The 48,599-nt window shown below is 72.6% G+C and carries 50 protein-coding genes and 2 pseudogenes; 25 read left to right on the top strand and 27 right to left on the bottom strand.

Annotation, left to right across the window (positions count from 1 at the left end; all coding sequences use genetic code 11):
* From ACZ7OH_RS39000 to ACZ7OH_RS38975, 6 genes are all read right to left on the bottom strand, one after another.
* Positions 1 to 1,005 (bottom strand): hypothetical protein (locus ACZ7OH_RS39000; protein WP_470285490.1); only part of this gene is annotated, 1,005 nt, incomplete at its 3' end.
* A gap of 173 nt (positions 1,006 to 1,178) precedes the next feature.
* Entirely contained in the window at positions 1,179 to 2,054 is an 876-nt protein-coding gene (locus ACZ7OH_RS38995; RefSeq protein ID WP_470285489.1) for an LLM class F420-dependent oxidoreductase, read from the bottom strand.
* A gap of 61 nt (positions 2,055 to 2,115) precedes the next feature.
* On the bottom strand, positions 2,116 to 3,240 hold the full coding sequence (locus tag ACZ7OH_RS38990; protein WP_470285488.1) for an adenosylhomocysteinase: 1,125 nt from the start codon (positions 3,238 to 3,240) through the stop codon (positions 2,116 to 2,118).
* A gap of 187 nt (positions 3,241 to 3,427) precedes the next feature.
* Positions 3,428 to 4,714, bottom strand: a complete 1,287-nt coding sequence (locus ACZ7OH_RS38985; RefSeq protein WP_470285487.1) for an alpha/beta hydrolase — start codon at positions 4,712 to 4,714, stop codon at positions 3,428 to 3,430.
* A 40-nt stretch (positions 4,715 to 4,754) separates the two neighbouring features.
* Positions 4,755 to 5,114, bottom strand: a complete 360-nt coding sequence (locus tag ACZ7OH_RS38980) for a YciI family protein (RefSeq protein ID WP_470285486.1) — start codon at positions 5,112 to 5,114, stop codon at positions 4,755 to 4,757.
* Positions 5,115 to 5,191: 77 nt separating this feature from the next.
* Complete coding sequence (locus tag ACZ7OH_RS38975; protein WP_470285485.1) at positions 5,192 to 5,971, bottom strand: hypothetical protein; 780 nt, start codon at positions 5,969 to 5,971, stop codon at positions 5,192 to 5,194.
* A gap of 179 nt (positions 5,972 to 6,150) precedes the next feature.
* On the opposite strand from ACZ7OH_RS38975, the gene ACZ7OH_RS38970 reads away from it, so the two are divergent.
* Complete coding sequence (locus ACZ7OH_RS38970) at positions 6,151 to 6,876, top strand: alpha/beta fold hydrolase (protein WP_470285484.1); 726 nt, start codon at positions 6,151 to 6,153, stop codon at positions 6,874 to 6,876.
* On the opposite strand, the gene ACZ7OH_RS38965 is transcribed toward ACZ7OH_RS38970, so the two are convergent.
* A complete protein-coding gene (locus tag ACZ7OH_RS38965; RefSeq protein WP_470285483.1) occupies positions 6,867 to 7,862 on the bottom strand; it encodes a hypothetical protein in 996 nt (331 codons plus the stop codon). The genes ACZ7OH_RS38970 and ACZ7OH_RS38965 overlap by 10 nt on opposite strands.
* A 59-nt stretch (positions 7,863 to 7,921) precedes the next feature.
* Here ACZ7OH_RS38965 and ACZ7OH_RS38960 point away from each other — a divergent pair, with 59 nt between their 5' ends.
* Positions 7,922 to 8,500 (top strand): TetR/AcrR family transcriptional regulator, encoded by a 579-nt coding sequence (locus ACZ7OH_RS38960; RefSeq protein WP_470285482.1) that lies wholly within the window; start codon positions 7,922 to 7,924, stop codon positions 8,498 to 8,500.
* Here ACZ7OH_RS38960 and ACZ7OH_RS38955 read toward each other — a convergent pair.
* A complete protein-coding gene (locus tag ACZ7OH_RS38955; protein ID WP_470285481.1) occupies positions 8,476 to 9,255 on the bottom strand; it encodes a helix-turn-helix transcriptional regulator in 780 nt (259 codons plus the stop codon). The genes ACZ7OH_RS38960 and ACZ7OH_RS38955 overlap by 25 nt on opposite strands.
* Before the next feature lie 79 nt (positions 9,256 to 9,334).
* Between ACZ7OH_RS38955 and ACZ7OH_RS38950 the strand changes: the two genes are divergently transcribed.
* Positions 9,335 to 10,408 carry an alcohol dehydrogenase catalytic domain-containing protein gene (locus ACZ7OH_RS38950; protein ID WP_470285480.1) on the top strand — a complete coding sequence of 358 codons (1,074 nt, stop codon included), beginning with the start codon at positions 9,335 to 9,337 and terminating at the stop codon, positions 10,406 to 10,408.
* A gap of 13 nt (positions 10,409 to 10,421) precedes the next feature.
* Positions 10,422 to 11,354, top strand: a complete 933-nt coding sequence (locus tag ACZ7OH_RS38945) for a protein kinase family protein (RefSeq protein WP_470285479.1) — start codon at positions 10,422 to 10,424, stop codon at positions 11,352 to 11,354.
* Here the strand turns inward: ACZ7OH_RS38945 and ACZ7OH_RS38940 are convergent.
* Positions 11,285 to 12,469, bottom strand: coding sequence for a lipase family protein (locus ACZ7OH_RS38940; RefSeq protein ID WP_470285478.1), 1,185 nt, complete (start codon positions 12,467 to 12,469; stop codon positions 11,285 to 11,287). The two genes, ACZ7OH_RS38945 and ACZ7OH_RS38940, sit on opposite strands and share 70 nt — an antisense overlap.
* A 15-nt stretch (positions 12,470 to 12,484) precedes the next feature.
* Positions 12,485 to 14,047 (bottom strand): GMC oxidoreductase, encoded by a 1,563-nt coding sequence (locus ACZ7OH_RS38935; RefSeq protein WP_470285477.1) that lies wholly within the window; start codon positions 14,045 to 14,047, stop codon positions 12,485 to 12,487.
* 103 nt (positions 14,048 to 14,150) lie between these two features.
* Here ACZ7OH_RS38935 and ACZ7OH_RS38930 point away from each other — a divergent pair, with 103 nt between their 5' ends.
* The 5 genes and pseudogenes from ACZ7OH_RS38930 (at position 14,151) to ACZ7OH_RS38910 (ending at position 19,446) form a co-directional block, all read left to right on the top strand.
* Positions 14,151 to 14,711 (top strand): TetR family transcriptional regulator, encoded by a 561-nt coding sequence (locus tag ACZ7OH_RS38930; RefSeq protein ID WP_470285476.1) that lies wholly within the window; start codon positions 14,151 to 14,153, stop codon positions 14,709 to 14,711.
* Between the two features lie 369 nt (positions 14,712 to 15,080).
* Positions 15,081 to 15,365, top strand: a pseudogene (locus tag ACZ7OH_RS38925) (hypothetical protein); the annotation flags it as partial.
* A 97-nt stretch (positions 15,366 to 15,462) separates the two neighbouring features.
* The gene (locus ACZ7OH_RS38920) at positions 15,463 to 15,762 is read left to right on the top strand and encodes an LLM class oxidoreductase (protein ID WP_470285604.1); all 300 of its coding nucleotides are present in this window, start codon (positions 15,463 to 15,465) and stop codon (positions 15,760 to 15,762) included.
* 95 nt (positions 15,763 to 15,857) lie between these two features.
* Entirely contained in the window at positions 15,858 to 18,989 is a 3,132-nt protein-coding gene (locus ACZ7OH_RS38915) for a family 43 glycosylhydrolase (protein ID WP_470285475.1), read from the top strand.
* 118 nt (positions 18,990 to 19,107) lie between these two features.
* Positions 19,108 to 19,446, top strand: coding sequence for a hypothetical protein (locus ACZ7OH_RS38910; RefSeq protein ID WP_436391234.1), 339 nt, complete (start codon positions 19,108 to 19,110; stop codon positions 19,444 to 19,446).
* Between the two features lie 109 nt (positions 19,447 to 19,555).
* On the opposite strand, the gene ACZ7OH_RS38905 is transcribed toward ACZ7OH_RS38910, so the two are convergent.
* The 5 genes from ACZ7OH_RS38905 to ACZ7OH_RS38885 all read right to left on the bottom strand — a co-directional run bounded on the left by ACZ7OH_RS38905 (position 19,556) and on the right by ACZ7OH_RS38885 (position 25,132).
* The gene (locus tag ACZ7OH_RS38905) at positions 19,556 to 20,560 is read right to left on the bottom strand and encodes a hypothetical protein (protein WP_470285474.1); all 1,005 of its coding nucleotides are present in this window, start codon (positions 20,558 to 20,560) and stop codon (positions 19,556 to 19,558) included.
* Complete coding sequence (locus tag ACZ7OH_RS38900; protein WP_470285473.1) at positions 20,547 to 22,718, bottom strand: xanthine dehydrogenase family protein molybdopterin-binding subunit; 2,172 nt, start codon at positions 22,716 to 22,718, stop codon at positions 20,547 to 20,549. Before ACZ7OH_RS38900 ends, ACZ7OH_RS38905 begins: the two co-directional genes overlap by 14 nt.
* Positions 22,715 to 23,713: an FAD binding domain-containing protein gene (locus ACZ7OH_RS38895; RefSeq protein ID WP_470285472.1), complete on the bottom strand. Its 999-nt coding sequence runs from the start codon at positions 23,711 to 23,713 to the stop codon at positions 22,715 to 22,717. The genes ACZ7OH_RS38900 and ACZ7OH_RS38895 overlap by 4 nt, the downstream gene beginning before the upstream one ends.
* The gene (locus ACZ7OH_RS38890) at positions 23,713 to 24,186 is read right to left on the bottom strand and encodes a (2Fe-2S)-binding protein (RefSeq protein ID WP_470285471.1); all 474 of its coding nucleotides are present in this window, start codon (positions 24,184 to 24,186) and stop codon (positions 23,713 to 23,715) included. The genes ACZ7OH_RS38895 and ACZ7OH_RS38890 overlap by 1 nt, the downstream gene beginning before the upstream one ends.
* Positions 24,187 to 24,250: 64 nt before the next feature.
* Complete coding sequence (locus ACZ7OH_RS38885; RefSeq protein ID WP_470285470.1) at positions 24,251 to 25,132, bottom strand: helix-turn-helix domain-containing protein; 882 nt, start codon at positions 25,130 to 25,132, stop codon at positions 24,251 to 24,253.
* A gap of 83 nt (positions 25,133 to 25,215) precedes the next feature.
* On the opposite strand from ACZ7OH_RS38885, the gene ACZ7OH_RS38880 reads away from it, so the two are divergent.
* The 3 genes from ACZ7OH_RS38880 (at position 25,216) to ACZ7OH_RS38870 (ending at position 27,444) form a co-directional block, all read left to right on the top strand.
* On the top strand, positions 25,216 to 25,692 hold the full coding sequence (locus tag ACZ7OH_RS38880; RefSeq protein WP_470285469.1) for a MarR family winged helix-turn-helix transcriptional regulator: 477 nt from the start codon (positions 25,216 to 25,218) through the stop codon (positions 25,690 to 25,692).
* Positions 25,693 to 25,780: 88 nt separating this feature from the next.
* Positions 25,781 to 26,635, top strand: coding sequence for a helix-turn-helix transcriptional regulator (locus ACZ7OH_RS38875; RefSeq protein ID WP_400892390.1), 855 nt, complete (start codon positions 25,781 to 25,783; stop codon positions 26,633 to 26,635).
* Positions 26,632 to 27,444, top strand: a complete 813-nt coding sequence (locus ACZ7OH_RS38870; protein ID WP_470285468.1) for an SDR family NAD(P)-dependent oxidoreductase — start codon at positions 26,632 to 26,634, stop codon at positions 27,442 to 27,444. The genes ACZ7OH_RS38875 and ACZ7OH_RS38870 overlap by 4 nt, the downstream gene beginning before the upstream one ends.
* A 59-nt stretch (positions 27,445 to 27,503) precedes the next feature.
* Here ACZ7OH_RS38870 and ACZ7OH_RS38865 read toward each other — a convergent pair whose 3' ends face one another.
* Complete coding sequence (locus tag ACZ7OH_RS38865; protein ID WP_470285467.1) at positions 27,504 to 27,983, bottom strand: universal stress protein; 480 nt, start codon at positions 27,981 to 27,983, stop codon at positions 27,504 to 27,506.
* 11 nt (positions 27,984 to 27,994) lie between these two features.
* Entirely contained in the window at positions 27,995 to 29,563 is a 1,569-nt protein-coding gene (locus ACZ7OH_RS38860; protein ID WP_470285466.1) for an MDR family MFS transporter, read from the bottom strand.
* Positions 29,564 to 29,650: 87 nt separating this feature from the next.
* On the opposite strand from ACZ7OH_RS38860, the gene ACZ7OH_RS38855 reads away from it, so the two are divergent.
* Positions 29,651 to 30,229, top strand: a complete 579-nt coding sequence (locus ACZ7OH_RS38855) for a TetR/AcrR family transcriptional regulator (RefSeq protein WP_470285465.1) — start codon at positions 29,651 to 29,653, stop codon at positions 30,227 to 30,229.
* On the opposite strand, the gene ACZ7OH_RS38850 is transcribed toward ACZ7OH_RS38855, so the two are convergent.
* A complete protein-coding gene (locus ACZ7OH_RS38850) occupies positions 30,226 to 30,642 on the bottom strand; it encodes a TetR/AcrR family transcriptional regulator (RefSeq protein WP_470285464.1) in 417 nt (138 codons plus the stop codon). The genes ACZ7OH_RS38855 and ACZ7OH_RS38850 overlap by 4 nt on opposite strands.
* A 56-nt stretch (positions 30,643 to 30,698) precedes the next feature.
* Here ACZ7OH_RS38850 and ACZ7OH_RS38845 point away from each other — a divergent pair.
* Positions 30,699 to 31,364: pseudogene (locus ACZ7OH_RS38845) on the top strand (SDR family NAD(P)-dependent oxidoreductase); the annotation flags it as partial.
* 14 nt (positions 31,365 to 31,378) lie between these two features.
* On the opposite strand, the gene ACZ7OH_RS38840 reads toward ACZ7OH_RS38845, so the two are convergent.
* The 4 genes from ACZ7OH_RS38840 to ACZ7OH_RS38825 all read right to left on the bottom strand — a co-directional run bounded on the left by ACZ7OH_RS38840 (position 31,379) and on the right by ACZ7OH_RS38825 (position 36,692).
* Positions 31,379 to 32,296: an ABC transporter substrate-binding protein gene (locus ACZ7OH_RS38840; protein ID WP_470285463.1), complete on the bottom strand. Its 918-nt coding sequence runs from the start codon at positions 32,294 to 32,296 to the stop codon at positions 31,379 to 31,381.
* 75 nt (positions 32,297 to 32,371) lie between these two features.
* Positions 32,372 to 33,661, bottom strand: a complete 1,290-nt coding sequence (locus tag ACZ7OH_RS38835; protein WP_470285462.1) for an LLM class flavin-dependent oxidoreductase — start codon at positions 33,659 to 33,661, stop codon at positions 32,372 to 32,374.
* Between the two features lie 120 nt (positions 33,662 to 33,781).
* On the bottom strand, positions 33,782 to 34,789 hold the full coding sequence (locus ACZ7OH_RS38830; RefSeq protein ID WP_470285461.1) for a hypothetical protein: 1,008 nt from the start codon (positions 34,787 to 34,789) through the stop codon (positions 33,782 to 33,784).
* A gap of 13 nt (positions 34,790 to 34,802) precedes the next feature.
* The gene (locus ACZ7OH_RS38825) at positions 34,803 to 36,692 is read right to left on the bottom strand and encodes a hypothetical protein (protein ID WP_470285460.1); all 1,890 of its coding nucleotides are present in this window, start codon (positions 36,690 to 36,692) and stop codon (positions 34,803 to 34,805) included.
* Positions 36,693 to 36,983: 291 nt separating this feature from the next.
* On the opposite strand from ACZ7OH_RS38825, the gene ACZ7OH_RS38820 reads away from it, so the two are divergent.
* Together ACZ7OH_RS38820 and ACZ7OH_RS38815 are read left to right on the top strand one after the other, a co-directional pair.
* Positions 36,984 to 37,253, top strand: a complete 270-nt coding sequence (locus tag ACZ7OH_RS38820; RefSeq protein WP_470285459.1) for an RNA polymerase sigma factor — start codon at positions 36,984 to 36,986, stop codon at positions 37,251 to 37,253.
* Between the two features lie 313 nt (positions 37,254 to 37,566).
* A complete protein-coding gene (locus ACZ7OH_RS38815) occupies positions 37,567 to 38,400 on the top strand; it encodes a CU044_5270 family protein (RefSeq protein ID WP_470285458.1) in 834 nt (277 codons plus the stop codon).
* A 10-nt stretch (positions 38,401 to 38,410) separates the two neighbouring features.
* Here the strand turns inward: ACZ7OH_RS38815 and ACZ7OH_RS38810 are convergent, their stop codons facing one another.
* On the bottom strand, positions 38,411 to 39,133 hold the full coding sequence (locus ACZ7OH_RS38810; protein ID WP_470285457.1) for a nitroreductase: 723 nt from the start codon (positions 39,131 to 39,133) through the stop codon (positions 38,411 to 38,413).
* Positions 39,130 to 39,639, bottom strand: coding sequence for a DUF4863 family protein (locus tag ACZ7OH_RS38805; protein ID WP_470285456.1), 510 nt, complete (start codon positions 39,637 to 39,639; stop codon positions 39,130 to 39,132). Before ACZ7OH_RS38805 ends, ACZ7OH_RS38810 begins: the two co-directional genes overlap by 4 nt.
* A gap of 106 nt (positions 39,640 to 39,745) precedes the next feature.
* On the opposite strand from ACZ7OH_RS38805, the gene ACZ7OH_RS38800 reads away from it, so the two are divergent.
* A complete protein-coding gene (locus ACZ7OH_RS38800) occupies positions 39,746 to 40,369 on the top strand; it encodes a TetR/AcrR family transcriptional regulator (protein ID WP_470285455.1) in 624 nt (207 codons plus the stop codon).
* 45 nt (positions 40,370 to 40,414) lie between these two features.
* The gene (locus ACZ7OH_RS38795) at positions 40,415 to 41,299 is read left to right on the top strand and encodes a S1 family peptidase (protein ID WP_470285454.1); all 885 of its coding nucleotides are present in this window, start codon (positions 40,415 to 40,417) and stop codon (positions 41,297 to 41,299) included.
* 226 nt (positions 41,300 to 41,525) lie between these two features.
* On the opposite strand, the gene ACZ7OH_RS38790 is transcribed toward ACZ7OH_RS38795, so the two are convergent.
* Together ACZ7OH_RS38790 and ACZ7OH_RS38785 are read right to left on the bottom strand one after the other, a co-directional pair.
* The gene (locus ACZ7OH_RS38790) at positions 41,526 to 41,783 is read right to left on the bottom strand and encodes a hypothetical protein (protein WP_470285453.1); all 258 of its coding nucleotides are present in this window, start codon (positions 41,781 to 41,783) and stop codon (positions 41,526 to 41,528) included.
* Between the two features lie 88 nt (positions 41,784 to 41,871).
* The gene (locus ACZ7OH_RS38785) at positions 41,872 to 43,074 is read right to left on the bottom strand and encodes a PP2C family protein-serine/threonine phosphatase (RefSeq protein ID WP_470285452.1); all 1,203 of its coding nucleotides are present in this window, start codon (positions 43,072 to 43,074) and stop codon (positions 41,872 to 41,874) included.
* 133 nt (positions 43,075 to 43,207) lie between these two features.
* Here ACZ7OH_RS38785 and ACZ7OH_RS38780 point away from each other — a divergent pair, with 133 nt between their 5' ends.
* The 6 genes from ACZ7OH_RS38780 (at position 43,208) to ACZ7OH_RS38755 (ending at position 47,598) form a co-directional block, all read left to right on the top strand.
* On the top strand, positions 43,208 to 43,678 hold the full coding sequence (locus ACZ7OH_RS38780; RefSeq protein WP_470285451.1) for a MarR family transcriptional regulator: 471 nt from the start codon (positions 43,208 to 43,210) through the stop codon (positions 43,676 to 43,678).
* 94 nt (positions 43,679 to 43,772) lie between these two features.
* On the top strand, positions 43,773 to 44,636 hold the full coding sequence (locus ACZ7OH_RS38775) for an STAS domain-containing protein (protein WP_470285450.1): 864 nt from the start codon (positions 43,773 to 43,775) through the stop codon (positions 44,634 to 44,636).
* Positions 44,633 to 45,016 (top strand): STAS domain-containing protein, encoded by a 384-nt coding sequence (locus ACZ7OH_RS38770; protein WP_470285449.1) that lies wholly within the window; start codon positions 44,633 to 44,635, stop codon positions 45,014 to 45,016. The genes ACZ7OH_RS38775 and ACZ7OH_RS38770 overlap by 4 nt, the downstream gene beginning before the upstream one ends.
* Positions 45,006 to 45,431 carry an ATP-binding protein gene (locus ACZ7OH_RS38765; RefSeq protein WP_470285448.1) on the top strand — a complete coding sequence of 142 codons (426 nt, stop codon included), beginning with the start codon at positions 45,006 to 45,008 and terminating at the stop codon, positions 45,429 to 45,431. Before ACZ7OH_RS38770 ends, ACZ7OH_RS38765 begins: the two co-directional genes overlap by 11 nt.
* Positions 45,428 to 46,417, top strand: a complete 990-nt coding sequence (locus ACZ7OH_RS38760) for an ATP-binding protein (protein ID WP_470285447.1) — start codon at positions 45,428 to 45,430, stop codon at positions 46,415 to 46,417. The genes ACZ7OH_RS38765 and ACZ7OH_RS38760 overlap by 4 nt, the downstream gene beginning before the upstream one ends.
* Positions 46,417 to 47,598 carry a PP2C family protein-serine/threonine phosphatase gene (locus tag ACZ7OH_RS38755; protein WP_470285446.1) on the top strand — a complete coding sequence of 394 codons (1,182 nt, stop codon included), beginning with the start codon at positions 46,417 to 46,419 and terminating at the stop codon, positions 47,596 to 47,598. Before ACZ7OH_RS38760 ends, ACZ7OH_RS38755 begins: the two co-directional genes overlap by 1 nt.
* A 6-nt stretch (positions 47,599 to 47,604) precedes the next feature.
* Here ACZ7OH_RS38755 and ACZ7OH_RS38750 read toward each other — a convergent pair whose 3' ends face one another.
* Positions 47,605 to 47,985, bottom strand: coding sequence for an ATP-binding protein (locus tag ACZ7OH_RS38750; RefSeq protein WP_470285445.1), 381 nt, complete (start codon positions 47,983 to 47,985; stop codon positions 47,605 to 47,607).
* A gap of 218 nt (positions 47,986 to 48,203) precedes the next feature.
* Between ACZ7OH_RS38750 and ACZ7OH_RS38745 the strand changes: the two genes are divergently transcribed.
* Positions 48,204 to 48,443 (top strand): hypothetical protein, encoded by a 240-nt coding sequence (locus ACZ7OH_RS38745; RefSeq protein ID WP_470285444.1) that lies wholly within the window; start codon positions 48,204 to 48,206, stop codon positions 48,441 to 48,443.
* Positions 48,444 to 48,599: the final 156 nt, after the last annotated feature.

Below are 48,599 nucleotides of genomic sequence, written 5' to 3'. Positions count from 1 at the left end.
GCCGTTCTGGTCAGCCGCGCCATTCTGGTCGGCCGTACCCTGCTGGTTGGCCATACCGTTCTGGTTCGCCATGCCCTGCTGGTTCGCCATACCGTTCTGGTCAGCCGCGCCATTCTGGTCGGCCATGCCCTGCTGGTTGGCCATACCGTTCTGGTTCGCCATACCCTGCTGGTTCGCCATACCGTTCTGGTTCGCCATGCCCTGCTGGTTCGCCATGCCCTGCTGGTTCGCCATGCCGTTGGCGTCGGCGGCTCCCGCGGCCTGGGTCACGCACTGCTCGACCACTCCGCAGGCCTGGGCGGCCGCTTGATCCTGGGCGGCGGCGTCCTGGGCGGCCTTCGCGTTCTTCCCGGCGGCCTTGTTCTTCTTGGCCTTGCCGTTGCCGGCGGCCGTCTTGCCCTGGTCGGCGGCTCCCTGCTGGGCGGCCATGCCGTTGGCGTCGGCCGTGCCGTTCTGGTCGGCCGCACCGTTCCCGGCCATGCCGTTCTGATCGGCCGCGCCGTTCCCGGCGGCCATGCCGTTCTGATCGGCCATGCCGTTCTGGGCCGCCGCGCCGTTCTTGGCCGCCATGCCGTTCTCGTTCGCCGCGCCCATGCCCTGCTGCGCGGCCTTGCCCTTCGCGGCCTTGCCCGCGCCCTTGGCGTCCGCTCCGGCCGCTTTCTCGCCTGCCTTGGCGACCGCCGCGCACTGGGCCGCGACCTCGTTCGCCGCCACCGCGCCGCCGCAGCCCGCGGCCGCGCGGCGTTGCTGGATCTGGTCCACCACCGCCTGGCGGTTGGCGATCCTCGCCGCCGACTGGGCGTCCGGGGCGGCCTGCTGGCCCGCGATGAACGTCAGGTTGTTCTGCAGCGCCGTGTCCAGGCCGCCGCAGCTTTCCGTGGCCGCGTTGCTCGCCGGGCTGCTGAGCGCGACCGCCGTCGCGGTCGCCCCCGCGACTCCCAGCAGCGCGACCAGCCCGATCGTCGCCGGTTTGCGGTGTCGTCCGGTACTGCGTGCGTGGGGCATCGAGCCCCTCCTCTCTGGTCGCCACCTCACCACGGCACACGGCGCAACACCGGGAACGGTTCACCGCAAGAGGAAAACGACCAGCAGGAGTCCACAGTGGACATAAGAAAGCGGCCGACGGTCCGCCAGCCGCTACCTGGATACCAGAGCCCGGGTTATCGGGCGGTAAAACTTCAGCCCAGTCCGGCCAGTTGCGGCACGGCCGGCGCCATGCCCTCGATCCACGCGGCGGGCGAGCCGGTCGTCGGTGTGATGATCGCCTGCCGGATCCCGAGCTTCGCGTAGTCGGCCATGGCGCGGACGAAGTCGTCGCGGGTCTCCGGCGTCGGACGCGGGTTGTTCGCCAGGACCGTCTTGCGGATCTCGTCGTAGTCGCGGCCGACGTCGTCGCAGTGGCGGCGCAGCACGTCCAGCTTGTGCTCCACGTCCGAAGGCGACGAAGCGAAGAGGTTGCACGCATCGCCGTACTGGGCGACGAGCCGCAGCGTCTTGCGCTCCCCGCCACCGCCGATGAGCACCTTCGGCCGGCTGATCGGCTGGGGCGAGCAGAGCGTCTCGGCGAGCTGGTAGTACTTGCCCTCGAACGGGCCGTTGTCGGCCGGGTCCCACATCTGCCCGCAGATCCGCAGCGTCTCCTCCAGCCGCTCGAACCGCTCGGCGACCGGCGGGAACGGCACGCCCATCCCCCGGTGCTCGCGCTCGAACCAGGCGGCGCCGATGCCCAGCGCGGCCCGGCCGCCCGAGAGGACGTCGAGGGTCGTGACGATCTTCGCGAGCAGGCCGGGGTGCCGGTAGGTCACGCCGGTGACGAGCAGGCCGAGCTCGACCCGGGACGTGTGCGCGGCGAGGAAGCCCAGGGTGGTGTACCCCTCCAGCATGTTCGACTCGGCGGGCAGGCCGGTGGGCTCGATCTGGAAGTAGTGGTCCATGAAGGACAGCCAGGTCGCCCCCGCCTCCTCCGCGGCGGCGCCCACGCGGGCGAGCTCACCGGCGATGGCGGTGGTCCCGCCCTCGATGTCGAAGATGGGGAGGTGGAATCCGAGTTCCATGGAACGTGCTCCTGACGTGTTGTCGCGTGACCTCACGCTAGAGGCTGGAGCGCGCTCCAGGTCAAGCCAGCGCGGCCACCAGGTCCGTGGCGATCCGGTGCTCGACCGGAGCCGGCACCGGCTGGACCTCGGCAGTGAGCCCGCCCGCGGCCACCGCCGCCAGGCTGCGGACCTGCAGGGTGAGCCCCAGATCCATCGCCTGGATGGAGTTCCCGTTCGCGGCCGTCAGGTTCAGCATCCGGCCGCGGTCGAGGACGACGACCTCCCGGCCGTCGGCCAGCACGTGGCCGACCCGGCGGCCCGGTGCGCCGTACTCGACCGTGCGGACCGTCGCCGCCCGCAGCGCCGCCGCGTCGATCTCCCACGCGAAGTGCCCGACCCCGGCGATCAGCGCGCCGTCGGGCAGGGCCGCCAGCTCCTCGGCCCCGACGACACCGGGAGCGCCCGTCGCCGTGAACACCGCCTGCGCGTCCGACAGCACCTCGACGGCGGAGCCGACCCGGTGACCGTCCAAAATGGCCTGCAGGGCCCGCATCGGGTCGGTGTCGCACACCGCGACCCGCGCGCCGAGCCGCGCCAGGGTGTCCGCGACGCCCTTGCCGCACGGCCCGTAGCCGAGCACCGCCGCGCGCATCCCCGGCACCATCAGGTTGGTGGCGTTCAGGAACCCCTGCACGACGCTCTGGCCGACGCCGAACTCGTTCTCCACCAGCAGCTTCAGCCGCGAGTCGTTGATCACGACCACCGGGTGGCGCACGGCCGCCTCCCGCAGCCGCAAACCGCCCGTGGTGGTCTCTTCGGTGCCGCCGAGGTAGCCCGCGGGCGTCCCGGACGCCAGCAGTGACAGCGTCAGGTCGGCGCCGTTGTCGAGCGTGAGGTCCGGCTCGCACTCGAGCACCGCGGCGACGTTGCGGGCGTGGTCGGCTTCGTCGTCGGCCCGGCGGGTGTGCACGGCCACCCCGAGGTCGCGGAGCGCGGCCGCGACGTCGTCGTGCGTCGTGCCGGGCGAGCCGGTGAGCGCGATTTCGACGCCGGCGCGGGCCAGCAGGGTGACCAGGGCCGCCGTCTTGGGTTCGACGTGCAGGCACATCGCCAGGCGCCGCCCGGCGAGCACCGGCGCGGCCTCTTCGACGGCGGCCGCGGTCAGCGGCATGTGCTTGAGCGCCCAGTGCACGGATGAAGACATGGTTTTCCTTGCGGTTGACGGAGAAAAGGACCCGGAGCGGGGAATCCGTCAACCGTAGAAGTCGCAGCGGTACGAGTGATCGCCGAAGATCGCCCGTCCGTCCACGCCTCCAAGCTACCGCACGACTTCGAGCTGGCGGCGCTCGACGACCTGCCCGCTTCGGGCGCTCGGCACGGGCCGGGCGACGTCACGGCGTCGGTGTGCCGGTCGCCGTCGCCAGGAACCGCGCCACCTCGGCCGGGTCGCCGTCGCCGGTCGTCACCGGGACGCCCGCCGCGCGCAGGTGGTCCGCGAACTCGGCCGATTTCCGGCCGCCCGCGATCAGGAACGGTGGGGCGCCCACACCCGCGTAGGTCAGCGGGCTCGCCTCGCGCAGTGTCGCCGGGGAACGGCCCAGGGCCACGAGGATCGAGGCCCGAGTGAGCGGATCCAGTCCCGCGAGGTCGAAGTCCGCCGGGGCGTCGACCGCCGCCACCGCGCGGACCTCCGGCTTTCCCGCCACGCCCAGCAGCGACGCCAGGGTGCCGCCGGCACCCGTGCCCACGACCGTGATCCGCGCCGGGTCGAGGTTCAACGCCGCCGCGTTGGCCCCCAGGAACCGGACCGCGCACCGGGCGTCCTCCAGCGGCGCCGGCCAGCGCGCGGCGGGGGCGAGGCGGTAGTCGATCGAGGCGACCGCGAACCCGCGTGCCGTCAGGGCGTCGCGCAAGGGAACCAGCCGCGAGCCGGCCAGCAGCGCGCCCGGGCCGGACGGCCGGCGGTTGCCGGAGACGAGCCCGCCGCCGTGGAGGAAGAGCGCCACCGGGGCGGCCGCGCCGGCGGCCGGGCGCGTGAGGTCCATGGCGAGCGGGATGCCGCCCGGGCGGCAGTATTCGACGGTACTGCCGTCCAGGAGGGCCGACGCGGCCGTCCCGCTGATGCGGTCGCCGGCCGCGACCGTGCCCGCGGCGCCGGCCACGAGCACGACCAGCAGCACCGGGAACAGCAGGATCCACGCCGTCACGCGCCGGGGCATCGAGGGCCGCGGGTGCGCGCGCCGCCGCGCCACGACCAGGAAGCCGAGTACGGCGACGACCTGCAGCGCGGCCGCGACGTAGTCGGTGAAGCCGACGACGGTGTCCGCGGGCTGCCAGGGGTCGAGCCGCGTCAGCAGCCCGAGCGGCCGGCTGGCCACCCACAGCGCGAGGCCGCCGGTGGCGATGAACGCGCCGGCGTGGGCGGTCTTGCGGGTCGGCCACCCGAGGACCGCGACGAAGGCGACCACCTCGATGGCCGCGACCAGGGCGAACAACATGGCGTAGAACTGCCAGATCCGCCAGAGCGCGGGCACCGAAGCGGCCGGGATCAGCGCCCCGCCGAGGGCGGCGAAAGCGGCCGTGACCAGCACCGGACCCCGTCTGAGCGGCGGCGGGGTGGCGTAGCGCGCGGTCGTCGACGGGCGGCGTGTGCCGGGGTACCCGTCGACGACCTTCATGGCGCCAGTGTCACCCCGGGCCGGGGTCCGCCGCCACGGCTCAGGCGGCGAACCCGGCGAGCGCGCGCACCTCGATCGGCGCGTGGATCGCGGCGGTGACCCGGGCGGCCCAGGTCAGCGCGGTGTCCAGACCGTCGGCTTCGATGAGGTAGAAGCCGCCGATGTGCTCCTTCGACTCGGCGAAGGGCCCGTCGGTGGTCAGCAGCCCGTCGCCGGCTTCCCGGACCACCCGCGCGGCGGCGGGGTCGTCCAGCCGGGCGCTGAACACCCAGGCCCCCGTCGTCTTGAGGTCGTTCTCGACGTCGCCGAGCCGCTGCTGCATCGCCCGCATGTCCGCCTCGGTGGGCGGCTCGCGGACTTCGCCTTCGACGCTGTGCACGGACAGCAGGTAGTGCGCCATGACGCTCCTCCTCGCGCGGGCGGGCCCGTCCCGCCGCTCACCGCTCATACGAACGGGCCCGCCCCGGGTCGACAAGGCTACTTGCGCGAGGCCGTGTAGTTCCGGAACAGCAGGTAGGTGTCCAGGATGTCGGACGAAGCGCTTTGGATCGAGCGGTAGATGCCCCACTTCGGCCGCACGTAGTCACCCTGGTCCGGGATGTTCACGTTCGACATGCTGCCCTGCGCCGCGACCGGGGCGCTCGATCCGGTCCCGTTGCGGATGACGCACGCCGCCTTGCCCTTCGGCCCCGGTGTGAACGTCCACTCGATGGTGATCCACTTGTTCCGCAGAGGCGACAGATCGGTGGCCGCGATGCTCGGCGAACCCGAGTTGGCGTACGCGCGGGCGTTCAGCATTTCCTTGCTGCCGCTGCGGGTCAGGTCCAGCGTCACCCACGGGCCGCCGTTGGTGGACGGCGTCTTGGTCTGAAAGATGTGGGTGAACTTGCTGGTGCCGTGCAGGGTGCCCGGGATGTACATCTCGTAGGACAGCGTCCAGGTCTCGCCGTTGTGCATCTTGAGCGTCGTGCCGCTCTGCACCATGCCCTTGGACTCGGTGCGCTGGCGGTCGCCGCCGCCGGTCGTGTCGCGGTCGTCCTTCCAGATGTTGAAGCGGTAGTGGTCGCCTTCGACGACGACGTACTTGCGGTCCGGGTGGAGGTTGCCGCGGTCGGCTTCGATGCCTTCGAAGGCCTTGAGCCCGTCGGTGGCCGGATCGGGGTGCCACAGCGGAGCCGCTTGCGCGACGGGGCTGAACAGGATCGGGATGGTGAGGGCGACGACGGCGAGGGCCGTCCTGCGGGGGAATGGGGGCACGTCGGTGTGTCCTTCCTGACGAAGTGGTCGGCAGGGGTGCACATCGGTCGGCGGACGGACCCGGCGAAACCGGGCTGGACATCCGATGTCTGGCGCCACGAAGTTACCGCCATCCGGCGGCATTTGGCAAGATGCTCGCCTACTTGGTCGGCGATTCATCTGATGGCTAAGCTGTTTCCATGCCGCACTTCCGGGGGTACGACGGCCTGGAGCTCAGCTACCGCGAACTCGGCGCGGGCCGGCCGCTGGTGCTGTTCCACGGCTTCACCGGCTCGGGTCGCGACTGGCTCGGCCCGGCCGAGGTGCTCGCCGGGCACGGGCACCGCGTGCTCCTCCCCGACCTGCGCGGCCACGGCGCGAGCGCCGCCCCGCACGACCCGGCCGCCTACCCGCCGGACGTCCTCGCCGACGACGGTTTCGCCCTGCTCGAGCGGCTCGGCCTGGACGACTACGACCTGGGCGGCTATTCGCTCGGCGGCCGGGTGGTGCTGCGCCTGCTGACCCGCGGCGCCCGCCCCGGCCGCGCGGTCGTCGCGGGGCAGAGCCTCGACGCCGTCCGGCGCGCGACCTCGCGGACCGGGGTCTACCACCGGGCGCTGACCGCCTTGATCGACGGCGAGCCCGTGGAGCCCGGGTCACCGGCGTACTGGATCGGGCAGGCGGGCGGCGACCCGGTCGCACTGCGGCACGTACTGGGCACGCACGTCCCGACGACCGGCCTGGACCGGATCACGACGCCGACGCTGGTCGTGGCGGGCGAGGAGGACGACAGCCACGCGTCGGCGGACGCGCTGGCCGCGGCCCTGCCGCACGGCCGGTTCGCCCGGGTGCCGGGCAACCACTACACGGCGATGTCGAGCCCGGAACTGGCCACGGCGATGGTGGAGTTCCTCGCTCAGGCGTAGCACTCGGCCAAGGCGCCGAACGCCGCCTTAGGTTCCCACGGCACGCCCTCGTACGTCTCCCCCGTTCCCGCCTCCAGCACCTTCACCACGCCCCAGCTCGCCATGTCCAGGTCCCGCCGGGGGTCGGCGCGGTGCACCAGCCCGTAACAGACGAACGTGCAGGCGAACGCCGCGTCGACGCCTTCGGTCTCGAACACCTCCAGCAGCTCGCGGAAGTACCGTGCCTGCTCCTCTTCGTCCCGGACGTAGGAACCCTTCAGCCGGACCGGTTCGCTGCCCTCGTACTCGACGATCTCGCCGCAGCGGGCGCCGAGGTCGGCCGCGCCGCGGTAGGGCGTCACGCCGAACTCCGTGATGGCCACCGGTTTGCCCGACGCGACCAGCGTGCGGACGCCCTCGCGGTACACGTGCTCGACCTCCTTCGAGCGGTGCGCGTCCACCGAGACGATGTCGAACGGCGTCCAGTCCACCCGCTCCAGCGGCACCGACGCGTACGTGATGCGGCCGCCGAACTCCGCCCGGACCGCTTCGACCGCGCGCGCCAGGAAAGCGTTGACCCGCTGGGGAAGTCCCGCGATCAGCTCCCGCGAAGCCATCAGTGCGGCGACGCGGGCGGTGATGTCCTCGCCCGGGACGAAGCCGTGGTTGAACAGGCTCAGCTCGGCGCCGGTGACGAACACGACCTCGGCGCCGGCCTCGCGCAGGCGTTCGGCCCGGGCGGCGCCGTCGGCGAGCAGCTCGAGGACCTCCTCCGGGTGCCGGTCCCAGGGGAACGGCGAGAACCACACCTCCAGCCCGAGCGCCGCCGCCTCCCGGGCGGCGTGCTCGATGCGGTCCAGATCCGTGCCGATCAGCCGCACCGCGGTGCAGTGCAGGTCGTCGCGGATGATCGTCAGCTCGCGGCGGACCAGGTCCGGGTCGAACGGGCGGTTGAACCGCCCGTCGCGCGCCAGGCCCGTGTCGTAGCCGATGCCCTTGGCTCTCAAAGCTCCTCCAGATTTAGGGTACGGTCCGTACCGTACCCTAAATCGGTACACTGCCGTCCATGGCCGAGAAGACCCGCCGCCGCGGGGCCGAACTGGAAGACGCGATCCTGCGCGCGGCCGCGGACGAGCTCGCCGAGACCGGTTACCCCGGCCTGACGATGGAACGCGTCGCGCAGCGGGCCGGCACCAACAAGAACGCGATCTACCGCCGCTGGCCGAACCGCGCCGCGCTCGGCGTCGCCGCCTACCGGCACGTCGCCGCGGACCGGCTCACCCCGCCCGACACCGGCAGCCTCCGCGAGGACGCGCTCGCCCTGCTGCGTGCGATCAACTGCGGCCAGTCCTCCCCCGCCGCCCGGATCCTGCGCGGCCTGCTGACCGGTGTCGGCGACGAGCCCGAGCTCCGGCGGCAGCTGCACGACCAGGCCGCCGAGGGCGGGCCGAAGCCGTGGCTCACGGTTCTCGACCGGGCCGTCGCCCGCGGCGAAGCACGTTCCGGAGCCCGGCACCCGCGCGTCGCCACCGTGGCACTGGTCCTGCTGCGCAACGAGCTCCTCACGCGCGGACTGACCACAGTGGACGATTCCGTGCTGGTCGAGATCGTCGACGAGGTCTACTTGCCGCTGGTGGGCGCGTAGATCGTCAAGCGCAGCGCGGGGTCCTCGGCGACCTGGAAGGTCGCGTAGTCGAAGTCCGCCGGCTCCAGGCGGTACAACGTCTTCCGGCCGGGCCCGCTGCGGCCGACGTCGTGGCGGTCCCACCACGTCGCGAACTCGCGGCAGCCCGCGCGCAGCCGCGCCGCCAGCCCGGTGAACGCCGGGTCGCCGGCCCACAGGTCGTGCGCGGAGCGGAACTGCGCGACCGCGTGCTCGGCCTGCGCGGCCCAGCCCGGGCCGAACAGCCGCCGGCCACGCTCGTCGAGCAGCAGGAAGACCAGGACGTTCCGGTCCGCGTCCGGGAGCGCGGCGAAGTCGGTGAACACCTCGGCGGCCGCGCGGTTCCAGGCCAGCACGTCCCAGCGGCGGCCCGTCACGTACGCCGGCTCGCTCAGGCCCTCGACGAGCCGGCGGGTGGCGGCCGGCACCTCTTCCCGGTCGAACGGGGACCGGGCCGGGTTCCGGGCGAGGGCACGCAGGTGGGCGCGCTCGACGTCGTCCAGCCGCAGGGCACCCGCGAGGGCCTCGACCGTCGCGGCCGACGGGCTGACCGTGCGGCCCTGCTCGAGCCGGATGTACCAGTCGACGCCGATGCCGGCCAGTTCGGCGACCTCTTCCCGACGCAGCCCCGGCGTGCGGCGCCGGCGGCGGTCCGGCAACCCGAGCGCCGCCGGGCTCAGCCGCTCGCGCCGGGACCGCAGGAACTCCCCCAGCCCGGCCCGCGCCGCGTCCGGCATGGCGACCTCCGTGACACTGGACAGTCCCAGGATAATACCAGGTCTGGCTAACGCTCCCGATCTTCCCGACGATGGCGGGGTGAAAGCTGCTGTCCTCGAAGAATTCGGAAAACCACTCTCGGTGCGCGATGTCCCCGAACCGGTCCTCGGCACGGGCGAAGTGCTGGTCGACGTCGTCGCGGCGGGCGTGCTGCCCTACGCGGCGGAGGTGTTCCGCGGCGAGCGGAACTACCCGCTGACGCTGCCGGTCGTGCCCGGCGCCGGCGCGGTCAGCCGGGTCCGCGCGACCGGCCCGGACGCGACCCGGCTGAAGCCCGGCGACTGGGTGCTGTGCGACCCCACCATCCGCTCGCGCGACGACGCGCTCACCCCGGACATCACGCTCCAGGGCCTCAGCGCCCGCGGCGAAGGCGGTCTGTTCCTGCAGCGGCACTTCGGCCACGGCGCCTACGCCGAGCAGGTGCTCGTGCCGACCGAGAACGCGATCCCGCTCGGGCCGATCGACTCCGCCGACGCCGGCCGGTGGGCCGCGCTCACCCTCTGCCTCGTGCCCTACGGCGGCCTGCTCGCGGCGGACCTGCGGCCCGGCGAGACCGTGCTGGTCAGCGGCGCCACCGGGAACTTCGGGAGCGCGGCCGTCGCCGTCGCCCTCGCGATGGGCGCCGCGTGCGTGGTCGCGCCGGGGCGGAACGAGGCGGCTCTCGAAGACCTGGACCGGCGGTTCGGCGCGCGCGTCCGCACGGTCCGGCTCACCGGCGACGACGACACCGCCCGCCTGCGCGCCGCGGCACCCGGCCCGATCGACGTCGTCCTCGACCTGCTGCCGCCGTCGGCGGGCACGGCGGCCGTGCGCGTGGCGGCGATGACCGTCCGCGAGTCCGGCCGGGTGGTCCTGATGGGCGGCGTCGGCATGCTCGGCGGCGACGACCTCGCCCTGCCCTACCCATGGCTCATGCGCAACAACATCACCCTGCGCGGCCAGTGGCTGGCCCCGCGGACGGCGAACGCGAGCCTGATCGCGCTCGCCCGGTCCGGGTTGCTCGACCTCGGCCAGTTCGCCATCACCGAGTTCGGCCTCGACGACATCACCGGCGCCCTGGACCACGCGGCGAGCGGCCGGACGCGCTTCGCCCTCACGGTGGTCCGCCCTTGAGTAGCTTCGAAGGATGACCCGACTCGCCCGCCACGACAAGATCGCCGCGGCCCTCGCCGAGGCGCCCGACGACCTGCTGGCCGCCGCCCGCCCGCTCGGCACCGGGATCGGCGGGTCGACCTGGCTGCTGGAAGTGGCGGGCGAGCCGGTGTTCGTCAAGCGGGTCGCGCTGACCGACATCGAGCTGAAGCACGAAGGCTCGACGGCCGACCTGTACGGGCTGCCGCCGTGGTCGCACTACGGGGTCGGCTCCGCGGGCGGCGGGGCCTGGCGCGAACTGCAAGCGCACTTGGCCGCGACCGGCTGGGTCCGCACCGGCGCGTGCGAGCACTTCCCGCTCCTGCACCACTGGCGGGTCCTGCCCGGTCTGCCGCGCCCCAGCACGGACATCGAGCGGGACGTCGCGTTCTGGCACGGCGACGCGGGTGTCCGGCGGCGGCTGGAAGCGCTCGCCGCGTCGACCACCGACCTCGTGCTGTTCCTCGAACACCTGCCGCAGGACCTCGCGCACTGGCTCACCGGCAACCCCGGCGGCTTGGCCCTGGCCCACCGGGACCTCCGCCGCGTCACGGAGTTCCTGGCGGCCCAGGGCGTTCAGCACTTCGACGCCCACTTCGCGAACGTCCTCACCGACGGGGACCGGCTCTACCTCACCGACTTCGGCCTCGCCGTGATGCCCGGCTTCGCGCTCTCGGAGGCCGAAGCGGAATTCCTCGCCGACCACTCCGCGCACGACCGGGCCTACGTGCTGACCCGCTTGCTGAACTGGGCCGTCCGGCACGACCTCGACGACACCGGCCTCCGCGCCTACGCCGCACTGGCCGAGGTCGTCAACGGCTTCTACTTCGCGCTCCACACCGAAAGCCGCCGGACGCCCTACCCCCGCGACGAAATCGCTCGGCAGTTGGAGCGCGCCGGTTTGCCCGCGAACCGGTCGCCGAGGTAGTTCACGACGTCACCGGCGGAGAACGCCAGCGTCGTCACGTGCTCGCCGACGTAGGTGCCCCACGTGACGGCCACCCCGGCCGCGCAGTACTCGCGCCGCAGGGTCTGCGCCTGCGACAGCGGGATGATCTCGTCGAGGCTGCCGTGGAACAGGAAGACCGGCGCGTGCGGCGGCCGGGCACCCAGCTCGTTCTCCGCCAGCCGCGCCTGCCACTTCGCCGTCGTCAGCGGGTCCGACGTCGTGTAGTCGGCGATGTGCCCGAAGGCGTAGCCGAACACCGCGTCGACGCACGCGTCCTGCTGCGTCTCGTACAGCGTGCGGCCGCGGTCGTTGAGGTAGCCCGGCAGGTCCAGCTCCGGATAGGCGGCGTCCAGGCCCAGCGCCGACAGCAGCAGGAAGCCGAACCCGACACCGCCGTCGAGGTTCTTCGCCACGACGTTCAGGTCCGCGGGTGTCCCGCCGGCCGTGATACCGGCGACGTGCAGTTCCGGCGCGTACGACGGCGCCAGCTCGCCCGCCCACGCCGCTCCCCCGCCGCCCTGGGAGTAGCCGGAGAACGCGACCGGCCCGCCCGCCGCCAGCCCCGCGGCCGGCAGCCGGGTGGCCGCGCGGACCGCGTCGATCACCGTGTGCCCCTCCGACCGGCCGACGACGTAGGTGTGCCGCCCCGGCGTGCCGAGCCCCTCGTAGTCGGTGATCGCGACGGCCCAGCCGCGGCTCAGCATCGCGTCGACGAACAGCGGTTTCTCGTAGTCCGGCTGGAACTTCGAGGGCGCGCAGCGGTCGCCGATGCCGCGGGTGCCGCTGGCCACCGAGACGATCGGGCGCGGGCCGGCCCCGGTCCACGGCGCCGTCGGCACCAGGACCCGGCCCGACACCGCGATCGGCGTGTCCGTCGCGGACCTCGACCGGTACAGCACGAGATACCCCTTGGCCGCACCGGAGTCCGGCAGCGGCCGCCACCAGACGACGTCGCCGTCGGCGCCGGGCGGTAGCGGGCTCGGTGGCGTGTAGAACGCGTCGCCGTCCGGGCCGTGCGGCGGATCCGCGGCCGCCGGTCCCGCCGTGGTGAGCACCAGGACGACGGCCAGCAGGACCGTCCACAAGCGACGCATGAGGTCTCCAGGGCTTCAGAAGACGCGATCGACGTCTTCGGCGATCAGGTGGTCCAGCGCGCGCTCGGCGAGCGCCGCGATGGTCATGGACGGGTTGCAGGCGGCGGTCGTACCGGGCATCAGCGCGCCGTCGAGGACGTAGAGGCCGCGGTGGCCGAGCACGCGGCCGTCGAGGTCGCAGACCGAGCCCATCGCGGCGCCGCCGAGCGGGTGCCACGTGCTGGGCGCGACGGCGGTCGTGTCGAGCAGCACGCCGAGCGGGCCGGCGACGCGGGAGATGCGTTCGTGGATGCGCGCGCTGAGCTTCGCGTCCGCGTCCGACGGCCAGTGCAGGACGGCGTCGTCCTTCGCGGCGTCGTAGACGAACCGGCCGCGGCCCGCGCTGATCCCGTACCCGACGAGCATCGTGGTCCGCAGGTCCGGCAGCGGTGGCAGCGACGCCTGGATGACGGTGTTGGCCGTCGCGGGATCCGCCCATTCCTTGCTGCCGTAGACGACCGGGCCGCCCTGGGGCGCGCCGAAGTCGTCGGCGAGGTCGGTCCAGGTGTAGATGCGGTCGCCGTTGGTGCCCCAGCCGGCGCCGAGCGCGTCGGGCAGGTCGGGGATGTCGCCCTTGGCGCCCGCGCGCATCAGCAGCCGGGTCGTGTTCGCCGTGCCGGCCGCCATGACGAGCGCTTTCGCGGTGAGGACCTTCTGCTCGAGCACGGTCCCGGCGGTGTCGATGCGGTCGACGCGGATCTCCCAGCGGCCGTCCGGGGCCAGGGCGACGTCGGTGACGTTGTGGAGGGTCGCCACCGTGCAGCGGCCGGTCGCTTCGGCGGCGGCGAGGTAGGTGACGTCGACGGAATGCTTGCCGCCGTTGTTGACCCCGAGCGCGCAGTCGCCGTTGGTGTAGGACGGTTTCATCTCGCCGTCGAGCTCGCGCAGGGCGTAGTCCCAGTCGATCGGCATCGGGATCTTCTCGACCGCGTAGCCGGCGTTGCGCGCGTTGCGGGCGAAGACTCGCGACGCCTTGTACGACTTGCTCTCGATGAGGGCGTCCGGCGCGGTCGCGATGCCCAGCATGCGCGCGACGCGCGGGTAGTACTCGGCGTCCAGCCGCGCGTAGTCGAGCTGCTCGGGGAAGCAGGCTTGGAACAGCTCGGCCGTCGGCTGCAGCGTCATGCCCTGGTACACCAGCGATCCGCCGCCGACGCCCGCCGCGCACATCATGCTCATCCCCTGGCCGCTGACTTGTTCGAGCAGTCCGGTGTAACGCTCGAACGGCGGCAGCGAGGGCAGCCCCGGCAGCGCCGGGGCGGAGCCGAGCCAGAAGATCCGCTTGTCGGGCGCCGACGTCGGGTGCGGGAACGTCTCGGCGTTCGGCCCGGTCGGCCAGCGGCGGCCGCGTTCGAGCACGAGCACCGGCACGCCGGCCTGCGCGAGCCGCAGGGCCGTGACCCCGCCGCCGAACCCGGACCCGATGACGACGACCCGGTGCTCTTCCCGGGTGACCGGCACCCGGGCCGCCCCGAGCGCGGCGACACCCGCGACGGCGGCCGCGCCCCGCAGGACGGTACGGCGGTTCAGGCTGCGCATGGGCGGCTCCTTCGGCGACGGTGACTTTCGGTGACCTTAGGAACCCGAAACGAGAGATGGAACGGATTGCCGGTCTCACTACTCGCGAGTAGCATCCTCGGCCATGCGCGCTGTGCGACCGTCCGCGGCCGGGCCCCGGCGCGTCGACGCCCGCCGCAACCGCGAGGCGATCCTCCGCGCCGCCGACGAGGCGTTCAGCGAAGACGCCGACGTGGCCTTGGACGAGGTCGCCCGCCGCGCCGGGCTCGGCCGCGCGACGGTCTACCGGCACTTCCCCGACCGCACGGCACTGGCGCTCGCCGTCGCGGCCCACCACCTGGCGGCACTGAAGAACCGGGCGCGCGGGCCGGAGCCGTTCCGCGAGCTGCTGCGGACGGTGCTGGCCATGCAGGCCCGGCGGCGCCCGCTCGTCCGGCTGTTCCGCGAACTCCCGGAACGCAGCCAGCGCCAGTACGCGCACGCGCTGGTTTCGTTGCTGCGCCCGGCTTTCGAGGAGGCGCAACGCGCGGGCAGCATTCGCGCGGACCTGGAACCGGCGGATCTGGCGCTGCTGTTCGAGATGCACGAGGCGGCGCTGGTGTCGGCGGAACCGGCCGAGCGGCTGGTGCGCGTATTCCTCGACGGCCTGGCCGCCGCGCGTGAGCCGGGCGCGGACCAGGCTTAGCCCGCCCGGAGCACTCCTTGCGCCGAACGTGTGAACCCCGGTCGCGCAGCGAAGATCCGCAGGTCGGACCACAAAATCGTGGTTGACCGCCGGGAAGCCTGGGTACTTCGGGGACACGGCACGGCACCTCGGATCCCAGGTCCTCCTCCGCTGCGCCGCCCCTCCGCCCGTGACCGGGTCCGCCCGCGGCACGGCACAGCCACGCACATTTTTCGCCCACCGGAGTGCACCATGACCAACGACTCAGGAGCCTGGCACGCCAAACTGCAGCGCGAACAGGAAGCCATCCAGCGGAAGCGGGCGCAGCAGGCCTCGCGAACGCCGGCCGGGACGTCCGCCACGCCCCGCTGACCCGACCGTCCACAATGGATGCCGCGGTGCCCGGTCAAGGTGCCGCGGCATCACTCATCCCGGCGGCGTCGGCGACGCTTCCGCGTTCGCCGCCACGACCCGGTTGCGCTCGCCCGCGCGCGTGGCCACCGCCCCCCTGGCCCGGCTCGACGCCCTCCACGCGACCTCGTGCAGCTGGCGGTGCTGCCGGCCGCGACCGAACGGCTGGCCTTCGGCACCGGCATCGCCGACATCTGGTCCCGCGAACCGCAGACGCTGCACGCCGCGGCGGCCTTCCTCGCCGACGCCCACCCGGACCGGCTGGTGCTCGGCGTAGGCGTCGGCTACCCGGAGCAAGCCGCGGGCACCGGCCGGGACTTCGGCCGCCTACCCGCGCATCCTCGGCGCGAACGGGCCGAAGATGCTCGCCCTCGCGGCAGAGATCGCCGACGGCGTGCTGCCCTCCAACCTGCCACCCGCGTTCACCGCCGAGGCCCGCGCGGCCGTCGGCGCGGACAAGCTCCTCGTCGTCGGGCTCGCGGTGGTTCCCGACGCGGACATCGCCCGGGCCGCAGCAGTCGAAGGCGTCGCCGACGCGGTCGTGGCCCACGGCGGTCCGGACCCCATTGCGGCCAAGGTCCGCGAACACCTGGCCGCGGGCGCCGACCACGTCCTGCTCATGCCGGCGTTGACCGGCGCCGATCCGCGAGCGGCCTCTTGACCAGCGGACACGACGGACTTTAAGGTCAGCGTGCCCCGCCTGATGTTAACGTTAACATCACCTGGTCCCGACGCGCCCCGAAGGAACCGACAACGATGAAGTTGTTCTCCCCGCGCCGTTTCGGCGTCGTGCTGGCCGTCGCGGCCGCACTCGTCCCGCTGGGCACCGCCGGTGCCGGCGCCGCGCCCCCGTCCGGCGAAGTCCGCGAAGCCGCGAGCGCCCTCACCGTGCCCGGCATCGACGACGTCCGCGGCAACCTCACCCTGCCGACGAGCGGCGCGGCCGGGACGAGCGTCGCCTGGACGTCGTCCGCGCCCGCCGTCATCACCCCGACCGGGGAGGTCACCCGGCCACCGACCGGCGCCCCGTCCGCGAACGTCGTCCTCACAGCGAAGGTGAGCCTCGGCCGCGAAAGCACGACTCGGCGGTTCACCGCCACCGTCGTCCCGAAGCCGAAGCAGGAACCCTTGGCGGGCTACAGCTTCTTCTACTTCACCGGGGAAGGCACCTCCGACGGCGAGCAGATCTACTCGGCGCTCAGCAAGGGCAACGACCCGCTGAACTGGACGGAGCTCAACCACGGCCGCCCGGTGCTCAAGTCGAGCCTCGGCGAGCTGGGCGTGCGCGACCCGTTCATCCTGCGCTCCCCCGACGGCGACAAGTTCTACCTGCTCGCCACCGACCTGCGGATCTACGCCGGCCGCGGCTGGGACGCCGCCCAGCGCACCGGCAGCCGGTCGATCATGGTCTGGGAGTCCACCGACCTGACGCACTGGTCGCGCCAGCGCAGCGTCCAGGTGTCGCCGCCGACCGCCGGCAACACCTGGGCCCCGGAAGCGTTCTGGGACGCCCAGCGCGGCACGTACGTCGTGTACTGGGCTTCCAAGCTCTACGCCGAGAACGACCCGAACCACACCGGGGACAGCTACAACCGGATGATGTACGCGACCACGCGCGACTTCGTCACCTTCAGCGCGCCGCAGGTGTGGAACGACCCGGGCTACTCGGTGATCGACTCGACGGTCATCAAGAACCAGGACACCTACTACCGCTTCACCAAGGACGAGCGCAACAACACCTCGTCGACGCCGTGCAGCAAGTTCATCACCGAAGAGAAGTCCACGGATCTGCTCGACCCGCACTACGGCTTCGTCGCCGACTGCATCGGCAAGGCGACCGCGACCAGCCCGGGCCTCTCCGCGGGCGAAGGGCCCACCGGCTTCAAGTCCAACACCGAGAACAAGTGGTACCTGTTCATCGACGAGTTCGGCGGCCGCGGCTACGTCCCGTTCGAGTCCACCGACCTGAACTCCGGCCAGTGGACCATGTCCGCAGGAGCGCACCTGCCCGCGTCGCCGCGGCACGGCACCGTCCTCCCGGTCACGCAGGCGGAGATGGACCGGCTGAGCGCTCCCCCGGCGCCCGTCCAGGCCGATGCGAACGGCCTCGTCGCGCACTGGCCGTTGGACGCGAAGTCCGGGCAGGTCGCGGCCGACACGACCGGCCACGGCTACGACGGCGCCCTCGCCGGCGACGTCTCGTGGGCCGGCGGCTCGCTGGCGTTCGGCGGCGCGAACGGGCACGTCCAGCTGCCGAACAACCTGCTGACCGGCGCGGCCGCGGCGACCGTGTCCGCCGACGTCCTGGTCGACCCGGCCCAGCAGACGCCGTACTTCCTGTGGGGCCTGGGCAACACCGCGAAGGACGGGACCGGCGACGGCTACCTGTTCACCACCGGCGGCACCGCGAGCGGCGGGCTGCGCGGCGCGATCGCGACCGGCAACTGGACGACCGAGCAGCAGGTGCCGGCGAGCGGCGGCCTTCCGCGCGGCGTCTGGAAGAACCTGACGCTGACCGTCGGCGACGGCGTAGCGGTGCTCTACCTCGACGGCGTCGAAGTGGGCCGCAACGCGAACGCCACGATCAAACCGTCGGACCTCGGCGGTGGCGTCACGGCGGCGAACTACCTCGGCCGGTCGGTGTACGCGGGCGACAAGTACTTCAAGGGCAACATGAAGGACGTCCGGCTCTACGACCGGGCGTTGTCCGGCCCTGAGGTGTCGGCCCTGCCGTCGAACAGCACGACGATCCGCTCGGTGGAGCTGGCGTCGCTGAAGACACCGGCCGTCATCGACTCCGGCGCGTCGACCGTCGTGCTGCCGGTCGAGCCCGGAACGGATCTGCGGAAGCTGTCGCCGAAGTTCGGGCTGGCCCCGGGCGCCACGATCAAGCCGGACACCCGGACCGTGGACCTGAGCCGGCCGCGGCAGTTCACGGTGACCGGCGCGGGCGGTGACCGTCGCGTGTGGACGGTCGAGGCGCACGAGACGCGCAGCCCGGTCCTGCCGGGCTACAACGCCGACCCGAACATCGTCGCGTTCGGCGACACGTACTACCTGTACCCGACGACCGACGGCTTCGACGGCTGGAGCGGCACGAAGTTCTCGGCGTGGTCCTCGAAGGACCTCATGAACTGGAAGGACGACGGGGTCATCCTCGACCTCGGACCGGACGTCACCTGGGCGGACAAGAACGCCTGGGCGCCGACGATCGCGCAGCGCAACGGCAAGTACTACTTCTACTTCTGCGCGGAAGCCAAGATCGGCGTGGCGGTGAGCGACTCGCCGACCGGCCCGTTCGTCGACTCGGGCAAGCCGCTGATCGCGACGAACCCCGACGGCGGCCAGGCGATCGACCCGGCGGTGTTCGTCGACGCCGGCGGGCAGCCGTACCTGTACTGGGGCAACGGGAACGCCTACGTGGTGCCGCTTAACGACGACATGGTGACGTTCGATCCGGCGAAGATCACCCGGCTCACCGGCCTGGACGGTTTCCGCGAAGGCCTGTTCATGGTGCAGCGGCACGGGACGTACTACCTGAGCTGGTCGATCGACGACACCCGCAGCGAGGACTACCGCGTCGGCTACGCGACGGCGTCCTCGCCGACGGGGCCGTTCACCAACCACGGGCTCATCCTGAGCAAGGACGCGCACCTGGGTGTCCTCGGCACCGGGCACAGCTCGATGCTCCAGGTCCCGGGCACCGACGACTGGTACCTCGCGTACCACCGGTTCGGCATCCCGGGCGGCGACGGCACCCACCGCGAGACGACGATCGACAAGCTGACCTTCCGGCCCGACGGGACGATCGCGCCGGTCGAGCCGACGCTGGAGAGCGTGCGGCCGGAGCGGATCCCGCAGTGCCGGGGCCGGGTCCGCGCCAGCTGAGGCCGGGCCACTCGAACCGGTGAGACGGAGATCACCAGCGGCGGCGTTTACCCCGGCTTGAGCGGGGTAAACGTCCGTCGTTCGGGTCTGTTCGCCGCTTCCGCCCAGGAGTCGTTTGATGACCAGCGTCCTGACCGACGGCCTCGAAAGCTCGCGCCCGGTCCCGGTGCCGCGCCGCCGTCCGGTCGCCTCCGACGCGCTCACCGAACTCGGCCGCCTCGCCGCGCTGGCCGAGCTCGCCCGGCGGTCTTCGCCGTCGCTCATGCACCACGCGATCCTCGCCGGCACCGCCCCCGCCACGGTGGCGGCGGCCGCGCAGATCGACGTCGCCGAAGCGCACATCCGCTGGCACGAGTGGGCGGACGCGGCGGTCGGCCGCGACGAGTACCTCCGTGTGCACACCGCGTTCGCCGAAGCCGTCATCGCCCGTCACGAAGCTTTCGAGGAAGACCTGTGAAGACCCAAGAGACGACCCTGGCCGACCTGGCCGCGCTGGACGAAGCCGCGAGCGAGCTGCTCGCCCAGATCACCGAGCAGCTGGCGACCGCCGCGTCACGGCACTGAAGTCACGGCGCTGAAACCGGCCAGCGGCGCCAGACCGCGACGTGCAGGATCACCGCCAGGCTGAGCGCGTTCAACGTCGTGTGCGTCGTCCACGCGGCGACCAGCCGGTCCGGTACCCCGGCCCCGCGGGCCACCAGCGGGACGAGCCACCCCAGGGCCGCCGTCAGCCCCGTCACCAGCAGCAGGACCGTGCCGCGGCCCGGCACCGGCGTCAGCCGGATCCCCGGCCACGCCTCGAACAGCATGGCCACGACGAGGACCGACGCGATGACCGCGCCCGCGACCGGGGCGGTCCACTCCCGGGGTAGCGCGAAGTAGCCCAGCCAGGCGCAGGCGACGACCGCGGCGTGAGCGGTCGCCAGCCGGACCGCGCGCCGCCGGATCCGGGCGAACGGCCAGCCGCGCAACGCCACGTACCAGAGCATCTGCCAGGCGCCCAGCACCGCGAACCACGCGCCGTAGTCCTCGCCCGGCACCAGGCCGGTCCCGACCAGCCCCCGGTGCAGCGCCCACCCCGCGACCCAGCACCCCGCCAGCGCCACGACACCCGCCCGGCGCCCGCCGCGGCCGCGCAGGGGCCAGCCCTCGCCGACCAGCGTGACCTGCAGCATCAGCGTGAAGATGCCCGCCGCCAGCGGCACGGACGCCGTCCCGGTGACGGCGCGGCCGAGCAGCGTCAGCGCCGCTCCCCCGGCCGCGACGAGCGCCGTGTCGGAGAGGCCGGGCCAGCCGCCGCGCAGGAGGCTGCCCGGCCAGTCTTCCCACCAGAACGCGATCATCGCGACGATCGGCAGCGCGAACGTGACCGGCGGCCCGAGCACCTCCAGGGTGCGCACCGGGCCGCCGGCACCGGCCGCGAGCAGCGCCGCCACCGGCAGGACGAACGCCAGGCCGAGCAGACCCCGCCGGGGCTGGGCCCGGCGCGCGTCGGCCAGGGCTTCCGGGCTCAGCGCGTCGGGCCGGCAGACCGCCGGGCGGTCGTCCGAAAGCTGGTCAGAGGACGGCATCGAGGCGGATCGGCAGCCGGTGGTGCCGCCGTCCGGTGGCGTGGTGCACCGCGTTGGCCACCGCGGCCGCGACCCCGACCATCGCCACCTCGCCGAGTCCCTTCACCCCGACCGGGTTGAACCGCAGGTCGGGCTCGTCGACGAACTCGACGTCGATGCGGTGGACGTCGGCGTTGACCATGACCGGGTACTCCTCGAGCGTCGAGTTGAGGAACCCGCCGAACCGGTCGTCGGCCAGGCTCTCTTCGCGCAGCGCCCCGCCGATGCCCCACACCACGCCGCCGCGGACCTGGCTCGCCGCGGTGACCGGGCTGGCCACCCGGCCGCAGTCGACGACGCTGACCACGCGCGGGACGCGGATCCGGCACGTCGTCGGCTCGACCCGGACCTCGACGAAGTGGGCGATCCAGCTGAACGTGCTGAACTCGGGGTAGACCGGGCCGGCGATGGCGAGGTGCCCGGACTTCGACCGCTCGACCATCTCCGGGCCCTGCCCCGGCCCGACCGTGGCCGCTTCGACCTCGATCGGGTGGCCCGCCCGTTCGACGGCCGCGGCGACGTCGACCTCGCCGGTGGCCGAAGCGTTCAGGTGCTTGCGCAGCTCCCGCAGTCCGGCGTGCACGGCGGGCAGCGCGGTCGCCGTCCCCCACGAACCCGCCGTGAGGTGCTGCGGCGCGAAGCGGGTGTCGCCGACCCGGACTTCGACGTCACCCACCGGGATACCGAGGTCCCCGGACACGAGCAGCGCGATCGCCGAGCGGATGCCCTGGCCCATCTCGTGGCCGTCGACGCCGACCGTCACGCCGCCGCCGGGGTGCGCGGTGAGGTGCGCGACCGCGGGCGCGACGTTGCCCGGGTAGTTGCCGGCGGCGACGCCCCAGCCGAGGAGCGAGCCGTCGCCGGTGCGCATCGAACGCGGCTCGGGGTTCCGGTCCGCCCAGCCGAACCGCTCCGCACCGCGGCGGAGGCACTCGGCGAGGTACCGGGTGGAGAACGGCCGTCCGGTCACCGGGTCGGTCATCGTGTCGTTGGCCAGCCGCAGCGCGACCGGGTCCTGGCCGGTCGCGTAGGCCAGCTCGTCGACCGCCGACTCGAACGCGAACATCGCCGAGCTTTCGAACGGCGCCCGCATGTAGCCGGGCGTCTGCACGTCGGTCCGCACGAGCCGGTGCCGGCCGCGGAAGGCCGGGAAGCCGTAGAGCCGCGAGGTGACCTCGGTGTGCATCGCCGGGAACAGGTCGTGCCGCGACGTCTGCTGGTCGACCTCGTGGACGGCGCCGAGGATCTTGCCGGCCTCGTCCGCGCCGAGACGCACGCGGTGCCGGGTCGCGGGCCGGAAGCTGCCGTTGTGGAACGTCTGGGTGCGGGCGAGCACGAGCTTGACCGGCCGCCCGAGCCGCCGCGCCACCAGGGCGAGCGGGCCGAGGTGCGGTTGCAGCGAGTTCTTCTGGCCGAAACCGCCGCCGACGTACGGCGAGCGCACTTCGATGTTCGCCGCGTCGAGGCCGAGCTGCTGGGCGAGCCCGGCCCGGACGGCGGCGGCGTTCTGGGTGCCCTCGTGCACGACGAGCGTGTCGCCCCGCCATTCGACGACGGCGCCGTTCAGCTCCATCGGCACCGCGTGCTGCGCCGCGTGCTCGTAGGTGCGCTCGACGCGGACCGGGCTCGCGTCGACCGCCGCGTCCGCGTCGCCGACCTTGATGTCGGCGAGGAACGGCAGCGGGATCGCCTCCTCCTGGACCAGCGTGGTCGCGCCCTCGGCGTCGAGGTGGACGGCGAAGGGCTCGGGCTCGTACTCGGCGGTGACGAGCTCGGCGGCCTCGGTCGCGGCGACCAGGGTCTCGGCGACGACGAGGGCGATCGGCTGGCCGCGGTAGGCGATGTGGTCGTCCAGCAGCGGTTGCAGGCTCTGGAAGGAGAACCCGCCGCCCATGATGAACCCGGGGCCGCCCAGCTCCTCGGCCTCGAATCGGGTCACGACGAGCAGGACGCCCGGCACGGCCTCCGCCGCCGTGGTGTCCACATGCGACACCCGGCCGCGGCCGATCTTCGCGAGGGCGAGCGTGGCGTGGGCGAGGCCGTCCGGGACGCGGTCGGTGCCGTAGGCGGCTTGGCCGGTGACCTTCTCGTAGGCGTCGACTCGGCGCGTGTCGGTCATCGGGTGGCCCTCTCCCCGGCCGTGCGCACGGCGTCGGCGACCGTGCGGATGCCCAGTTCGACGCGGAAACCGTTGTGGGTGCCGGGCCGCGCGCCGGCGAGCGCGAGCTCCCCGGCGTGCCGCGCGGCTTCGGCGGTCAGCGGCGCGCCGCGCAGGACGCGTTCGGCGTCTTCGGCCCGCCACGGCCGGGTGGCGACGCCGCCGAGCGCGATCCGGCAGTCCCCGATCACGCCGTCTTCGACGGTGAGCGCGACCGCGGCGGAGGCGAGCGCGAAGGCGTAGGACTCGCGGTCGCGGATCTTCAGGTAGGTGGAGCCGCGGCCGGCGGGCGTCGCCGGGACGCGGATCCGCAGGATCAGCTCGTCGGCGTCGAGGGTGTGTTCGCGCGCCGGGTCGTCGCCCGGTTCGACGTGCAGGTCTTTGAGGGCGACCGTGCGCTCGCCGCGCGGGCCGACGACGTCGACGACCGCGTCGAAGGCGAGCAGCGCGACGGCCCAGTCGCCGGGGTAGGTGGCGATGCACGTGTCGCTGGTGCCGAGCAGCGCGTGGGTGCGGTCGTGGCCGCCCCGCGCCGCGCAGCCGCTGCCGGGTTCGCGCTTGTTGCAAGGAACCTCCGGGCCGCCGCGGAAGTAGCCGCACCGGGTGCGCTGCAACAGGTTCCCGCCGACGGTCGCCATGTTGCGCAGCTGCTGGGATGCGGCCCGCCACAGCGACTCGGCCAGGGCCGGGTAGCCGTCGCGCACGACCGGGTGGTCGGCGACGTCGGCCATCCGCGCCCCGGCGCCGAAGGACAGCTCGTCACCGTCGGTCTCGATGGTGGTCAGCTCGGGCAGCCGGTGCACGTCGACGACGGCGGGCGGGGTCTCGATGCCGAGCTTCATGAGGTCGTAGAGGGTCGTGCCGCCGGCGAGGACCTTGGTGCCGGGGACGGCGTCGCGGAGGGCGTCGACGGCCTCGGCGACGCTGTCGGGCGCGACGTAGGCGAAGGGGCGCATCAGGCTTCCCCGGTGGCATCGGCGGCCTGGCGGACGGCGGCGACGATGCCGACGTAGGCACCGCAGCGGCACAGGTTGCCGCTGAGGTATTCGCGGATCTCGTCGTCGTCGGTGGTGTGGCCCTCGGCGATGCAGGCGAGCCCGGACATGATCTGGCCGGGCGTGCAGTAGCCGCACTGGAGGGCGTCGTGGTCGACGAAGGCCTGCTGCAGCGGGTGCAGCGCCCCGCCGGGGCCGGCGACGCCTTCGATGGTGGTGACGTCCTGGCCGGCCGCCTGCACCGCCGGGGTGAGGCAGGAGACCACGCGGCGGCCGCCGAGGTGCACGGTGCAGGCACCGCAGTGGCCCTGGTCGCAGCCCTTTTTGGTGCCGGTCAGGCCGAGCCGTTCGCGCAGGACGTCGAGCAGCGACTCGCGGGGATCCAGTTCGAGCCGCACGGCTTCGCCGTTGACGATGATTTCCGGAGTGGACACGCCGGCGACGCTAACCCGCGTGCGGCGCCCGGCGCTTTCCCGTGATTGCTGCCGGAGCCGCCATTTATTGCTGGTACCGCACGGCGGCCCGGTACGCGGAGGGCGACTGCCCGATTTGGGCGCGGAACGCCGAAGCGAACCGGGACGGCGTCGCGAACCCGCACGCCTGCGCGATCTCGGTGACGGAGAGCTCGCCCCGCTCGAGGTGCCGGCAGGCCCGTTCGACCCGGACGCGGGTCAGGAACCGGTACGGGGTCTGGCCGGTGGCGGTCTTGAAGACGCGCAGGAAGTGGAAGGCGCTCAGCTCCGCGGCGGCGGCCATGTCCGCCAGCGAGAGCGGCAGGTGGTGGTTGTCCCGGATGAACTGAACGGCCCGCCGGGTCCGCAGCTCGTCCCGCCCGAACTCCCGCGGCGGCGGCGCGTCGGCGTGCCGGGTGAGCAGGTGGACGGCGAGGAAGGCGGCGGCCGACTCGGCGTACAGCTCATCGGCCCCGGCGAGGGCGGCCGACCGCAGGGCCCCGATCACCGAAGCCAGCACGGGATCCTCGACGGAGAGGGCATCCGGCCGGCCCAGCCGGCCGGCGTCCCGACCCCAGAGGTCGAGGGCGGTGCGGTCGACGAGGGTCGCGGGCAGGTGCACGTGCGTGGTCTGCGTCCGCTCGGTGCCGCGCCAGCGGATCCGCGTCGGATGCCCGGGAGCGGTGAGCCCGATCGACCCGGGCCCGTAGCCGGCCCGCCGCCAACGGGCACCGTGCCGCGATTCCATGGTGGTGCTCCCCTGCCCGACGAGGACGACGATCTGGTCGTCAACGGGCGGAAGGTCGAGTTCGGCGGCTTCGGCGTTGTCCAGCAGCCGAACGAGCACACTGGACCAGCCGTTGTCCCGGCGGCTGCACAGCCGCACCCGGGCAGCGGCTCCCGGATCGAACGTCAAGGCTTCGGACACGCGGCTCCATGGGCTCTGGACTTCCGACAGTAACAGGCGTCGATCCGGTGGTTCGAATTCGAACGTTCGGTAGGCTCCGGGACATGGGTCGCGGGCTGAGCGCGGAAGAGAACCGGGCATGGACGGCCCTGCGCACGACGTACGCGTTGCTGCACCAGCGAATGGACCACCAGCTCAAGCGCGACGCGGGGGTGTCCCATTTGCAGTACGAGATCCTTTCCCGGCTGGCGGCGGCTCCAGGGCGGGAGTTGCGGATGGCTTCGCTGGCTTGCGCGGTGGGGAATTCCAAGAGCGGGCTGACGTATCAGATCGGGCAGCTGGAGCAGGCGGGGCTGGTGAGCCGCCGGACGTGCGAGAGTGACGTCCGGGCGGTGTGGGCGGTGCTGACGGACTCCGGCGTGGCCCGGGTGGAGTCGGCTGCGCGGGGGTACGTGGGGTTGGTGCGTTCGCTGCTGGTGGACGCGCTGACCGCGGAGCAGTTGACGGCGCTGGCTGACGGTTTGGGCGAGGCCAACCGTCGCATGCAGGCGGACGAGCAAGGCGGCGAGCTGGCCGGCTGAGGTGGGTTCGCTGTCGTGAGTCGGCCCCCGCGTTCCTGGGAGTGACAGGGCCAGGCGCGGACTCGCGGCTCGACCTACAGTCGAAAGCATGACCGAGCCGAACCTGCTGGGCGATCACCTCCGCGCCCGCCGCGAACTGCTCACCCCCGCCCAGGCGGGCCTTCCGGTCACCGGTGTCCGGCGGGTTCCCGGCCTGCGCCGGGAAGAGGTCGCGATGCTCGCCGGCATCAGCGCCGACTACTACCTGCGCCTGGAACAGGGACGCGACCGCAACCCGTCCCGGGCGGTCCTGGAGTCCCTGGCGCGCGTGCTGCAGCTCGACGACGACACCACGGCATACCTGATCAGCCTCACCGAAGCGAAACCCCGCCGGCCACGCCGTCGGCGCAAGGAAAGCGTGCCGCCGAGCATCGTCAAGTTCCTGGCGGCCTTGTCGCTGCCGGCGTTCGTCGAGGGCCGCTACTTCGACGTGCTGGCCGCGAACCCGCTCGCCGGAGCGATCTCGCCGCGCCTCGTCGCGGGCGCCAACCGGCTGCGCGACGTCTTCCTCGACCCCGCCGAGCAGGCGCTCTTCCCGGACTGGGAGCACGCGACGCGGGACCTGGTCGCCGGCTTCCGCCAGTCGGTCGGGACCGAGACGCAGGACCCGCGGTTCATCGAGCTCGTCGGCGAGCTTTCCCTGGCCAGCCCCCGGTTCCGGGAGCTGTGGGCCCGCCACGACGTCGCGAACCGGCGGGGGGCGACCGTGCGCTTCGACCACCCGCAGGTCGGCGAACTGGTGCTGAACCGGGAGAAGCTGCTCGTCAGCGAGGCCCCGGGGCTCGTGCTCGCCGTCTACCACCCCGACCCCGGCACGGACGCCGCGGACAAGCTGGCCCTGCTGGCCTCCGCGGCGCTTCCGCCCGCCACCCGCACCACGACAGAACAGGAACACCACGCATGAGCAAGCTCGCCCTCGTCACCGGCGCCACGTCCGGGATCGGGCAGGCGTTCGCCGACCGCCTCGCCACCGACGGCTACGACCTGGTGGTCGTCGGCCGGCGGCAGGACCGGCTGGACGAGTTCGCCGCCGCCCACACCGGCGTCAAGGTCCGCACGGTCGCCGCCGACCTGTCGACCGACGACGGCATCGACGCCGTCGCGGAGATCGCCGCCGCCGAACCCCTCGACCTGCTGGTCAACAACGCGGGCGTCGCGCACTACATGCCGCTGGCCGACCTGCCCTCCGCCCAGGCGCGCGAGCTGGTCAAGGTCAAGGTCCTCGCACCCACCTTGCTGGCCCGCGCGGCCGTGGGGGGCATGCAGGAACGCGGCCGGGGCGCGATCGTCAACGTGGCCGGCATGATCGCCTTCAGCGGCCCGGCACCGCACGCGCAGATGCCCCGGCGGGCGGTCTACGCGGGTTCGCTCGCCCACTTGGTCACGTTTTCGCAGACCCTGAGCGCCGAACTCGAAGGCACGGGCGTCCGGGTCCAGGTGGTGTGCCCGGGCGTGGTCGCGACGGAGTTCCACGAGCGCCAAGGCATGGATCTCAGCGCGATCCCCCGGATGAGCGCGGCCGACGTCGTCACGGCGTCGTTGCGCGGCCTGGAGCTGGGTGAGGTCGTGTGCGCTCCCGGGGTCGAGGACACGGGCTTGCTGGCGTCGGTGTTCGACGCCGAACTGGCCGCTTTCGGGGGCCAGAGCACGGAACTGGCCACCCGCTACCGGGAAGGCCGGCAGCGAAGCCAGCGTGAGCAGGACGACCACTAGCACTTCGTTCGAGGCGCCGCGACGCCCGTTTCCCTGTCACTCGAACGGTTCTTCATCCCTCAAGGGACGACCAGAACCGGCCAGTGGCCCGCCCGGATGAGCTTCGTCGCGACCGAGCCGGCGAAGCGGTGGCCCGCCTTCTGGGACGCGCCGACCACCACCGTGTCGGCCTGACAGCGGTCGGCCGTGTCGCGCAGCGCCGTGTACGGGTCGCCGTACGTCTTCACCAGCGTCACCGCGATCCGCAGTTCCTCGGCCGCCGAACGCATCTGGTCGCGCAGCTCCGCGAACAGGTGCGCGGCCGTGTCGTGCTCCAGGACCATCGCGACCGCCGGCCGCAGCGGGGCCAGCGGTGCCGGGCACGCCACGAAGACGACGACGAGCCTGCTCCCCTGGCGGCGGGCCAGGCCGAACGCGAAGGCCGCCGCCCGCATGGCCGTGTCCGTACCGTCGACGCCGGCCAGGATGGCCCGCGCCGGGGTGTCCCGGCGCGGGCCGAAGCGCTCCACAGTGGACTCGAACGCACCGGGGCCGCCCATCGCCGTCTCCCCTAGCCCACTACCGCGTCGGACGCCGGTTCGTCCGCCTTCTCGGCGACGTCGATGGTCGTGCGCAACGTGATCGGCTTGAGCAGCAGCGCCGCGATCACCCCGACGACGGCCACCGCCGCGGAGATCAGGAAGATGTGCGCGGTCGCGTCGCCGTACACGGTGTGCACCACCGCCTGCACCCGCGGCGGCAGCGCCTTGAGGTTCAGCGCGCTGACCCCGCCGGTCGACGCCTGGCCGGCCGGCACGTACAGCGCCGCCACCAGGTCGGCGGACACGCGGTTCGCCAGCACCGCGCCGAGCACCGAGACGCCGATGGTGCCGCCGAGCGACCGGAAGAACGTCACCGACGCGCTCGCCGCGCCGAGGTCGCGCAGCGGGACGTCGTTCTGCACGGCCAGCACGAGGTTCTGCATCGTCATGCCGACGCCGATGCCGACGACCGCCATCGCGATCCCGATGATCCACAGCGGCGTGGCGTGGTCGACCGTGCCGAGCCCGAGGAAGCCGAGCACCAGGATGATCGTGCCGGACACGATGTAGGGCTTGATCTTCCCGGTCCGGCTGATCAGCCGTCCGGACACCGTCGAGGACACGAGGACGCCGGCCATCAGCGGCATGGTCAGCAAGCCGGCCTCGGTGGGTGTGTACCCGCGCCCGATCTGGAAGTACTGGCCGAGGAACACCGCGCCGCCGAACATCGCCATGCCGACCGCGAGGCTCGCGAGGATGGCGAGGGCGGGCGTCCGCTGGACGACGATGTGCAGCGGCACCACCGGTTCGCGGACCTTCTTGTCCACCACCACGGCGGCCGCGAGCAGCACGAGCCCGGCCGCGACCATGACACCGCTCTGCCAGGAGATCCAGTCGAACGAGTTGCCGACGAACGACACCCAGATCAGCAGGACGCTCACGCCGGCGGCGATGAGGGCGGCGCCGAAGTAGTCGACCTGGACGTTCTCCCGGCGCACGGTCTCCAGCTTCAGGGTGCGCTGCAGCACGATGAACGCCAGCACCGCGATCGGCACGCCGACGAAGAAGCACCAGCGCCAGCCCAGCCACGGCACGTCCACGATCAGCCCGCCCAGCAGCGGGCCGCCGACGGTCGCGACGGCCATCACGGCGCCGAGGTAGCCGTTGTACCGGCCGCGCTCGCGCGGCGGGATGATCGCCGCGATCACGACCTGGACCAGCGCCTGCAGCCCGCCGACGCCGATGCCCTGGAACGCCCGCGCGGCGATCAGCTGCCCGGTGTCCTGGCTGAAGCCGCTGATCATCGAGCCGGCCACGAAGATCACGATCGCGACCTGCACGAGGGTCTTCTTGTTGAACAGGTCGGCGAGCTTGCCCCAGATCGGGGTGGTGGCGGTGGCGGCCAGCAGCGTGGCCGTGACGACCCAGGTGTACTGCGTCTGCGTGCCGTTCAGCGAGCCGATGATCAGCGGCAGCGACGTCGAGACGACGGTCGAGCTGATCATGGCCACGAACAGCGCGAGCAGCAGCCCGGACAGCGACTCCAGCACCTCGCGGTGCCGCATCGACCCGGACGAGTCGGTTCTATCGGACTTCATGGCATCCCTTCGCACGTTCCGGACCATCATTGCCCATTGGGCAAACTTGCACAATGGGCAACCTATTCCTGCGGTTACGCTGTGCGCATGGACACCCTCGACCTCCGCACCCGCAAGAAGGCGGCGACGCGGCAGTCGTTGCACGAGGCCGCGCTGCGCCTGGCGATGGAGCGCGGGCTGGACGGCGTGACGGTCGAGGACATCGCGGACGCGGTGGGCGTGTCCCGCCGGACGTTCTCGAACTACTTCACGAACAAGGAAGACGCGATCCTGCACGCCGACCGGGAACGGACCGGCGTGCTCGTGTCCCTGGTGGAGCAGCGGCCGGCGGGCGAACCGCCGTGGCAGGCGCTGCGGCGGGCCAGCCGCGAGCTGTACCACGGGCGCGCGGTCCCCGACCGCGAATGGGTGGCCCAGCTGCGCCTCCTGCGGCGCCACCCGTCACTGCTCGCGCAGCAGGCCGGGGACCAGATCACGCTGGAGCGCGACCTGGCCGCGGTGCTCGTCGCGCGCGGCCACGACCTCGACGAAGCCTTGGCGCGCTTGATGACGGCGACGTTCCTCGCGGCCGTGCGCACGGCGAGCGTGCTGTGGCTCGAGGGCGCGGCGGACCAGCCGCTGCCCGACCTGATCGACGAGCTGCTGGGCCGCGTCGACTTCCGTTAGGGGCGGAACGCCTTCAACGCCGTCGCGACCAGCGCGTCCGCGTGGCTTTCGGTCAGCGGGCCGGTGCGCAGCAGCCATCGCTGGTACAGCGGCGCGTAGAGCACTTCGAGCACGAGGTCGAGATCGGCGTCGGCGGCGAGCTGGCCCGCCCGCTGAGCACTGCGCAGCCGGTCCTTCTTGGCTTCGTCGACCGGGGCGGCGAGCCGCTCGCTGTAGAGCGCGGCCAGGTCCGGGTCGTTCGCGATTTCCGTGGTGAGCGCGCGGATCGGCGACGGTCGCGCGCAGACCACGCGCAGATCGGCTTCCAGGTCGCCGGTGTCGGACAGCGCGACGACCGCGCCCTTGTTCGGCCACCACCGGTAGATCGTCTGCTTGCCGACGCCGGCCCGCGCGGCGATGGCGTCGATCGACACCCTGGCGTAGCCGAGCTCGACGATCAGCTCGCGGGTGGCCGCAGGTCTGGTTCGTCACCGGGGCATCGCGCGGCCTGGGCCGGGCGATCGCCGAAGCCGCGCTCGAGGCCGGCCACCGCGTGGTCGCTGCGTCCCGTTCGAAAGGCACGCTCGGCGACCGCCATCCCGGCCGGCTCGTGCACCTCCCGCCGGACGTCACCGATCGCGCGGCCGTGTTCAGCGCGGTGGACCGCGCGGCCGGCGTCTTCGGCGGTCTGGACGTCGTCGTCGACCACGCCAGGGTGCTGCTCTACGGCATGGTCGAAGTGGCCAACGAAGAACAGGTCCGGGCGCACTTCGACGTCAACTTCTTTGGCGCCGGCAAGGCGGCGCTCGACGCCCTGACCGAGGCACTGGCCATGGAGGTCGAGCGCTTCGGCGTGCGCGTGACGAACCTGCAGATGGGCGGCTACGCGACCGGGCTCTTCACTAGCGGCACGACCACCACCCCGGACCCCCCCTACCGGGAGCTGCGCAAGGAGCTGGAGGAGATGTGGGGCGACGACGCCGGCCCGGCGCCGGAGACGGCCGCGCCGGTCGTGCTGCGCGTGGCGGTACTGGCCGACCCGCCGCGCCGGCTCGTCGTCGGCAGCGCGTCGTTCGACATCGTCCAGGAACTGGCCCGGACGCGCGCGGAGCAGTACGCGAAGTGGGAAGACCTCAGCCGGCAGGCACCCGGCTGAGGTCTTCCCCCGGCTCAGACCAGGCCCTGCTGGGACAGCCAGTCCTTCGCCACGTCCGCGGCCTTCTCGCCGTCGGAGTCGACGCGCTTGTTCAGGTCGCGCATCCCCTCCGTCGTGAGCTTCGCGCTCACCGCGTTGACCGCGGCCGCGAAGTCCGCGCCGCGCTCGTCGAGGACCTTCTTGGTGACCGCCGGGACCACGTTCTCGGTCGGGACCATGGCCAGGTCGTCCTTCAGCGCGACGTACTTCGGGTCACCGGCCAGCGGGCTCACCGAGTCGACCGGGATGACCGTGACGCCGCCGGAGTCGAGCTGCTGCACCCGCGGCCCGAGCTCCTGGACGGTCTGGAACGTCGCGTTGGTCAGCTTGTAGACGTCGGTGAAGCCCTTGAAGCACGTCAGCCGCTTCTCGCACTCCGGGCCGCCGGCCAGCACGACCTTGTCGAGCTTCTTCAGGTCGCCGATGGTCGCGAGGCCCTTCGACTTCGCGAGGTCGTCCTTGACGATGTAGGTGTTCTTGTCTTCGGCCGCCGCGTAGTTCAGCAGCGAGACGCCGCTCGGCTCGAGCAGCTTGGCCAGCTGGTCGTGCTCGCCCTTGGCGTCCTTCACCGGGTCCTTGCCGAACCCGGCGGCGATCGCCGAGCCCTGGTACTCCGGGATGAACTGCAGCTCACCGGACTTCAGCGACGGGTAGATCAGCTCCCGCGAGCCCAGGTTCAGCTTGCGCGTCACCGGATAGCCCTTGGCCTCCAGGGCCTGCGCGTAGATCTCCGCCAGGATCTGGCTGTCGGTGAAGTTGAAGGACGCGACGACGATCGGCGCCCCGCCCTTGCCCGCCGCGGCGGGCTTGTCATCCCCGCCACCGCACGCCGTCAGGCCCAGAGCGGCCACCGCCACCAGCGCGGCCACTCGGATGTTCCGGGTCCAGCCCACGTCCCACACTCCTCAGTCAAAACAAGACGGTCAGGACCCTAACCAGCCCCACCGACAGAAACCACATCCTGGGATTCACCCGGCGAGGTGATCACGCAGCGTCGAGCCGGTGTATTCGGTGCGGTACCGGCCCTTGGCCTGCAGGATCGGCACGACGTGGTCGACGAACGCGGCCAGCTCGTAGGGCAGCGTCGAGCCCATGATGGTGAACCCGTCGACCGCGCCGGCGTCCTGCCAGGTGATCACGTGGTCGGCGAGCTGCTCGGGCGTGCCCACGAAGTGGACCTGCCCCGCTCCCCCGGTCACCTGCTGCGCGATCTCGCGCAGCGAAGCCTCGGGACGCTCCCGCGCTGCCGCGGCGAGCTGCTGCAGCCGCGAAGAGCCGCCCTCGGCCCGCAGCTCGGCGGGCAGCGGCGCGTCCGGGTCGAACGCGTCCGGGTCGAGGCCCGCGGTGTACAGCGCGTTCTGCCAGCGGAACTCCGGGCTGGCCAGCTCTTCGAGCCGCTCGGCCCGGGCCTTCGCCTCGGCCTCGGTACCGCCCAGGGTCAGCATCAACGCGGGCAGGACGCGCACGCCCGAGGGATCGCGGCCGGCCGCGACGACCTGGGCGTCGAGCTCGGCGCGGAACTTCACCGCGGCCTCCAGCGACGGCGGCCCGGAGAACACCAGCTCGGCGTACCGGGCGGCCAGCCCGATCCCGGCGGCCGACTGTCCCGCCTGGACGAGCACCGGGCGCCCCTGCGGCGACCGCGGGAACGGCAGCACGCCCTCGACGTCGTAGAACTTGCCGTGGAAGCGCGGCGCGTGCAGCTTGGCGCGGTCGGCCCACACGCCGTTCTCGCGGTCGCCGACGATCGCGTCGTCGTCCCAGCTGTCCCAGGCGCGGGTGACGACGTCGACGAACTCGTGGGCGCGTTCGTACCGGTCGGCGTGGTCGGGGTGCGCCTTCTCGCCGAAGTTCGCCGCGGCCAGCGAGGTGATGGTCGTGACGATGTTCCAGCCGGCGCGGCCGCCGCTGAGGTGGTCGAGCGTGGCGAACCGGCGGGCGAGCTCCCACGGCTTGTTGTACGTCGTCGACCCCGTCCCGATCAGGCCGATCCGCTCGGTGACCGCGGCCAGCGCCGACAGCACCGAGATCGGGTCGAACTGCGTCTGCGGCAGGTGGGTGACGCGGTACTCGGCGATGGCGATGTTGTCGGCCAGGAAGATCGAGTCCATCAGGCCGCGCTCGGCGGTCCGCGCGATGTCGGCGTAGTACGGCAGCCCGAGCACGCTGCGGACGTCGTCCCCGACGACCCGCCACGCGGACTCGTGGTAGCCGTTCGGCCAGATGAAGGCGTTGAAGTGCAGGGGATCCGTGGTCACGGCGCGGCTCCTTCGAAGGTGTCCGTCCTTGGTCAACCGGACCGCCGCGAGGCTATTCCCGCGTCCCACATGCTGAACGCCTCGCCGTCCCACCCGGTGGGAGGACGGCGAGGCGGCCGCTCAGCTGCCCGGGGTCACGGGGGTCTTCGACACCCCCTTCCCGCCGGTGGCCGTGTTGGACGCGCCGATCACGTTCGGCGACTTCCGCGAGACGCAGCTGCTCTGGTTGGTCGAGTTGATCCCCCAGCCCTGCGCGTTCGTCAGCGTGAACGTGTTCTTGGTGATCGTGTTCCCGCAGCCGGCGTCCCCCCAGACGTTGTGCGTCTGGAAGCCGTCGAGGTACGGGTGGGTGACCTTGTTGCCGGTGATGGTGTACCGGTCGCCCTTGACATCGATGGTGGAGTCGCCGGAGTTCTCGTTCTTCTCCCCCGTCCCGTCGAGGGTGTTGCCGGAGACGACGCCGTCGTGGGTGCCTTCCTTGATGTCGACGCCTTCGGCCGCGACGCCGGGGCCGATCTTGTTGTCGAGCACCTGGACGTAGTTGCTCGCGTCGGGGTCCTGGCCGCCGTTCGCGCCGTAGCACCCCCAGTTGCTGTTGGCCGAACCGAGGTAGACGCCTTCGCCGTAGCCCGGCTGCTCCTTGCCGGTGTTGTAGACGACCGAATTCTTGATGACGCCATACGCGCTGCTCTTGCGGAAGTGCACGCCTTCGTAGCCGATGTCGTGCACGGTGACGCCGTCGATCGTGACGTGCGAGGCGCCGTCGAGGACGATGCCCTTCTTCGAGTCCTTCACCGTGAACCCGTGGAGGTTCCAGTAGCTCGCGCCCTGCAGCCAGAGGCCGTAGCCGGTCTGCCCGGACGGGCAGTCGGTGTCACCGGGGTTGAACAGCGGGTCGTGCAGGACGGCTTTCGCGCTGCCGGTCAGGGTGATCGGCGCCGACGCGGTGCCGGGCTTCGTCGCCACGAACTGGCCGCTGTAGTCGCCGTCGGCCAGCACGATCGTGTCGCCCGCCTTCGCCGCGGACAGGGCGGCGGAGAGCTGGGCGGCCGTGGAGACGGTGATCGTCGTGGCGGCGGGGTGGACGAGCTGCCCGATCAGGGACAGCGCCGCGAATGTCTTGAGCATCGGTGCTCTCCGTTCAGCCGGCGTTCTTCAGGAAGAGGGACTTGGCCGTGCTCGTCTTCGAGTCGTCGACGCCGTGGCCGTGGGTGTAGTCCTGCCGCTCGTTGCGGGCCCAGTCGGCGATCGGCTTGCCGCCGACGTCGAGGTGGTGGAACGCGGTGCCGTCCCAGCCGAACTGGTAGATCTTCGTGTGGTCCGGGTAGTACGGCGTGTAGGCCGCACCCGCGGTCACCTGTTTGGTCATCGTGTTGTCGAAGAAGACGTTGCGGGGCCCGGAAGAACCGGACCACTTCACCGCCTTCTGCCCGGTCGACCAGTAGATCGGGAACCACGTCGAGTCGTCCGGGGCGTCGCCGCCTTCGTCACCGCAGTGGGCCGTGCAGCTGCCCGACCGGTGGGCGAAGGAGACCCGGTTCGTGTTCAGCTCGAACAGGTTGTTGCGTTCGTAGCCGCCGTGGATGTTGAAGTCGGAGTCGATGTCGTTGCCGATCACGACGTTGCCCGAAGCCGACCACTGGAACGTGAAGTGCCGCAGGTCGCGGGTGGTGTTGCCGGCGTAGAGCGAGTCCCAGACGCGGGAGCCGCGGAAGTAGCCGTTGCCGCCCTTGCCCTTGTTCCACGAGCCGTCCAGCTCGTTGTTCACGAACTGCAGGTTCTTGGCTTCCTCGGTGACGATCGGGTGCGAGCCGGTCATGATCGCGTGCGTGTTGCGGACCCAGGAGTTGGCGGCCCACTTGAACACGATGCCCTGCATGGCGAGGCTCGGCGCGAGGTTGCCGTAGTTGTCCTTGGCCTGGGCCTCGGTGACTCCCGGCGGCGCGACCTGGCTGTAGGTGAAGTCCTCGAAGCCGACCCCGACGATCGGGTCCACGATCGGCGACGCCTTCGACGCGTACGCCGAGCCGTCGATCGGTGCGGAACCGTCCGAAGTGGAGTCGACCGGGACGTCGTACTCGAGCGGCTTGTCGACCGACACCGTGTGGTTCTTGGTGTCGACCGCGGTGATGGTGAACCACTGCTGGCGCATGTGCAGGTTCTGCAGCGGCCAGGTCGTGGGCACCGCGTTCATCGACTGGTAGAACTTCATCGTGTTGGCGGCCCGGATGTTGATGAAGCCGCCCACCTTCATGTTCGTCGTCTTCGCGCCGGTGGCCAGGTAGACGGTCTTGTCACCGGTGCGGGCGGCGAAGCCCGTGTCGCCCGGCTTCTCGCGCAGCTTCGCGCCCGCCTTCCAGTGCACGTTGATCGTGCCTTCGAAGAGGTCCTTGCGGTTGGCCGGCGCCGACGCGTACTGGCCGGCGTAGCTCGGGTCGACGCCGCGCGACTGCACGCGGAACAGGCCGCGGCCCGGCCACAGCCAGCCGCCCGAACCGTCCTCGTAGGTCATCTCGTGCTGGTCCCACTGGTCGCCGTCCGGGGTGACGACGTCGTATTCGGTGTTCTTGTCGGGCTGGTAGACGAACTTCGTCGCGTCCATGCCCGCGCCGCGCAGGATCAGGTAGTTCGCGTCGACGTGGATTTCGTGCGAGACGTTCAGCGTGCCGGCCGGGAAGGTGATCAGGCTCAGCTTCGTGTAGCTCGCCGAGGGCGAGCACGACGAGTGGATCTTGTCGATGGCCGCCTGGATGCCGGCGGTGTCGTCGACTCCGTCGTCCGGCTTGACCTGGTAGGTACCGGCGAGCTGGGCCGCGGTGATCCGGCAGCTCGCGCTCGGGTTGACGGCGTCGGCGCCGGGCAGGTCCTGGCCGCCGCGGAAGCCGGCTTTGCTCCAGTCGTAGAGACCGGGTACCGGCGCGGCGCGGTTGCCCACCGATGTGTCCAAAGTGGTCAGTGCGCCGGGGCCGGGTGCCGCGGCCGACGGGCTCAGGCCGCCGAAGCCGGCCGCGACGGTTGTCTTGCGTGACAAGGAAACCTCCGGGAATGTCGAGCCCGCGGGCTCGCATGGGGACACGCCGGAACCCGGCGTGCGTGACTCGTCCGTGGCGGGTGCGGCGAGTTGCCCGTCCGGTGGCGGTTACGGCCGAGCGGCCGGGGGAAAGACGCGCGAGGCGATGGCCCGTCTGATCACAAGCTCCTCCGTAGCTGACTGGTCTGCACCAGGACTGCCTGAAGGCGGCGGTGCGACGAACATACCAACCGGGGCGGCCGTTAGTAAAGTAACCTTCCAAATACGGACCGCAAAACCTTAAGGCGGGCGATGACCCCGGAAGACACCGAAGCCGACGACGACGCGAGCGTGATCGGGCGCTCGCGAGCGGAACCGAGCCTGTTCGCGGTGATCTTCGACCGCCACTCCCGGCACATCCACCGCTACCTCGTCCGGCGGCTCGGCCCGAGCGCGGCGGACGACGTCCTCGCCGACACTTTCCTCATCGCCTTCAGCAAGCGGGCGAAGTTCGACCTAACCCGGCCGGACGCCCGGCCGTGGCTCTACGGCATCGCCACGAACCTCGTCTCGCGGCAGTGACGGGCCGAGGTGCGCGAACTGAAGCTCCGCCAAGCCCGTCGGGTCGCCCGACGTCGACGCCGGGCACGCCGACCGGGTCGCCGAGCAGGTCAGCGCCCAGGCCCTCGGCGCCGACCTCGACCGGGCGCCGGCCAGGCTGCGGCCGCGCGAGCGGGACGTCCTGCTGCTCGTCGCCGCGGAAGGCCTGGGCTACCAGGAAGTCGCCGAGCCCTCGCCATCCCCGTCGGCACCGTCAAATCGCGGCTCAACCGGGCCCGCGGCCGCGTCCGCGCCGAGCTCGGCGCCCTCGACCTCGTGAAGGAGACCGCCAGCCATGGATGACCTCGACCTGATCCGCGAACGCGCGCAGGCGGTCGGCTTCGCGCCGGCCGAGCGGCTCGCCCCCGCGCGGGAGCGGCTGCTGGCCGCGGCGCGCGGCGAACGGCCGCGCCGGTCCCGCCGCTGGTTCTGGGCCGCCGGCGCCACGATCGGCTTGGCCGCGGCGATCACCGCGGTCGTCGCGCTCGCTCCGGCCGACCGCGTCGGCATCGGCGCCGGCGTCGCGCACGCCGACCCGGTCAAGGTGCTGACCGAGGCGGCGAGCGCGGCGCTGCGGGAACCGGCCGCGCCGCCGCGGCCGGACCAGTTCCTCTACGTGAAGACGGAGCACTTCGACCACTCCACACGCGAGGTCTGGCTGTCGGTCGACGGCACCCGGGATGGCCGGGTGGGCGAGGACACCGAGCTGCCCGGCTGCCACGACGGCAAGGCCGCGTACGCCGGCCCGTACGACCGGAAGAAGAAGGGCACCCCGGAGGACTGCCGGCCCACCCCCGCCTACCGCGCGGACCTGCCGACGACCGCCGACGCGATGCTGGCCTACCTGCGCACCATTGGCGGCAAGGACAGCGCCAACTCGATGGGCAAGAACGTGCTGTCCGTCGCCTACGAGCGAGCCCTCACCCCCGCCTCCTACGCGGCTCTCTACCAGGCGGCGGCGAAGGCGCGCCCGGGCTGCGGGCACTGGACCACGTCACCGACGCGGTGGGCCGCCCGGGGGTGGGCATCACGTGGGGGAACCCCGCCGACCCGCCCCGGTTCCAGGGGATCGTGCCGGTCTTCGACGCCACGACCTACCAGTTCCTGGGTACCCAGGACAGCGCCGTGACCGTGAAGACCTACGTCGACGAGGTGGGGCAACGCCCCTGAACCCACGCCGGGTCTTCGTGGAAGGTCGCGAACGCCGGGACCGGCTCGCGGGTCGTGCGGTGGCCGGCGAGCGGGTGGCTTTCGTCGGCGTACCCGAGCGCGATCCCGCAGACGACCACGTGGTCGGCCGGCACGTCCAGGTGCCGGCGCAGGACCGGGTGGTAGTCGATCAGCGACGCCTGCGCGCACGTGTGCAGACCGGCCCCGCGCGCGGCGAGCATGAGCCCCTGCAGGAACAGGCCGGCGTCGACGAGCGCGCCCCGCAGGGGCAGCCGGCTGACGGCGAGGACCATGCCGACCGGCGCGCCGAAGAAGTCGTAGTTGCGCCTGTGGTGCGCGAGGCGCCCGGCGGTGTCGCCGGGCTCGATGCCGAGCGCGTCCCGGTAAAGGCCCTCGCCGAAGCGGCGACGGCGGGAGCGGAACGGCTCCCGCCACTCGTCGGCGCCGGGCTGGTAGCCGAACTCGCTCGCGGCCCGGCGGCCTTCGTCGTGCGCGCGCAGCAGGTCCTCGGTCAGGGCGCGTTTGGCCGCGCCGGTCAGCACGTGCACCCGCCACGGCTGGCAGTTGGAGTTGCTGGCCGACCGGGCCGCGAGATCCAGCAGCCGCTCGATTTCCGCGCGGGGCACGGGATCCGGCCGGAACGCGCGGCAGCTGCGGCGAGTCAGCAGCGCCTCCTCGACGGTGGTGCTCACTCGGCCGGCGGGGTGATGTCGTAGGAGATCCGGCCCGCCGGCAGGTAGAAGAGGGCGATCAGCGCGCCGCCCTTGACCTCCGGGTAGTGGTGGCTGCCCGGGCCCGGCGCGGTCCAGCCGGGGCCGCTCCAGCCGCGCGGGCCCCTCAGCTTCGCGTCCGGGTCGAGCGGCACCACCAGGTTGAGCTCGCCGTAGGGGTGCTGGTGGTACTGGCCGCGGTAGGGCTCGACGCTGTCCATGTAGACGGCGGTGACGCTGAAGTAGTTCAGCACGTCCTGGGGGCCGGCGATCCGGCTGCGCCGGTACTTCGGGCCGTCGACGTCGATGTTCGCCGCCCAGCCGGCCCGGACGCCGTCGGTGATCATCCGGGCGAGGTCGTCGTACAGCGGGCTGCCGGGGCCGTGGTGGGTGTTGAGCCAGGTCTCCAGCTCCCCGCCCGCCGTCCGGTTCTTGACGGCGTCGAGGAACGGGATGCTGCGCTCGATCAGCTGCTGGGCGGTGGTCATCGGGGGCTCCTTCCGGTGGTGTCCCGAAGATAGGCCGATGTTTCGTTACAGTCAAGTATTGTAACTTAACGGCCAACGGTCGTAACGTATCCGCTAAGCTCCGCACATGGCAGCAGTGTCCGACGACACCCCGCGAGCCGGCGGGCGCCCCCGGGACGCCGCGCTCGACGAGGCGATCATCCTCGCCACCCGCGAGCGGCTCGTCCGGGACGGCTACTCGCTCATGACCATCGGCGACATCGCGTCGGACGCCAAGGTCAGCCGCCCGACGCTGTACCGGCGGTGGAGCACGAAGTTCGAGCTCGTCGTCGACGCGCTGGACTACGGCTTCCGCAAGCAGCGGGACAGCTACGCCGTGGACCTGGCCGGCCTGGCGCCGCGGGAGGCGTTCACCGAAGCCGTCCGGCGGCTGGACCCCGCGTACTTCAACCCGGACGCGATGGTCCTGATGGGCAACTTCGCCGGCGAAGCGATCCGCACGCCGGAGCTGCTCGGGATCCTCCGCGAGCACGCGGTCGAACCGCGCGTCACGCTCGTCGAGAACGTGCTGACGCAGCTGCAGGACGACGGCGCGGTGCGCGACGACATCGACAAGCACACCATCGCGACGCTGTGCTTCGGCAGCTACTTCGCCGCCTTCTACCGGGGCGAGAGCCGGGACGACATTCCCGAAACGGTCGTTTCGGTGCTGTGGCCCGCGATCGCGAAGGCCCCGCGCAAGCGCAAGTGAGCGTCGCGCACAACCATTCCGGGCTCCCATCCGTGCATTAAAGGTGTGAGGACACCTTCGGATCGACGGCGCCGCTTCCGCGCGCGGGCCGTGACCCTCGCGGTGCTGGTGGGGGCCGGTATCGCGTGCGCGGGCGCCGTCGTCGGCAAACCGGCCGCGGGACCCGCGCTGGCCTCGGCCCTCGGCGGGCACAGCCTGCCCGACACCACCGCGCTGGGCCGCAGCCCGGCCCCCGCACCACCGGCTCCGGCACCGGCACCGGCACCGGCACCGATTCTCCCGTTCAACGCGAAGCTGACGTCGGCGGACATTCCGGTCCCCGGCGGCGGCGTGCGCGACGGCGCCTGCAGCGGCTCGCTGGTGGCGCCGCAGTGGGTCGTCACGGCCGGGCACTGCTTCCACGACCTGAAGGACGCCCGGATCGACGGCCGGCCGCCGTACACGATGACGGTGACGGTCGGGCGGCTCAAGGACACCGACCCCGGCGGCCACACGGCGGTGGTCGTCGACGTCCGCCAGTCACCGGTCAACGACCTCGCGGTGGCGAAGCTCAGCGCCCCGGTGACCGGCATCGCGCCGGTGACGCTGGCCTCGACGCGCCCGAAGGTCGGCGAGGAGCTGCAGTTCGCGGGCTGGGGCTCGCACTCGGCGACCGTGCTCGGCCCGTCCGACCACCTCAAACGCGGGCGGTTCCGGGTTTCGGGCATCGCCCAGTCCACTTTGGAGGCACTGCCGATCGGGACGCGCACGGTGGACAACGGCCCCTGCCCGGAGGATTCGGGCGGCCCGTTCTTCGTTTCGGACGACGACGACCACAGTGGAACCCTGGTGGCCATCGTGAACACCGGGCCACCGTGCCCGGGACCGGGCGCGGAAACGATCGCGCGGATCGACGTCGTGGCGGACTGGATCCGCGAGCAGACCGGCTGAACGCCGTCCGTCCTCCGCGCGGGGCGCGGTGCCCCGCGCGGAGGAACTGCGTGTCGAACCGGTTGTCGTGGCTGCACTTCGACGGCACCGGGCGCGGGACGTGGCCACCGCGCAGGTGCGCCTGGAGGCGCGGGGCCGGGCTGTGCGCGCTCACCGGCCGCGATCGGGGCAGGCGGCCCACGCCGGAAGCCCCGGTACCGTCACCACATCACCCCTTTCCCGCTCGTCACCGGTCACTGACGACTGCGTCCGGCGGAGAACGCTCCCGCCGCGGGCACTGCCCGGCCGGGGCCCGGACGCGCGGGGGTCGCCGCGACCGGGTGCGGCCGACGGAAGGGTGGTACGGGCCTGAAGCGCGCGGTGGCGGGGACGGCTTCGGCGGTGGGCCGAAGTTCGCGGCCACGATGGCGTCGAACTCCGCCTCGAGCCACGCCGGGTCCGCCAGCACCAGATCGGCGAACCCGCCTGCCGAACGAACGGTCATCGTCTTTCCACTCCCCGGATCGTCTCGCGATATCACCAGGTCATGTCCTGCGCTCCACTATTTTCTATAGCAGGCAACGCAAGCGGTTTCAAGCCCCCGCTCTGACCGTCACCGCCGGGGCCACGCCCGGCAGCGGGGCCGGCCCGAACCAGTCCAGGCACACCACCATCGCGTCGTCTTCGGCCTGGCCACCGCGCCGGCGGCGGGACAGCTCGCGCAGCACCGCGCCCGGGACGTGCGCCGCCGGGAGGTCGGCCGTCACCGTCACCGCTTCCGCCAGCTCGCGGTCGCCGTAGTGCTCGCCGTGCGGGCCGATCGCGTTGTACACGCCGTCGCTGACGAACACGAAGCGGTCGCCCTCGGCCGCCTGGAAGCCCTCGGACTCGTAGATCGTGCCGTCGAACGTGCCCAGCGGGAGCTGCTCGTCGAAGAACACGCGCTCGGCCTTGCCGTCGCGCAGCCGCCACAGCCGCGGGGAACCGGCGTCGACCACCGACACCGCGCCGGTCGCGAGGTCGAACTCCAGCAGCAGCGCCGCCACGTGCTCGGCGCCGCGGTAGTGCGCGTACACCGCCTGGTCGGCCAGCTCCGCCTGCGCGTCGAGCGGGATCCCCGCCCGGCGCGCGTTGCGCAGCGCGTTGATCGCCAGGTTGGTCAGCAGCGCGGCTTCGCTGCCCTCCCCCATGCCGTTGATCAGCGTGACGGCGAGCTTGCGCGCGGACGCCGACCAGTCGAAGCAGTCGCCGTAGATCGCGTACGCCGGTTCGAGCTGGCCGCCCAGCGCGAACTCGGCGCGGGTGCACGCGCGGCCCGGCAGCAGCTGCCACTGCATCTCCGCCGCCAGCGTCAGCCGGGACGACCGGCGCGCCTGGATGTAGAGGTCGGTGTCGCGGTCGGCGACGAACAGCTCGTGGGCCACCGCCTCGGCGAACCGCTCGAGCTCGGCCCACACGGACGGTTCGGGCTCTTCCGGCAGCGTCACCGCGAGGACGCCGAGCCGGTCGCCGCGGACGCTGACCGGCAGGTACCCCGTCACGCGGCCGCCGCCGGTGTCGAACGTGGCCGCCTGGGCGACGAACGCCGCGCCCGGGGTCGTGCCCTCCACCGGGACCGGCTCGGTGGTGTAGGGCTCCCGGCCGACCCGGCACAGCTCGGTCAGCGCGTAGTCGGCCACCAGCAGTTCGACCGCCAGCGCGCCGAAGTGCTCGCCCAGCCCCGAGCGCAGCGCGGCCGGCAGGTCGTGCGGCGGGACGTCACGCAGAAGCCGTTCCACCGCCAGGGATCTGTCCAACGCCCGCCTCCTGCTCGCCGATCACCGTGCGCACGCCGGCGCCGGCCGGTCAGACGAGTCTGCGCCGTCCCGGCGAGCCGGTCCACGGCGAATCGCGTGAGCCGTGCTGCCGGTTCAGCATAGAGATGCCACAGTGGGGGCCGTGGATCGATCCCGCGAGCGGCCCGCCCCGGACGGGGCGGCTGACGAGTCGACCCTCGCCGAGTTGTTCGAGGCGGTGTTCGAGCGCGGGCGGGACGTGTCGCCGCGGCCGCTTTCGGTGTCGCAGCTGCGCGCGGTCGTCGCGCTGGACCGCCACGACGGCGTCAACCTGCGGGAACTGGCCGAACAGCTGGATTCGACGCCGCCGCTGGTGAGCCGGCTGTGCGACCGGCTCGAGGCGGTGGGCTTCCTCGAGCGGCTGCCCAGCGCGCGCAGCAGGCGGGAGCTGACGCTGCGGCTGTCCGACCGCGGCCGGGCCTACCTGCGGGACCTGCGGGAGCGGCGCCGGCAGAACGTCGAGGCGCTGCTGGCGAAGATGACGCCGGCCGGCCGGGCCGCGCTGGCCACCGGGCTGCGGGAGTACCGCGCGCTCGCCGACGGCGAGTCCGCCGGGATGCCCTGAACCCCGCGTTGTATAGTCGCCTTAATTGTTGTTGTATGACAACAGTCAGTCGGCGTACAGCAGCGCGCGCCCCGGAGCGTCGAGGAGGGGTTCGGTGCTGGGCACGGACGAAGGTCAGGTCCGGGAAGTGCTGGCGCGGATGCTGGCCGAGGACCAGGCCACCTTGGTGCGCGACTGGGCCGGGCAGCAGGCGGGCACCGGGCCGGAGAGCGGCCGCGAGCTGCAGCGCGAGGCGACCGGCTTGCTGGAGGCGCTGCGCGGCGCCGTGGGCGGCACGCTGCCGGTCGCGCGGATCGTCGAGCAGGACCCGGCGGTGCGCGACGCGCTGACGTCGTGGTCGGAACGCCGGGCACGCGTGGGCGCCGAGCCGTCGGCGACCGCGATGGCGATGCTCGCGCTGAAGCGGACGATGCTGAGCGCGATCGAGCGCCACACCCAGGACTCCGCGCTGCGCTACCGGGCGGCGCTGCTGGTCAACGAGCTGCTCGACAGCGCGGGCGTGCTGACGTTCGCCGTCTACGCGAGCGGCCGCGAACGGATCATCCGCGAGCAGCACAGCCAGGTGCTCGAGCTGTCGACGCCGGTCCTGCGGCTGTGGCGCCACGTCCTCGCGGTGCCCCTGATCGGCACGCTCGACAGCGCGCGCACGCAGGTCGTGATGAACGGCCTGCTGGAGTCGATCCAGGCCAACGAGGCGCGGGTGGCGATCATCGACATCACCGGCGTCCCGACCGTCGACACCGCGGTCGCGCAGCACCTGCTGCAGACGGTCAGCGCCGTCCGGCTGATGGGCGCGGAGTGCGTGGTCAGCGGCATCCGCCCGTCGATCGCGCAGACCATCACGCAGCTGGGCATCGACCTGTCGCACATCGTCACCCGCGGCTCGCTCGCCGACGCGCTGGCGACCGCGATCCGGCTCATCGACGAGGGCACCGGCCCGGGCGGGGTGACCGGGTGAGCGCCGGCCTGCCGATCCTCCGGCTCGGCGACGTCCTGCTCAGCGGGCTGCTGAGCGACCTCGACGACAAGACCGCCTTGGCGTTCACCGACGAGCTGACCGCGCGGATCTCGAACGAGGACATCCGCGGCGTCGTCATCGACATCTCGCGGCTGGAGATCATCGACTCGTTCGTCGCCCGCGTGCTCATGCAGATGGCGGGCACCGGACGGCTGCTCGGCGCGCGGATGGTCGTGGCGGGCATGCGCCCGGCCGTCGCGCTGACCCTGACCGAGCTGGGGCTGCAGCTCACCGGCGTCACGACCGCGCTCAACGCCGAGCAGGCCATGGAGCTGCTGGGCTGGCGCCGCCCCGCCGAAGAGGCGCCCCATGCGCCCTGACGAGCGGATCGGCGAGGAGCAGGACGTCCACCCGGTGCGGGTGGAGGAAGACCTGCTCGCCGCCCGCCACGCCGTGCGGGCCGGCGCGGTCGCCGCGGGCTTCTCGATCGTCGACCAGACGAAGATCGTCACCGCGGCCAGCGAGCTCGTCCGCAACGCCTACATCCACGGCGGGGGCGGCACCATGACCGTCGGCGTCGTGCGCGACGCGGGCGGGCGCGTCGGGCTGCGGCTCGAAGTGCGCGACGAGGGTCCCGGCATCGCCGACGTCGAGCAGGCGCTCACCGACGGTTTCAGCACCGGCGCCGGGCTCGGCCACGGCCTCGGCGGCACCCGCCGCCTGGTCGACGACTTCCACCTCGACACCGCGCCCGGCCGCGGCACCACGGTCACCGTGGTGCGCTGGAAACCGTGACCGCGACCGTCGCCGCGCCGACCACCCGGATCCGCGTCGACCACCCGAGCGCCGGCTACGCCGCCGCCCGGGTCGCGCGGGGGGCGGCGAACGACGCCGGGCTACCCGACGTCCTCGCCGAACGCGCCGCCGTCGTGGCCGCCGAGCTGGCCGGCAACATCGACAAGCACACCCGCGGCGGGTCGGTGTTCGTGCAGCGGTCGCTGACCGGGCGCGGGGTCGACGTGCTGGCCGCCGACGACGGCCCGGGCATGACCGACCTCGACCACTGGCTGGTGGACGGCAACACGACCACCGCCACGCTGGGCACCGGCCTGGGCGCGGTGAAGCGGATGGCGACCGGGTTCCGGATCACGTCCTCGCCGACGGCCGGGACGCTCGCCGCCGCGCGCGTCATGGACCCGGCCGGGCCCGCGTTTTCGGGGTCGGCCGGGCACTTCCGGCTGCCGCGCGAAGGCGAGGAGTACTGCGGTGACGCCATCGCGCTGGCCGAGGTGACCGGCAGCCGCACCGCGTGCGTCGCCGACGGGCTCGGCCACGGCCCGGACGCCGCCGAGGCCGCGGACGCCGCCATGCGCGTGTTCACCGAGAACCCGGACCGGCCGCTGCCCCACCAGCTGACGAACATGCACCGCGCGCTGCGCACGACCCGCGGCGCCGCGGTCGCGCTGGTGCGGGTCGCGCCGCACCGGCTCGAGTTCTGCGGCGTCGGCAACGTCAGCGGCGCGACCGTCGGCGGCTCGTCGCGGGTGCTGCTCAGCACCCCCGGCATCGTCGGGTTCTCGCTGCCTGCCGCGCCGGTCCGGCAGCTCACGCTGGCCGGGGACGAGGCCGTCGTGCTGCACACCGACGGCGTCGGCAGCGGCTGGCGCGGTCCGGGCCGGCCGGCGGACGTGCTGCTGTTCGCCGCGGACGTCGCCCACCGGTACCGCAACCCGCGCGACGACGCCGCCCTGCTCGCCCTGCACCCGGACCGCCCCACCTGATGCCCGACGACCTCGCCCGGCTCCGGCGGCGGCTGCGCACCGCCTGCGGCGCGGCCGGCGTGCCCGCCGACGACCGCGCGCGCCTGGTGCTAGCCGTGACGCTGCTCGCCGAACCCGCCTTCGCCGCGGGAGAAGCCGTCGACGTCACCACGACGGCCGACGGCCACCGGCTCGCCGTCACCGTCCGGCTCGCCCACGCCGTGAGCCAGCGCCGGCGCAACGAACTGCCGCTGCTGCCCGAAGCCGGCGCCGACGGCGTCCTGACCTGGCACCTCACCGGCGGCCGAACGGCGGAACCGGGAGACCTCGACGACGAACCGGCGACCCGCGCGGAGATGCTGGCGCTGATCGCCCGCGCCGACACACTCGCCCAGGAGCAGCGGGACCTCAAGCACGAGCTCGCCGAGACCAACAGCGGCGTGCTCGCGATGTACGTCGACCTCGAACAACGCGACGAGGAACTCCGCCACGCGCACGCGCGCATCTTCCGCGAGCTCGAGGACGCCCTGCGCCCGCCGCCACCGGTGGTGCCCGGCCTGGAGCTGGCCGTCCACTACTCCCCGACCGACCCCGACTCCCCGACCGGCGGCGACCTCTACGACTGGTTCGTCCTGCCCGGCGGCGACCTGCACGTGACGCTCGTCGACGCGGTCGGCCACGGCGTCACCTCGACCCGGCACGCCCTGACCGTCACCCACGCGATCCGGACGCTCGCCCTGGAAGGGCACTCGTTCCCGGACCTGATCGCCCACGCCGCCCGCACCCTCGCCGCGATCGAGCCCGGCCTGATGGCCACGGTCCTGCTCGCCCGCGTCGACCCGGTGACCGGCCGGGCGCGGCTCGCGAACGGCAGCCACCCGGAGCCGCTGCTGGTCACGGCGGCGGGCGACGCGCGGCTGCTGCCCCCACCCGTCATCGGGCGCGGGATCGGCTTTCCCGACCCCGGCAGCCCGCGGCTCGTCGACGTCGCCCTCGCGCCGGGTGACACCCTGCTGCTGTACACCGACGGTTTGGTGGAGAGCCGCAAGAACATCGACGAAGGCCAGGCCCGGCTGCTGCCGCTGGCCCGCGGCCTGCGCACCCGGCCGGCCGCCGTCGTGCCCCGCGAGCTGGTCGCCCGGATGCACGAGGTCGTCACTTACGCCGACGACACGGTGGCCATGGTCCTGCGCCGGAGCTGACCGGGCTCACGAAGCGAGCGGGATCTCCGCCCAGACCGTCTTGCCGCCGTCCCCGCGGTGGAAGAGCCCGCGCCGGCCGGAAGCCGCGGCGACCAGGGTGAGCCCGGTCCCCGCCGGCGCGGCGTCGGGCACGACCGGGTCGAACCACGCGGACCCGCCGGCGTCCTCCACCCCGATCCAGACCGCGGCGTCCGCGCAGATCAGCAGCGCGCGCAAGGGTCCGGTGGCGTGCCGGACCGCGTTGGTCGCCAGCTCGCCGGTGATCAGCACGGCGTCCGCCGCGACCCCGGCCGGCACGGCCGCCGCGGCCAGGCGGTCGCGCACCCAGGACCGCACCAGCCGGATCTGCGCCGGCTCGGCCTCGAACTCGAAACTTTCCCGCGTCACGTCTCAGGCACCTCCCCCAGCAGGATTCTCCCAGGACGGGGATGACCGCTGCGGCGCGTCCTCACACGTGAATTAGCACGAACGGACGCATCCGCTCGTCGCCCGCCCGCCACTGGGCGGCCGATACCCGCCGCTCACCGCACGCCGGCCCCCGGGCCTGTTACAGATCCCGGCCGGTGCGCGACACCACCGTCGAGCATGAGGGGAAAGCGGGGTCGATGACGGGCGAACGACGGGTGCGGCTGCGGCTGGGCACCCGCGCGGTCTCGGTGCCCGCCGGGCACGGCCGCGAAGTGGTGGAGTACGCCGGGGTGACCGTCGTGCGGGTCGAAGACGGCGAACCCGTCGAGCAGGCGTGGGTCCCGGTCGGGACCTGCCCGAGCTACGCCGACGACGAAGCGCTGATCGCCGCCTGGCACGCGGCGCTGCTCTGGAGCCGCTCCCCCAGCGACGCGTGAGCCGGACCACACCTGTCACACGGCCGCGCCGACCGGTGTCTCGATGCCGAACCCGCATCGAAGGAGTCTCAATGAGCGTGTCAAGCGGCAGCTGTGGCCGTGCCCGGTGGTGAAGGATGGAATTCACGGCCGTCGCGCAGCAACGCCCAGACGACG

The sequence above is a fragment of the Amycolatopsis sp. NPDC114478 genome (assembly GCF_055633805.1).
Note: the sequence above shows the minus strand (reverse complement) of the source record. Positions and strands in the feature narration are given on the sequence as shown.

Coding starts and splice junctions, on each gene's coding strand:
- ACZ7OH_RS38995 (WP_470285489.1), bottom strand. CDS start 2,054: ATGGAACTCGGATTCCACCTCCCCATCTTCGACATCGAGGGCGGGACC.
- ACZ7OH_RS38990 (WP_470285488.1), bottom strand. CDS start 3,240: ATGTCTTCATCCGTGCACTGGGCGCTCAAGCACATGCCGCTGACCGCG.
- ACZ7OH_RS38985 (WP_470285487.1), bottom strand. CDS start 4,714: ATGAAGGTCGTCGACGGGTACCCCGGCACACGCCGCCCGTCGACGACC.
- ACZ7OH_RS38980 (WP_470285486.1), bottom strand. CDS start 5,114: ATGGCGCACTACCTGCTGTCCGTGCACAGCGTCGAAGGCGAAGTCCGC.
- ACZ7OH_RS38970 (WP_470285484.1), top strand. CDS start 6,151: ATGCCGCACTTCCGGGGGTACGACGGCCTGGAGCTCAGCTACCGCGAA.
- ACZ7OH_RS38960 (WP_470285482.1), top strand. CDS start 7,922: ATGGCCGAGAAGACCCGCCGCCGCGGGGCCGAACTGGAAGACGCGATC.
- ACZ7OH_RS38955 (WP_470285481.1), bottom strand. CDS start 9,255: ATGCCGGACGCGGCGCGGGCCGGGCTGGGGGAGTTCCTGCGGTCCCGG.
- ACZ7OH_RS38945 (WP_470285479.1), top strand. CDS start 10,422: ATGACCCGACTCGCCCGCCACGACAAGATCGCCGCGGCCCTCGCCGAG.
- ACZ7OH_RS38940 (WP_470285478.1), bottom strand. CDS start 12,469: ATGCGTCGCTTGTGGACGGTCCTGCTGGCCGTCGTCCTGGTGCTCACC.
- ACZ7OH_RS38935 (WP_470285477.1), bottom strand. CDS start 14,047: ATGCGCAGCCTGAACCGCCGTACCGTCCTGCGGGGCGCGGCCGCCGTC.
- ACZ7OH_RS38930 (WP_470285476.1), top strand. CDS start 14,151: ATGCGCGCTGTGCGACCGTCCGCGGCCGGGCCCCGGCGCGTCGACGCC.
- ACZ7OH_RS38920 (WP_470285604.1), top strand. CDS start 15,463: ATGCTCGCCCTCGCGGCAGAGATCGCCGACGGCGTGCTGCCCTCCAAC.
- ACZ7OH_RS38915 (WP_470285475.1), top strand. CDS start 15,858: ATGAAGTTGTTCTCCCCGCGCCGTTTCGGCGTCGTGCTGGCCGTCGCG.
- ACZ7OH_RS38910 (WP_436391234.1), top strand. CDS start 19,108: ATGACCAGCGTCCTGACCGACGGCCTCGAAAGCTCGCGCCCGGTCCCG.
- ACZ7OH_RS38905 (WP_470285474.1), bottom strand. CDS start 20,560: ATGCCGTCCTCTGACCAGCTTTCGGACGACCGCCCGGCGGTCTGCCGG.
- ACZ7OH_RS38900 (WP_470285473.1), bottom strand. CDS start 22,718: ATGACCGACACGCGCCGAGTCGACGCCTACGAGAAGGTCACCGGCCAA.
- ACZ7OH_RS38895 (WP_470285472.1), bottom strand. CDS start 23,713: ATGCGCCCCTTCGCCTACGTCGCGCCCGACAGCGTCGCCGAGGCCGTC.
- ACZ7OH_RS38880 (WP_470285469.1), top strand. CDS start 25,216: ATGGGTCGCGGGCTGAGCGCGGAAGAGAACCGGGCATGGACGGCCCTG.
- ACZ7OH_RS38875 (WP_400892390.1), top strand. CDS start 25,781: ATGACCGAGCCGAACCTGCTGGGCGATCACCTCCGCGCCCGCCGCGAA.
- ACZ7OH_RS38870 (WP_470285468.1), top strand. CDS start 26,632: ATGAGCAAGCTCGCCCTCGTCACCGGCGCCACGTCCGGGATCGGGCAG.
- ACZ7OH_RS38865 (WP_470285467.1), bottom strand. CDS start 27,983: ATGGGCGGCCCCGGTGCGTTCGAGTCCACTGTGGAGCGCTTCGGCCCG.
- ACZ7OH_RS38860 (WP_470285466.1), bottom strand. CDS start 29,563: ATGAAGTCCGATAGAACCGACTCGTCCGGGTCGATGCGGCACCGCGAG.
- ACZ7OH_RS38855 (WP_470285465.1), top strand. CDS start 29,651: ATGGACACCCTCGACCTCCGCACCCGCAAGAAGGCGGCGACGCGGCAG.
- ACZ7OH_RS38830 (WP_470285461.1), bottom strand. CDS start 34,789: ATGCTCAAGACATTCGCGGCGCTGTCCCTGATCGGGCAGCTCGTCCAC.
- ACZ7OH_RS38820 (WP_470285459.1), top strand. CDS start 36,984: ATGACCCCGGAAGACACCGAAGCCGACGACGACGCGAGCGTGATCGGG.
- ACZ7OH_RS38815 (WP_470285458.1), top strand. CDS start 37,567: ATGGATGACCTCGACCTGATCCGCGAACGCGCGCAGGCGGTCGGCTTC.
- ACZ7OH_RS38805 (WP_470285456.1), bottom strand. CDS start 39,639: ATGACCACCGCCCAGCAGCTGATCGAGCGCAGCATCCCGTTCCTCGAC.
- ACZ7OH_RS38800 (WP_470285455.1), top strand. CDS start 39,746: ATGGCAGCAGTGTCCGACGACACCCCGCGAGCCGGCGGGCGCCCCCGG.
- ACZ7OH_RS38790 (WP_470285453.1), bottom strand. CDS start 41,783: ATGACCGTTCGTTCGGCAGGCGGGTTCGCCGATCTGGTGCTGGCGGAC.
- ACZ7OH_RS38765 (WP_470285448.1), top strand. CDS start 45,006: ATGCGCCCTGACGAGCGGATCGGCGAGGAGCAGGACGTCCACCCGGTG.
- ACZ7OH_RS38755 (WP_470285446.1), top strand. CDS start 46,417: ATGCCCGACGACCTCGCCCGGCTCCGGCGGCGGCTGCGCACCGCCTGC.
- ACZ7OH_RS38745 (WP_470285444.1), top strand. CDS start 48,204: ATGACGGGCGAACGACGGGTGCGGCTGCGGCTGGGCACCCGCGCGGTC.